The 56047-nt window shown below is 63.4% G+C and carries 54 protein-coding genes and 2 pseudogenes (2 of these 56 cut by a window edge); 34 read left to right on the top strand and 22 right to left on the bottom strand.

The annotated features are described in order from the left end of the window. Nucleotides 1-1188 carry the 5' portion of an FAD-dependent oxidoreductase gene (locus tag EVC45_RS17165; protein ID WP_129959131.1) on the bottom strand. The gene continues 1293 nt to the left of window position 1, outside the view, so only the first 1188 of its 2481 coding nucleotides appear in the window; the start codon lies at nt 1186-1188; its stop codon lies beyond the left edge, outside the window. A gap of 354 nt (nt 1189-1542) precedes the next feature. Between EVC45_RS17165 and EVC45_RS17160 the strand changes: the two genes are divergently transcribed. From EVC45_RS17160 to EVC45_RS46720, 14 genes and pseudogenes are all read left to right on the top strand, one after another. After that, nucleotides 1543-2436, top strand: a complete 894-nt coding sequence (locus EVC45_RS17160; protein ID WP_129959130.1) for a DeoR/GlpR family DNA-binding transcription regulator — start codon at nt 1543-1545, stop codon at nt 2434-2436. Next, a complete protein-coding gene (locus EVC45_RS17155) occupies nt 2426-3247 on the top strand; it encodes a DeoR/GlpR family DNA-binding transcription regulator (protein ID WP_129959129.1) in 822 nt (273 codons plus the stop codon). The genes EVC45_RS17160 and EVC45_RS17155 overlap by 11 nt, the downstream gene beginning before the upstream one ends. 1 nt (nt 3248) lies before the next feature. Next, complete coding sequence (locus EVC45_RS17150; protein WP_129959128.1) at nt 3249-4100, top strand: EamA family transporter; 852 nt, start codon at nt 3249-3251, stop codon at nt 4098-4100. Nucleotides 4101-4402: 302 nt separating this feature from the next. Continuing rightward, the gene (locus EVC45_RS17145) at nt 4403-5560 is read left to right on the top strand and encodes a 2-aminoethylphosphonate--pyruvate transaminase (protein ID WP_129959127.1); all 1158 of its coding nucleotides are present in this window, start codon (nt 4403-4405) and stop codon (nt 5558-5560) included. A gap of 11 nt (nt 5561-5571) precedes the next feature. Further along, the gene (gene phnA, locus EVC45_RS17140; protein ID WP_129959126.1) at nt 5572-6843 is read left to right on the top strand and encodes a phosphonoacetate hydrolase; all 1272 of its coding nucleotides are present in this window, start codon (nt 5572-5574) and stop codon (nt 6841-6843) included. Between the two features lie 77 nt (nt 6844-6920). Further along, nucleotides 6921-8369 carry a phosphonoacetaldehyde dehydrogenase gene (gene phnY / locus EVC45_RS17135; RefSeq protein ID WP_129959125.1) on the top strand — a complete coding sequence of 483 codons (1449 nt, stop codon included), beginning with the start codon at nt 6921-6923 and terminating at the stop codon, nt 8367-8369. A 61-nt stretch (nt 8370-8430) separates the two neighbouring features. After that, entirely contained in the window at nt 8431-9462 is a 1032-nt protein-coding gene (locus EVC45_RS17130; RefSeq protein ID WP_129959124.1) for a 2-aminoethylphosphonate ABC transporter substrate-binding protein, read from the top strand. A gap of 34 nt (nt 9463-9496) precedes the next feature. After that, entirely contained in the window at nt 9497-10660 is a 1164-nt protein-coding gene (locus tag EVC45_RS17125; protein ID WP_248295162.1) for an ABC transporter ATP-binding protein, read from the top strand. Continuing rightward, the gene (locus tag EVC45_RS17120) at nt 10653-11537 is read left to right on the top strand and encodes a 2-aminoethylphosphonate ABC transporter permease subunit (RefSeq protein WP_129959122.1); all 885 of its coding nucleotides are present in this window, start codon (nt 10653-10655) and stop codon (nt 11535-11537) included. The genes EVC45_RS17125 and EVC45_RS17120 overlap by 8 nt, the downstream gene beginning before the upstream one ends. Next, on the top strand, nt 11521-12321 hold the full coding sequence (locus EVC45_RS17115) for an ABC transporter permease subunit (protein ID WP_129959121.1): 801 nt from the start codon (nt 11521-11523) through the stop codon (nt 12319-12321). Before EVC45_RS17120 ends, EVC45_RS17115 begins: the two co-directional genes overlap by 17 nt. Beyond that, nucleotides 12318-12509 (top strand): hypothetical protein, encoded by a 192-nt coding sequence (locus EVC45_RS17110; protein WP_129959120.1) that lies wholly within the window; start codon nt 12318-12320, stop codon nt 12507-12509. Before EVC45_RS17115 ends, EVC45_RS17110 begins: the two co-directional genes overlap by 4 nt. Nucleotides 12510-12546: 37 nt before the next feature. Continuing rightward, entirely contained in the window at nt 12547-14190 is a 1644-nt protein-coding gene (locus EVC45_RS17105; protein ID WP_129959119.1) for a Na/Pi cotransporter family protein, read from the top strand. A gap of 303 nt (nt 14191-14493) precedes the next feature. Next, complete coding sequence (locus EVC45_RS17100) at nt 14494-15594, top strand: NADH:flavin oxidoreductase/NADH oxidase (RefSeq protein ID WP_129959118.1); 1101 nt, start codon at nt 14494-14496, stop codon at nt 15592-15594. 67 nt (nt 15595-15661) lie between these two features. Next, nucleotides 15662-15780, top strand: a pseudogene (locus EVC45_RS46720) (cupin domain-containing protein); the annotation flags it as partial. On the opposite strand, the gene EVC45_RS17090 reads toward EVC45_RS46720, so the two are convergent. Both EVC45_RS17090 and EVC45_RS17085 read right to left on the bottom strand, forming a co-directional pair. After that, complete coding sequence (locus EVC45_RS17090) at nt 15781-16173, bottom strand: cupin domain-containing protein (RefSeq protein WP_129959117.1); 393 nt, start codon at nt 16171-16173, stop codon at nt 15781-15783. Between the two features lie 2 nt (nt 16174-16175). Beyond that, nucleotides 16176-16766 (bottom strand): LysE family translocator, encoded by a 591-nt coding sequence (locus EVC45_RS17085; RefSeq protein ID WP_129959116.1) that lies wholly within the window; start codon nt 16764-16766, stop codon nt 16176-16178. Between the two features lie 100 nt (nt 16767-16866). Between EVC45_RS17085 and EVC45_RS17080 the strand changes: the two genes are divergently transcribed. Further along, a complete protein-coding gene (locus tag EVC45_RS17080) occupies nt 16867-17757 on the top strand; it encodes a LysR substrate-binding domain-containing protein (RefSeq protein WP_129959115.1) in 891 nt (296 codons plus the stop codon). Between the two features lie 38 nt (nt 17758-17795). Here the strand turns inward: EVC45_RS17080 and EVC45_RS17075 are convergent, their stop codons facing one another. Continuing rightward, nucleotides 17796-18686 (bottom strand): LysR family transcriptional regulator, encoded by an 891-nt coding sequence (locus EVC45_RS17075; RefSeq protein WP_129959183.1) that lies wholly within the window; start codon nt 18684-18686, stop codon nt 17796-17798. 121 nt (nt 18687-18807) lie between these two features. On the opposite strand from EVC45_RS17075, the gene EVC45_RS17070 reads away from it, so the two are divergent. The 3 genes from EVC45_RS17070 to EVC45_RS17060 all read left to right on the top strand — a co-directional run bounded on the left by EVC45_RS17070 (nt 18808) and on the right by EVC45_RS17060 (nt 20810). Further along, on the top strand, nt 18808-19548 hold the full coding sequence (locus EVC45_RS17070) for an SDR family NAD(P)-dependent oxidoreductase (protein WP_129959182.1): 741 nt from the start codon (nt 18808-18810) through the stop codon (nt 19546-19548). An 87-nt stretch (nt 19549-19635) separates the two neighbouring features. After that, nucleotides 19636-19959, top strand: coding sequence for an NAD(P)-binding domain-containing protein (locus tag EVC45_RS17065; protein WP_129959114.1), 324 nt, complete (start codon nt 19636-19638; stop codon nt 19957-19959). A 188-nt stretch (nt 19960-20147) separates the two neighbouring features. Next, on the top strand, nt 20148-20810 hold the full coding sequence (locus tag EVC45_RS17060; RefSeq protein WP_129959113.1) for a dihydrofolate reductase family protein: 663 nt from the start codon (nt 20148-20150) through the stop codon (nt 20808-20810). 63 nt (nt 20811-20873) lie between these two features. On the opposite strand, the gene EVC45_RS17055 is transcribed toward EVC45_RS17060, so the two are convergent. Next, the gene (locus tag EVC45_RS17055; protein WP_129959181.1) at nt 20874-22352 is read right to left on the bottom strand and encodes a transglycosylase SLT domain-containing protein; all 1479 of its coding nucleotides are present in this window, start codon (nt 22350-22352) and stop codon (nt 20874-20876) included. A gap of 51 nt (nt 22353-22403) precedes the next feature. After that, nucleotides 22404-22688 (bottom strand): hypothetical protein, encoded by a 285-nt coding sequence (locus EVC45_RS17050; protein ID WP_129959112.1) that lies wholly within the window; start codon nt 22686-22688, stop codon nt 22404-22406. 448 nt (nt 22689-23136) lie between these two features. Between EVC45_RS17050 and EVC45_RS17045 the strand changes: the two genes are divergently transcribed. Further along, entirely contained in the window at nt 23137-23760 is a 624-nt protein-coding gene (locus tag EVC45_RS17045) for a hypothetical protein (protein ID WP_129959111.1), read from the top strand. A 96-nt stretch (nt 23761-23856) separates the two neighbouring features. Here the strand turns inward: EVC45_RS17045 and flgM are convergent, their stop codons facing one another. From flgM to EVC45_RS17025, 4 genes are all read right to left on the bottom strand, one after another. After that, entirely contained in the window at nt 23857-24168 is a 312-nt protein-coding gene (gene flgM, locus EVC45_RS17040) for a flagellar biosynthesis anti-sigma factor FlgM (protein ID WP_129959110.1), read from the bottom strand. A 940-nt stretch (nt 24169-25108) separates the two neighbouring features. Next, complete coding sequence (locus EVC45_RS17035; RefSeq protein WP_129959109.1) at nt 25109-25966, bottom strand: enoyl-CoA hydratase/isomerase family protein; 858 nt, start codon at nt 25964-25966, stop codon at nt 25109-25111. A 192-nt stretch (nt 25967-26158) separates the two neighbouring features. Further along, nucleotides 26159-26605, bottom strand: a complete 447-nt coding sequence (locus EVC45_RS17030) for an Ohr family peroxiredoxin (protein WP_129959108.1) — start codon at nt 26603-26605, stop codon at nt 26159-26161. Between the two features lie 74 nt (nt 26606-26679). Beyond that, the gene (locus EVC45_RS17025) at nt 26680-27126 is read right to left on the bottom strand and encodes an Ohr family peroxiredoxin (RefSeq protein WP_129959102.1); all 447 of its coding nucleotides are present in this window, start codon (nt 27124-27126) and stop codon (nt 26680-26682) included. Between the two features lie 376 nt (nt 27127-27502). On the opposite strand from EVC45_RS17025, the gene EVC45_RS17020 reads away from it, so the two are divergent. Both EVC45_RS17020 and EVC45_RS17015 read left to right on the top strand, forming a co-directional pair. Beyond that, nucleotides 27503-28126, top strand: coding sequence for an isochorismatase family cysteine hydrolase (locus EVC45_RS17020; protein ID WP_129959107.1), 624 nt, complete (start codon nt 27503-27505; stop codon nt 28124-28126). 194 nt (nt 28127-28320) lie between these two features. Beyond that, nucleotides 28321-28827 (top strand): helix-turn-helix domain-containing protein, encoded by a 507-nt coding sequence (locus tag EVC45_RS17015; RefSeq protein ID WP_129959106.1) that lies wholly within the window; start codon nt 28321-28323, stop codon nt 28825-28827. A gap of 57 nt (nt 28828-28884) precedes the next feature. On the opposite strand, the gene EVC45_RS17010 is transcribed toward EVC45_RS17015, so the two are convergent. The 4 genes from EVC45_RS17010 to EVC45_RS16995 form a co-directional block, all read right to left on the bottom strand. Further along, nucleotides 28885-29343 (bottom strand): MarR family winged helix-turn-helix transcriptional regulator, encoded by a 459-nt coding sequence (locus tag EVC45_RS17010; RefSeq protein ID WP_129959105.1) that lies wholly within the window; start codon nt 29341-29343, stop codon nt 28885-28887. Nucleotides 29344-29647: 304 nt separating this feature from the next. After that, nucleotides 29648-29920: a hypothetical protein gene (locus EVC45_RS17005; protein WP_129959104.1), complete on the bottom strand. Its 273-nt coding sequence runs from the start codon at nt 29918-29920 to the stop codon at nt 29648-29650. Nucleotides 29921-29973: 53 nt separating this feature from the next. Further along, on the bottom strand, nt 29974-30420 hold the full coding sequence (locus tag EVC45_RS17000; RefSeq protein ID WP_129959103.1) for an Ohr family peroxiredoxin: 447 nt from the start codon (nt 30418-30420) through the stop codon (nt 29974-29976). A 74-nt stretch (nt 30421-30494) separates the two neighbouring features. Beyond that, nucleotides 30495-30941 carry an Ohr family peroxiredoxin gene (locus EVC45_RS16995; RefSeq protein WP_129959102.1) on the bottom strand — a complete coding sequence of 149 codons (447 nt, stop codon included), beginning with the start codon at nt 30939-30941 and terminating at the stop codon, nt 30495-30497. A 544-nt stretch (nt 30942-31485) separates the two neighbouring features. Here EVC45_RS16995 and EVC45_RS16990 point away from each other — a divergent pair. The 5 genes from EVC45_RS16990 to EVC45_RS16970 all read left to right on the top strand — a co-directional run bounded on the left by EVC45_RS16990 (nt 31486) and on the right by EVC45_RS16970 (nt 38028). Then, nucleotides 31486-32190, top strand: a complete 705-nt coding sequence (locus EVC45_RS16990) for an SDR family oxidoreductase (RefSeq protein ID WP_129959101.1) — start codon at nt 31486-31488, stop codon at nt 32188-32190. A gap of 199 nt (nt 32191-32389) precedes the next feature. Beyond that, a complete protein-coding gene (locus EVC45_RS16985; protein ID WP_129959100.1) occupies nt 32390-33517 on the top strand; it encodes an aminotransferase class V-fold PLP-dependent enzyme in 1128 nt (375 codons plus the stop codon). Nucleotides 33518-33960: 443 nt separating this feature from the next. Next, a complete protein-coding gene (locus tag EVC45_RS16980; RefSeq protein ID WP_129959099.1) occupies nt 33961-34428 on the top strand; it encodes a CBS domain-containing protein in 468 nt (155 codons plus the stop codon). Nucleotides 34429-34459: 31 nt separating this feature from the next. Then, the gene (locus tag EVC45_RS16975; protein ID WP_129959098.1) at nt 34460-36481 is read left to right on the top strand and encodes an acyl CoA:acetate/3-ketoacid CoA transferase; all 2022 of its coding nucleotides are present in this window, start codon (nt 34460-34462) and stop codon (nt 36479-36481) included. A 323-nt stretch (nt 36482-36804) separates the two neighbouring features. Continuing rightward, a complete protein-coding gene (locus EVC45_RS16970; protein WP_129959097.1) occupies nt 36805-38028 on the top strand; it encodes a YeeE/YedE family protein in 1224 nt (407 codons plus the stop codon). Nucleotides 38029-38112: 84 nt separating this feature from the next. Here the strand turns inward: EVC45_RS16970 and EVC45_RS16965 are convergent, their stop codons facing one another. Beyond that, nucleotides 38113-38793: a DUF4410 domain-containing protein gene (locus EVC45_RS16965; protein WP_129959096.1), complete on the bottom strand. Its 681-nt coding sequence runs from the start codon at nt 38791-38793 to the stop codon at nt 38113-38115. 368 nt (nt 38794-39161) lie between these two features. Between EVC45_RS16965 and EVC45_RS16960 the strand changes: the two genes are divergently transcribed. After that, nucleotides 39162-40814, top strand: a complete 1653-nt coding sequence (locus EVC45_RS16960; protein ID WP_129959095.1) for a cyclic nucleotide-binding domain-containing thioredoxin-disulfide reductase — start codon at nt 39162-39164, stop codon at nt 40812-40814. A 16-nt stretch (nt 40815-40830) separates the two neighbouring features. On the opposite strand, the gene EVC45_RS16955 is transcribed toward EVC45_RS16960, so the two are convergent. Both EVC45_RS16955 and EVC45_RS16950 read right to left on the bottom strand, forming a co-directional pair. Further along, on the bottom strand, nt 40831-41733 hold the full coding sequence (locus tag EVC45_RS16955) for a DUF4922 domain-containing protein (protein WP_129959094.1): 903 nt from the start codon (nt 41731-41733) through the stop codon (nt 40831-40833). Nucleotides 41734-41783: 50 nt separating this feature from the next. After that, a complete protein-coding gene (locus tag EVC45_RS16950; RefSeq protein WP_129959093.1) occupies nt 41784-42269 on the bottom strand; it encodes an adenosine-specific kinase in 486 nt (161 codons plus the stop codon). A gap of 323 nt (nt 42270-42592) precedes the next feature. Here EVC45_RS16950 and EVC45_RS16945 point away from each other — a divergent pair. The 4 genes and pseudogenes from EVC45_RS16945 to EVC45_RS16930 all read left to right on the top strand — a co-directional run. Further along, nucleotides 42593-42958: pseudogene (locus EVC45_RS16945) on the top strand (long-chain fatty acid--CoA ligase); the annotation flags it as partial. 263 nt (nt 42959-43221) lie between these two features. After that, complete coding sequence (locus tag EVC45_RS16940; RefSeq protein ID WP_129959091.1) at nt 43222-44529, top strand: tryptophan leader peptide; 1308 nt, start codon at nt 43222-43224, stop codon at nt 44527-44529. Between the two features lie 42 nt (nt 44530-44571). Beyond that, nucleotides 44572-44901, top strand: coding sequence for a hypothetical protein (locus tag EVC45_RS16935; protein ID WP_129959090.1), 330 nt, complete (start codon nt 44572-44574; stop codon nt 44899-44901). A 60-nt stretch (nt 44902-44961) separates the two neighbouring features. Then, nucleotides 44962-45807: a GNAT family N-acetyltransferase gene (locus EVC45_RS16930; RefSeq protein ID WP_129959089.1), complete on the top strand. Its 846-nt coding sequence runs from the start codon at nt 44962-44964 to the stop codon at nt 45805-45807. 7 nt (nt 45808-45814) lie between these two features. Here EVC45_RS16930 and EVC45_RS16925 read toward each other — a convergent pair whose 3' ends face one another. Then, nucleotides 45815-47404 (bottom strand): PAS domain-containing methyl-accepting chemotaxis protein, encoded by a 1590-nt coding sequence (locus EVC45_RS16925; protein ID WP_129959088.1) that lies wholly within the window; start codon nt 47402-47404, stop codon nt 45815-45817. A gap of 179 nt (nt 47405-47583) precedes the next feature. Next, a complete protein-coding gene (locus EVC45_RS16920) occupies nt 47584-48480 on the bottom strand; it encodes a LysR substrate-binding domain-containing protein (protein ID WP_248295160.1) in 897 nt (298 codons plus the stop codon). A 179-nt stretch (nt 48481-48659) separates the two neighbouring features. Here EVC45_RS16920 and EVC45_RS16915 point away from each other — a divergent pair, with 179 nt between their 5' ends. The 3 genes from EVC45_RS16915 to EVC45_RS16905 all read left to right on the top strand — a co-directional run bounded on the left by EVC45_RS16915 (nt 48660) and on the right by EVC45_RS16905 (nt 53097). After that, entirely contained in the window at nt 48660-49826 is a 1167-nt protein-coding gene (locus EVC45_RS16915; RefSeq protein WP_129959086.1) for a mandelate racemase/muconate lactonizing enzyme family protein, read from the top strand. Nucleotides 49827-49972: 146 nt separating this feature from the next. Beyond that, nucleotides 49973-51331: a dicarboxylate/amino acid:cation symporter gene (locus EVC45_RS16910; RefSeq protein ID WP_129959085.1), complete on the top strand. Its 1359-nt coding sequence runs from the start codon at nt 49973-49975 to the stop codon at nt 51329-51331. A 218-nt stretch (nt 51332-51549) separates the two neighbouring features. Next, nucleotides 51550-53097, top strand: coding sequence for a methyl-accepting chemotaxis protein (locus tag EVC45_RS16905; RefSeq protein WP_129959084.1), 1548 nt, complete (start codon nt 51550-51552; stop codon nt 53095-53097). Nucleotides 53098-53131: 34 nt separating this feature from the next. On the opposite strand, the gene EVC45_RS16900 is transcribed toward EVC45_RS16905, so the two are convergent. The 3 genes in view from EVC45_RS16900 to EVC45_RS16890 are tightly spaced (at most 23 nt apart) and all read right to left on the bottom strand, a layout consistent with a single transcriptional unit that may run on beyond the window. Then, nucleotides 53132-54655 (bottom strand): ATP-binding cassette domain-containing protein, encoded by a 1524-nt coding sequence (locus EVC45_RS16900; RefSeq protein ID WP_129959083.1) that lies wholly within the window; start codon nt 54653-54655, stop codon nt 53132-53134. After that, entirely contained in the window at nt 54652-55578 is a 927-nt protein-coding gene (locus tag EVC45_RS16895) for a branched-chain amino acid ABC transporter permease (RefSeq protein WP_129959082.1), read from the bottom strand. The genes EVC45_RS16900 and EVC45_RS16895 overlap by 4 nt, the downstream gene beginning before the upstream one ends. A 23-nt stretch (nt 55579-55601) precedes the next feature. Beyond that, a protein-coding gene (locus tag EVC45_RS16890) for a branched-chain amino acid ABC transporter permease (RefSeq protein ID WP_129959081.1) crosses the window boundary here: on the bottom strand, nt 55602-56047 show its 3' portion. The gene runs 430 nt beyond the window's last position; 446 of the gene's 876 nt are visible here — the last part of the coding sequence; the start codon falls outside the window, past its right edge; the stop codon is at nt 55602-55604.

Here is a 56047-nt window from a genome sequence, read left to right as displayed (position 1 = left end):
GAAGCGCGCAAAGCGGCGGATATCGACGGGCCACAAGTCCATGGTCGGCTCGCCGGCGACGATCCACTCGGCGAGCGCCATGCCCGCGCCGCCCGCCGACGCAATGCCCATCGAGTTGAACCCGGCGCCCACGAAAAAGCGGCGCAACTCCGGCGCTTCGCCAAGGATGAAGTTGTTGTCCGGCGTGAACGATTCGGGCCCGTTATAGAACTGCCTGACCTGCGCGGTTTCGAGCGCCGGCACGCGCACGAGCGCGTTTTCCATCAGGATCTCGAACTGATCCCAATCGTCCGGCAAAAGCTGGAACTCGAAGTTCTCGGGGATGCCCGCCATGCCCCACGGCTTCGCGTTCGGCTCGAAGCCGCCCATCACGAGGCCGCCCACTTCCTCCTTGAAGTAGATGTAGCCGTCCGGATCGCGCATCACGGGCAGATCGCGATGCACGCCGGCGATCGGCTCGGTGACGATGTAGTAGTGCTCGGCCGAATGCAGTGGCACCGTGACGCCGCACATCCGCCCGACCGCCTTGGCCCACTGGCCTGCGCAGTTGACGACGATCTCCGCCTGCAGCGTCCCTTCGGCGCCGTCCTTGCGGCGCCATGTGACGCCGCAGGCCTCGCGGCCCTGGCGCGTCGGACGAGTCTGCACCGCCGTGATGCGGACATTTTCGACGACACGTGCGCCGCGCATGCGTGCCCCGCGCGCGAGCGACTGCGTCAGATCGGTGGGGTTCGCCTTGCCGTCGCCCGGCAGCCAGACCGCGCCGAGCAGATCGTCGGTGCGCATCACCGGCCACAGTTCGCCGGCCTCGCGCGGCCCGATGACGTCGCAGGCCACGCCGTAGGCGCGGGCAACTGCCGCCGTGCGTTTCAGTTGGGTCATGCGCTCGGCGGTGCGCGCGACCGACAGCGAACCGCACTGCTTCCAGCCCGTGGCGAGGCCCGTCTCGGCCTCGAGCTCCGCGTAAAGCTTCGTCGAGTAGCGGATCAGCTTGGTCATGCTTTCCTGCGCCCGCAACTGCCCCACCAGACCGGCCGCATGCCATGTGGTGCCGCACGACAGTTGCCCCTGTTCGAGCAGCACGATGTCGGTCCAGCCCAGCTTCGTCAGGTGCCACGCAACCGAGCAACCGACGATGCCGCCGCCGATGATGACGACACGAGCATGGCTTGGGATTTCCGTGGACATCGGGGGACCTCGCTTTGGGAATGTGTGGCAATGTGTGGAAAAGGCTGTGACCATAGACTGCAACAAAAAACCGCAAAGAACAACAAAAACCGCAAGCTAACTTTCGACGGCAAAGCGGGAGCGGGCAGCGAAAAGTCACATGCAGCGCCGTGTTTAAAGGACTCGCCGCGTATTGCCGGCATGCCCAGGACGCCAACCGGCTTGTCACTTCCAGCGATGGCGACGCGAAATCCAACCTCACAATAAAACTCCGAACGACGAGGAAATATGTGTTATTTTGTGGCTTCGTGACAACCGAGACCTGACGCGCCGTTACCCGTCGCGCCCCTTTTTGTTTCTATCCCCTGGTCGCTTATGTATCCGTTGCTCCGTCGTGCCGAAATTTTGCGGATCGCCCAGTCGCAGGGCACCACGTCGATTGCCCAGCTCGCCGAAGCGCTGGCCGTATCGGACGAAACGATCCGGCGCACGGTCAAGCCGCTCATCGAAGAGGGCCTGCTCGTCAAGGTGCATGGCGGCGTGATGCTGCCCAGCCATCTGGAAGAGTCGCCCTTCCGGCGGCGGATGCACGAGCACAGGGTGGCAAAAGAAATCATCGCGCAGCAGATCGGCGAACTGGTGCAAGACGGCGATTCGCTGATCCTCGACAGCGGCACCACCTGCACGCACATCGCCCAGGCGCTGCGCAGCCGCTCACGGCTCACGGTGATCACCAACTCCGCCGCCATCGCCAGCCTGCTCGCCCAGCACAACGGCAATCGCGTGTTCATGGCGGGTGGCGAGCTTTGCGCGGACGACGCCGCCGCGCTCGGCGAGCCGGTGCTCGCCTATATCCGGCAGTTCCACGTCAGGTACGCGATCGTGTCGGTCACGGCCGTCGATGGCGCGGGACGCTTCATGGACGCACAGCCCTGGGATGTCGAGTTCACGCGTGCCGCATTCGGGCAGGCGCGGCAGCGGGTCGTCGCCGCCGTGCACCCGAAGTTCGAGCACAGCGCGCTAGTGTGCGCGGTGAACGCCGACGAAATCGACATGCTGGTCACCGATGAGCCGCCAGACGCGCACTTTGCGCAGATCTTCGCCGAGGCAGGCGTCGATGTGCGCTATCCGGGCAGCCCGGCGGCGCGGACGACCGTTGCCCCTGAAACGGACATGCAGGCCGGTGCGCCGCTGCCCGACGCGACTTGCCATTCATCCAGCGACGCCATCGCCGACGATGTGCACGGAGAGCCACACCATGCTCGATAACCCGTCAGCTGGGCCCGTGCCCGCTGCATTGAACCCGAACCGCAGGCTCGCGATCGAGCGCATCGACTACATCGTGCAAAGCCTGGCGGCGAGCGGCTCGGTCAGCGTCGCGAACCTGTCGGCGACGCTCGGCGTGTCGCGCGAAACGATCCGCCGCGACCTGAAGATTCTCGCGGAACAGGGCCGGGCGAATCTCGTCCACGGCGGCGCGGCGAAGCGGCCCGACGCCGAGCCGTCACTGGCAAGCCGCGAGGCCGTCAACGCGCTGGGCAAGGCGGCCATCGGCGCCGCGGCCGCCCGGCTCGTCGCTGACGGCATGGTCGTGCTGATCGACTCGGGCTCGACCACGCTCGGTCTCGCCGAGGCGCTGCAGCATCATCGCGATCTGACGGTGATCACCAACAGCCTGCCGATCGCGCTGATGCTGTGCCGCGCACCCGGCGTGAAGGTCGTCGTGCTCGGCGGCGACATCGATCCGAACGACGAAGCCGCTTTCGGCGTCGAGACGATGGCCGCGCTCAGCCATTTCCGCGTCGACCTCGTGTTCGTCGGCGTGGGCGGCATCTCGCCCGAAGGCGAACTCACCGACTATTCGCGGCTCGCGGCCGAGCAACGCCATCTGATGATGAAGGCGGGCAAGAAGGTCTACGTGCTCGCGGACCATGGCAAGTTCGAACAGCAGACGCCCGTGCTCATCGCGCCTGTGCCGCACATCGCCGGAGTGATCGTCGACGCCGAGCCGCCCACCGGCATCGTCCGCGCCTGCGCCGAACAGCGCTGGGAAATCATCATCGCGAATAGCCATAGCTAGCATGACGATGACGCTTCCCGTGTTTTTCGCCGTGCTGTCGGCCGCACTGCTGCATGCGGGCTGGAACGCGGTGATCAAGGTGCGCCTCGATCCTTTTCTGGCGATGACCCTGCTGTGCATCGCCTGCGGTCTGATCGCGCTGCCGTCGCTCGCGTTCACCGGGTTTGCCCGCCCTGCTGCATGGCCCTGGGTGGCGGGATCGGTGGCGCTTCATTTCGGCTACTACGTGTGCCTGAGCGAGGCGTACCGTCGTGCCGACATGAGCCAGATCTACCCGATCGCGCGCGGCTCCGCTCCGCTGATCACCGCGCTCGTCTCCGTCACGATCCTGCACGAGACGATGAGCGCGGGCAGCATCGCGGGGGTCATGCTGCTCGGCAGCGGCGTGTTGCTGCTGTCGCTGCGCGGCCGCCATCACTCCGCGTCGGAAAACCGTGTCGCGCTCGGCTTCGCGCTGCTCACGGCGGTGACGATCGCGGGCTACACGGTGGTCGACGGCGTGGGCGCGCGCGTCGCCGGCAACCCCAATGCTTATGCGGCGACGCTGTTCGTGTTCGATGCGTTGCCGATGCTGACGCTGTGCCTGTATCGCTACGGGCCGGCCGGCATGGCGCCGATGCGGCGTTTCCTGCTGCCGGGCTTCGCGGGCGGCGCGATGTCGCTCGCGGCGTACTGGATCGTGATCTGGGCGATGACGCTCGCCCCCATCCCCCTCGTTGCAGCCGTGCGCGAGACGAGCGTGGTATTCGCGGGCTTCATCGCCGTGTATGTGTTGAAGGAGCCGTTCAGCCGCGTACGTGCCGCGGCCGCTACGTTGACGGTGGCCGGCCTTGCGCTGATGCGGCTCTTCTGAGCGCAGCTTCCTCCGCTAACCGCAGCGCACTGACCTGCTGAACGTCGACGCGAACTGCCGCGCCGCTCTCCCGACCGACGCCGGTCACCTCTCACCCTCCCTCCACGCCTCCCCATGCGGGTTTGTCCCGAGCGGAGGCCGCTTTCCCATATCCATCGCGGACTTCGCCATCCTGCGGACGCGCTTTCGCGTGTCCGCGACGAATGTGGCATTTTTTGGCATCTTGACTGTATTTGTTGCATCTCCTAGAGTGGGTCTCACGCACCTGCGCAGTCCCCAAATCGACCCACAAGGAGACATCGATGACCGGTTCCACGTATGTATCGCCGGCTTGTTCCGAAACTGGCGATCCGCTGTTGCTGACACCCGGACCGCTGACCACGTCACGCACCGTCAAGGCCGCGATGGTTCACGACTGGGGCTCGCGCGACGCCAATTTCATCGAGATCAATCGCTCGGTGCTGGCGCGCCTTGCCGCGATCGCCAATGGCGCGCACGACTGGGTGACGGTGCCGATGCAAGGCTCGGGCACCTTCGCCGTCGAAGCGATGCTCACCACCTTCGTGCCGCCCGGCGGCGAGGTGCTGGTGCTGATCAACGGCGCGTATGGCAAGCGCGCGAAGCGCATCCTCGAGATCGCCGGGCGCAAGACCGTCGTGCACGAAACGGCCGAAGACACGCCGCCCGATCTCGCCGAGATCGACCGGCTGCTGGCCGCTTCGCCGTCGATCACGCATGTGTTCGCGGTTCACTGCGAGACCACCGCGGGCATCCTCAATCCGATCGCGCAGATCGGCGCGCTCGCGGCCCGCTACGGCAAGGGCTATCTGGTCGATTCGATGAGCGCGTTCGGCGCGTTGCCGCTCGACGTGCGGACGATGCATATCGATGCGGTCGCCGCGTCGTCGAACAAGTGCATCGAAGGCGTGCCCGGGCTCGGCTTCGTGATCTGCCGGCGTGAGGCGCTCGCCCGCACGCAGGGCAACGCGACCACTCTCGTGCTCGATCTGCACGAGCAGTCGGCCAACCTCGAAAAAACCAGCCAGTACCGCTTCACGCCGCCCACGCACGTGATCGTGGCGTTCCATCAGGCGCTGCAGGAATTCGACGCCGAAGGCGGCGTCGCGGGGCGCGGCGCTCGCTATCGCAACAACTGCCGGATTCTCGTCGAAGGCATGCGCGCGCTCGGCTTCAAGCCGCTGCTGGCTGAAGCGCTGCAGGCTCCGATCATCGTGACCTTCCACATGCCCGAGGACCCGCGCTTCGAATTCCAGCGCTTCTACGACAGCCTGAAGGCGAGCGGCTATGTGATCTATCCGGGCAAGCTGACCATCGCGGACTCGTTTCGCATCGGCTGCATCGGCCGGCTCGGCGAGCGCGAGATGCGCGCCGCGCTCGACGCGATCGGCGAGGTGCTCGACGAAATGGGCATGAACGCGCCGGTCGCGAAAACGGCATGAAGGGGGACACCATGAGTACGCTGCAAGACACCGTGATGAGCATCAACGGCCGCGACTATCGCTTTCCGTCGGAGCCGGTCGTCGTGATCTGCCTCGACGGTTCGGAGCCCGCCTATATAGAAGAAGCCGCGAAGGCCGGGCACGCGCCGCATCTCGCGAAGCTGCTGCGCACGGGCACGAGCCGGATCGCCCAATGCGTGATTCCGAGCTTCACGAACCCGAACAATCTGTCGATCGTGACGGGCCGCCCACCGAAGGTCCACGGCATTGCGGGCAACTACTTCTACGACCGCACGAGCGGCGAAGAAGTGATGATGAACGACGCCCGCTTCCTGCGTGCGCCGACGATCTTCGCCGCGTTCCACGACGCCGGCGCGAAGGTCGCCATCGTCACCGCGAAGGACAAACTGCGCACGCTGCTCGGCAAGGGGCTCGACTTCGCGAGCGGGCGCGCGATCGCCTTTTCGGCTGAAAAAGCGGACCAGGCTACGCGCGCGCAGAACGGCCTCGGCGACGTGCTCGCCTACGTCGGCAAGCCATTGCCGGATGTGTATTCGGCGGATCTGTCCGAGTTCGTGTTCGCGGCCGGCGTCAAGCTGCTCGACACGTTCCGCCCGGACCTGATGTACCTGTCGACGACCGACTACGTGCAGCACAAGGCGGCGCCGGGCACGCCGAAAGCCAACGAGTTCTACGCGATGTTCGACCGCTACGTCGGCGCGCTCGATGCAGCCGGCTGCGTGCTGGCGATCACCGCCGATCACGGTATGAACGGCAAACATCGCGCCGATGGTGCGCCCGACGTGCTGTACCTGCAGGATCTGTTCGACAAATGGACCGGCGAAGGCCGCTCACGCGTGATTCTGCCGATCACCGATCCGTACGTCGCGCATCACGGGGCGCTTGGCTCTTTCGCAACCATCTATCTGCCCGAGGGGATCGGCGCGGCTGACGCAGCGGCGCTGCTCGAACGGCTGCGCGCGACAGCAGGCATCGAGCTCGCGCTGACGAGCGCCGAGGCCTGCGAGCGCTTCGAGCTGCCGCCCGACCGGATCGGCGACGTCGTCGTGGTCGGCACGCGCGCCAAGGTATTCGGCACGAGCGCCGCGCGTCACGACCTGTCGGGCCTGACCGAGCCGCTGCGTTCGCACGGCGGGCTGTCGGAACAGAACGTGCCGCTGATCGTCAACCGCAGAACCGACTGGCCGGCGAACCGCGCGCTGCGCAACTTCGACATCTTCGATGTCGCGCTGAACCACGTATTGCAATCCGCCGCGGCATAACGCGTCGATCACAGCCCGCGCGCCCCGTTTCTCGCGGCGACACGCGGACCCCACCGGATCATTGAACGAGGTATTCGATGAACGTCATGACCAAACCCGCCATCAGGCAGGAATCGATGCGCATCGCCGGCCAGCACACGAGCACCGACGAGCTGATCGAAGTCTTCAACCCCTACACGAACGAGGTCGTCGGCACCGTGCCCGCGGGTCGTCCCGAACACGTGCAGCAGGCGTTCGCGAAAGCGCACGCATTCAAGCCGCGGCTCACGCGCTTCGAGCGTCAGCGCATCCTGCAGCGCACGGCCGAGATTCTGAGCGAACGCAAAGAAGACTTCGCACGCCTGATCACCGCGGAGTCGGGGCTGTGCTGGAAAGACGGGCTTTACGAAGCAAGCCGCGCCTACGATGTGTGGTCGTTCGCGGCGCAGCTCACGATCAGGGACGACGGCGAGATCTATTCCTGCGATATCAGTCCGAACGGCAAGAACCGCAAGATTTTCACCACGCGGCTGCCGCTGCTCGGCGTGATCTCGGCGATCACGCCGTTCAATCATCCGCTGAACATGGTGAGCCACAAGCTGGCGCCCGCGATCGCCACCAACAACCGCGTGGTGCTCAAGCCCACCGAGCTCACGCCGCTCACGGCGCTCGCGCTGGCCGACGTGCTCTACGAAGCGGGCCTGCCGCCGGAGATGCTGAGCGTCGTCACCGGCAATCCGCGCACGATGGGTGACGCGATGATCACCGATCCGCACTGTGACCTCGTCACGTTCACGGGCTCCGTGCGCGTCGGCAAATACATCGCGCAGCACGCGGGTTATCGCCGCACCGTGCTGGAACTCGGCGGCAACGATCCGCTGATCGTGATGGAGGACGCCGATCTCGACAAGGCCGCGCAGCTCGCGGTAACCGGCGCGACGAAAAATTCGGGGCAGCGCTGCACGGCGGTCAAGCGGATTCTCGTGGTGCAGAGCGTGGCCGACGCGTTCGTCGAGCGCGTGCTTGTGCATGCGAAAAAGCTCAAGTGCGGTTGCCCGATGGATCCGACAGTCGACGTGGGCACCGTCATCAACGAGGCATCCGCGCAACTGTTCGAGCGACGCGTGGCCGACGCGCAGACCCATGGTGCCCGTGTGCTTTACGGCGCGCCGCGCCAGGGCGCGCTGTTCCATCCGACCGTCGTCGACCACGTGCCGTACGACTGCGAGCTGGTGCGCGAGGAGACCTTCGGCCCGGTGATCCCGATCATCCGCGTGCCCGATGCGATCGAGGAAGTGATCCGGGTTTCGAACTCGACGGCGTACGGCCTGTCGTCCGGCGTCTGCACAAACCGGCTCGACTACATCACGCGCTTCGTCAGGGAACTGGAGGTCGGCACCGTGAACGTGTGGGAAGTGCCCGGCTATCGCACGGAGATGTCGCCATTCGGGGGCATCAAGGATTCAGGCAACGGTTACAAGGAGGGCATGGTCGAGGCAATGAAGAGTTACTCCAACGTGCGGACCTGGTCGATGCCCTGGGAGTGACCCGCCGCACGACCAGGTGACATGCTGACCTCATCCGAACTCAACGCAAGAAAGGATGGATATGAAAACTCGTCTGATCGCCCTGGCTGCCTGCGCGCTCGTCATGGCAACGCCCCCCCTCTACGCACAGTCCGACGTCGTGACCATCTATGCCGCGGATGGTTTGCACGACGGTTCGCCGAGCTGGCTCGGCAACCAGTTCGAAGCCTTTACGAAGGCGACCGGCATCAAGGTGCAGTACATCGAGGCCGGCTCGAGCGGCGTGGTGGACCGGCTGAGCAAAGAGAAGTCCAACACCCAGGCGGACGTGCTCGTGACGCTGCCGCCCTTCATGCAGAAAGCCGCGGCTGACGGCCTGTTGCAGTCCTACTCGCCGGCGGGCGCCGACAGGATCGAGACGCACGACAAGGATCCGAAAGGCCTCTACTACGCGATGGTCGGCAACTATCCGAGCTTCATCTACAACTCGGCGGTGCTGAAGAGTCCGCCCAGGACCTATGCAGACCTGCTCGCGCCGCAGTTCAAGCAGAAGATCCAGTACTCGACGCCGGGGCAAGCCGGCGACGGCACGGCGCTGATGCTGGGGACCTTCCACGCGTTCGGCGGCAAGCCGGCCGGCTTCGAATATCTGCGCAAGCTGCAGACCAACAACCTCGGGCCCTCCGCTTCGACCGGCAAGCTCACGGCGCTCGTCAACAAGGGCGAGCTCTTCGTGGCCAACGGCGATATGCAGATGAACCTCGCGCAGATGCGCGACAACCCGAACGTCGCGATGTTCTTCCCGGCCGGTCCCGATGGCCGCCGCACGACCTTCGCGTTGCCCTACTACGTCGGTCTCGTGGCGAGCGCACCGCATGCCGGCAACGGCAAGAAGCTGATCGACTTCCTGTTGAGCGCGCCGGCGCAGCAGGAGGTCAGCAAGGTGGCATACGGCTTCCCGGTGCGCACGGATGTGCATCCGACGGACAGCAACTTCCAGGCGTTGAACACGTTGCTGAAGGGCGTCGACATCTGGCAACCCGATTGGAACCAGGTTCTCCAGGAGCTGCGTCCCGACGTGGCCGCCTACAACCAGGCGATTTCCATCGACTAACCAGGCTACCGACGAGCGACTAATGGCAAACACCATGACCATGGAAAGGGGGCCGCAGCGGCGCGCCTCCGCTTCCCCGGCCGTCATCGCGCACGCAGCGAGCGGCATCGGTTTCGAAGGCGTGTCGGTGGCTTACGGCAGCCAGACCATTCTCGAATCTCTGACGCTTACCGTGAAGCCCGGCGAGATCGTCGCGCTGATCGGCCCGTCCGGCTCCGGCAAGACGACCGCATTGCGCGCCGTCGCCGGCTTCGTGCAGCCGAGCGCCGGGCGCATCACCATCGGCGATCGCGACGTGACCCGGCTGCCGCCGTACGCACGCAACATCGGCATGGTGGTGCAGAACTACGCGCTGTTTCCGCATATGCGCGTCGAGGACAACGTCGCCTTCGGGCTGCGTGCCCGCGGCGCGGACGCCGAGGTGATTCGCGAGCGGGTGCCCGAGTGCCTCGGCCTCGTCGGCATGGCGAAGTATGCGAAGCGCTATCCGCGCGAGCTGTCGGGCGGCCAGCAGCAGCGCGTGGCGATCGCCCGCGCGCTCGCGATCCGTCCGCAGGTGCTGCTGCTCGACGAGCCGCTGTCCGCGCTCGACGCGCAGATCCGCCGCTCGATGCTCGACGAACTCGCGAAGCTGCACCGCACCCTGCCGTCGCTCACGGTGCTGTACGTGACGCACGACCAGACCGAGGCGCTGACCCTCGCGAACCACATCGGCATCATGCGCGACGGCCACCTGGTCGCTTACGGCGACGCGCAGGGGCTTTATCGTCATCCGCCGAACCGCTTCGCCGCCGAGTTCCTCGGCCGCGCGAACGTGCTGCCGGCGCAGCAGCTCGAACCGCTGGCCGACGGGCGCGCCCGCGTGCGCTTTCACGGCCACCTGCTCGAAGGCTGCAACCATCACGGACTCGCGGCCGGCGCCGCCTGCTTCGTGTGCGTGCGGCCGCACCATCTGCACTCCGTTGCGGGCGGCGGCGCGCCAGCCGGCGAAGGTCAACGCCTGAACGAATTGACGGGGGTCGTCGTCAGCGTGCAGTGGCTCGGCGAAATGCACAGCATCGCGCTCGATGTCGAAGGCGAGATGCTGCGGCTCACCTGCGCGCCGCTCGCCGAACCGCCGGAGCCGGGCGCGGCGCTCAGCGTACGTTTCGACCCCGCGGATGTCACTCTCGTACCGGAGGCTGAGCGTCATGGCTGATATCGTCATTGCGCCGCCGGCCCGCGTGCGGGCGCCGGCCACGGGACTGGGCGGCCTGTGGATCGCGCCGCCGCTCGCGGTGCTCGCCGCGCTGTTCTTCTACCCGTTCGGGCTGATCGTCGTGCAGGCGCTGGGCGGCGACCAGCATGTGCTGTCGTTCGCGAACTTCGAGCACGTGCTGCGCTCGCGCCAGTTTCTGAGCGGGCTTTATCACACGATCGCGATCGCGATATCGGCCTCGGCGGGATGCCTCGTGCTCGGCTTCGTGTTCTCGCTCGTGATCGCGTTCGTGCCGTTCCCGGGCGCGCGTTTCGTGGGCCGGCTCATCGATACGTTCATCGCGCTGCCCACCTTCCTCGTCGCGCTCGCGTTCACCTTCGTGTACGGTTCGGCCGGACTGCTGAACCAGTCGCTGATGGAAGCGTTCCACCTGCCGCTGCCGCCGCTCAACTTCCTGTACACGCAGTGGGGTGTCGTGCTGTCGGAGATCACGGTCTATACGCCGTTCATCATGCGGCCGCTGCTCGCGTGCTTCTCGCAGATCGACGGCGCGCAGATCGAGATGGCGGGCAGCCTCGGCGCGCGGCCGCTGCGCATCATCAGGCAGATCATCCTGCCCGCCGCGTTGCCGGCATTGTTGGCGGGCGGCAGCCTGTGTCTGCTGCTGACCGTCAACGAGTTCGGCATCGTGCTCTTCATCGGCGCGAAAGACGTGATCACGCTGCCTCTGCTGATCTACGACAAGGCGATCCAGGAATTCGACTACACCACGGCGTGTGTGATCGCCGTCGTCAATATCGCGCTGTCGCTCGGGCTCTATGCCTGCTACCGGGCCGTCGTGTCACTTTGCGGAGGTCGCCGTGCTGCTCTGGGCTAAATGGGGTAAATGGCTGACGTGGGGCGGCACGGCGTTGCTGTTCTGCGCGGTCTACGGGCTGCCGGTCGCGATGATCGCGCTCGCCAGCATCAGCGGACAGTGGAACGGTATCCTGCCGAGCCACCTGACACTCGAGCACTACGCGCGGGTGTTCCATACCGATTCGGCAAGCCAGCTGCGCGTGAGCGTGCTGACGGGGGTGGTCGCGAGCGTCGCGGCGCTCGTGAGCGGCACGTGGGCCGCGCTCGCGCTGCGGCGCATGAAGGGCCTGCCGCGCCGCGTGCTCGACGTGATCTTCTTCGTGCCGAGCGCGGTGCCGTCGGTGTCGATCGGGCTCGGCTTGCTGGTCGCGTTCAGCCGGCCGCCGGTGTTGCTCAACGGCACGGCGACGATCGTCTTCATCGCGCACTTCCTGCTGATCTCGGCGTTCACCTACGGCAACGTGGCGGCCGGGCTTGCGCGAGTCGCGCCGGAATACGGCGAGGTGGCACAGAGCCTCGGCGCGCGGCCGTTCTACCAGCTCTCGCGCGTGACGCTGCCGCTCGTCGCGCCCTACCTGCTCGCATCGTTCAGCCTGAGCTTCGCGATGTCGATGGGCGAGCTCGGCGCGACGCTGATGATCTATCCGCCGGGCTGGGTCACGCTGCCGGTCGGCATCTTCGCGCTGTCGGACCGCGGTGCGATCTTCGATGCCGCGACGCTCACGATGATCCTCGGTATCGGCACGCTCGCCGTGTTGATGGGGCTCTCGCGCATCTCGAACCGTGCAATGGTGCGCGGATGATGGCGACGCCCGATGCCGATCTCGCGGAGGCCGTGTTGCATCGCGCGCTCGACCGGGGACTGTCGTTCAAGACGACGATGGGCAACGTGCTGACGCTCACGCCGCGGCTCACCGTCACACCTGCGCAGAGGCTGGAGGCACTACAGATATTCGAGGAGGCAATCTCGCCGGGTACTGCCCGGGTCTGAAAGAAGTGCACAAGAAAAACAAACAGGGAGGTGCAAGATGATCATGATCGTGCTTCATCTCGCGGGCGGCGTCGCGCTGCTGACGTGGGGCCTACATATGGTCGAGTCCGGCCTGATGCGCGCGTTCGGCGCCTCGCTCAAGCGCTTCATGGCGAGGAGTCTCGGCAACCGGCTGAACGCGTTCTGCGCCGGGCTCGCAATCACCGGCGCGCTGCAGAGCAGCACCGCGACCGGCATGATCGCGTCGTCGTTCGCGGCACGCGGTTTGATGCGGCCTGTTACCGGTCTCGCCATCATGCTGGGCGCCAACGTCGGCTCGACGCTGATCGTGCAGGCGTTCTCGCTCGATCTGAGCTGGATCTCGCCGGTCTGTCTGCTGGTCGGCATGACGCTCTTCGAGAAGGGCAAAGGCTCGCGCAATCGCGACATCGGCCGCGCGTCGATCGGGCTCGGCTTGATGCTGCTTGCGCTCACGCTGCTCGTTTCGACCGTGCAACCCGCCGAGAGCGCCCCTGCGCTGCGCACGGTGCTCGGCGCGCTGGCAGGCGAGCCCGTGCTGAACGCGGCGCTCGCGTGCGTGCTCACGTGGGCCGCGCATTCGAGCATTCCGGTCGTCCTGTTCGTGATGTCGCTCGCGAATCTGCATACCGTGCCGATGGACACGGCGATCGCGATGGTGCTCGGCGCGAACGTGGGCAGCGCGCTCAATCCGTATTTCGAGGCCGCGAAGGGCGCTGACCGCAGCCGCAGGCGCCTGCCGGGCGGCAACCTCGTGCTGCGCGGTGGCGTGTGCGTGCTGATGCTCGCCGTGTGCTCGCCGCTCGCATCGCTGCTGCAGCAGGTCTACGACAGCCCCGGCCGTGCGATCGCCGACTTCCACACGGGCGTGAACGTGATGATCGCCGTGGTCTTCATCGGGCTGCTCGATCCTGTCGCGCGACTTCTCGAACGGCTGCTGCCGGCACCGAGCGCCGCCGAAAACGGCGACGCGCCGCGCTACCTCGACGAAGCCGCGTTGCGGGTGCCCTCGCAGGCACTTGCATGCGCGACTCGCGAATTGATCCGGATGGGCGATATCGTCGAAGCGATGCTGTGCGCGAGCGTGCCGGTGCTGATCGCCAACGACCGCCGCGCGGTGAACGAGATCGCGGCCCGCGACGACGCCGTGGATATGCTGCACGATGCGATCAAGAGCTACGTCACCGAAGTGACGCGCGAAACGCTCGACGACGAAGACCGGCGCTGGGCGTCGGCGATCATGACTTCCGTGATCAACCTCGAGCATATCGGCGATATCGTCGACAAGAATCTGATGGAACTGGCGCAGAAAAAGATCAAGGCACAGGTGAGCTTTTCGGCCGAAGGCGCCGAAGACTTGCGCGCGCTGCACCAGTTGGTGATCGACAGTTTTCATCGGGCTCAGGCGCTGCTCGTATCGGGAAGGACGCAGACCGCGGAGCAGTTGCTCGAGGACAAACAGGCGCTGCGGCGTCTCGAGCGCGCCGCGCGGGATTCTCATCTCGGCCGCCTGCGCGAGGGCAAGCCCGACAGTATCGCGTCGAGCTCACTCCATCTCGACGTGCTGCGCGACCTCGTGCGGATCCAGTCGCATATCTGCGCGCTCGCCTATCCGCTGCTCGAGCGCAAGGCGTCTAACGATGGCGGCGCGCAGGTGGCATGACGCGAAGCAGGTGGCATGAGGCGAAGCACGAGGCTTTCGGCGAGCTTCTTCAAAGTGGATCGAGCTGGAGGCCCGGGTTCAGCCAGAAAGACCAGCTCACGCCTATTCTCGTGCGGAATTGGCCTTATGAAAAATCTGCGAATTATCACTCCGGTATCTGGGAACTACGATCTACCTGTCACTCATCACCAGACAGGAGATTTCCATGTCCACTCTCGCAGGCGAAGTCGCCGTCACTAGCGGCGCAACCGGTGGGGTCGGTTTGCCGATCGCCCCGCGGCCTGTCGCCGCCAAAGGCGCTCTATGAGCGACCCGACGCTGTTCACGCCGATACAAGTCGGCAACCTGAAACTAGCCAACCGGATCGTGATCGCCCCGATGGCCCAGTACTCGGCCGAAGACGGCCAGGTGAGCGATTGGCACCTGATGCACCTCGGCCAGTTGGCGATATCAGGCGCGGCTGCACTCACTATCGAGGGGACCGCGGTCAGCCCCGACGGACGCACCAGCTATGGTGACGTGGGGCTCTATTCGGACGACTGCGAAGCCTCCATGGCGCGAGTGCTGCAGGCCGTTCGGCGGTGGTCCGACACGCCCGTTGGAATCCAGCTCAACCATGCTGGCCGGAAAGGGTCCCGGCAGAAATTGTGGGACGGAGGTGCGCAGATTCCATCTGATCACTCAAATGGTTGGAACACCTATGGCCCATCGCCGGTTGCTTTTGCGGCCGGCGAGACACCGCCCATCGCGTTGGACCGCGATGGCCTGGCCGCGATTCGCAACGCCTTCGCGGCCGCAGCACGGCGCGCCTCACGGCTTGGGTTGAACTTCATTCAGATCCTCGGTGGGCACGGCTACCTGCTGCATCAATTCCTCTCGCCGCTGTCGAACCACAGGGACGACGAATACGGCGGCTCATTGGAAAACCGGATGCGCTTTCCACTCGAGGTCTTCGAGGCCGTGCGGGACGCGTTCTCGCACGATCGCCCCGTTACGATGCGGATATCCGCTACCGACTGGGTGGACGGCGGGTGGTCCGTGCAGGACGCGATCGCTTTTGTCCACGCCCTGGAGGCCAGGGGTTGTGCCGCGATCAACGTCTCGAGCGGCGGCTCGGACCCAGCCCCGCAAATTCCGGTCGGGCCCGGCTATCAGGTTCCGTTCGCGCGGGCAGTGAAGCAGGCGACGACGCTCCCCGTCATCGCCGTCGGCATGATCACCGGGTTCGAACAAGCCGAAGCCATTCTCGGCGCGGGAGACGCCGATCTGATCGCGCTTGCTCGGGCCGTGCTCTTCGACCCTCGCTGGCCCTGGCACGCTGCCGCTCACTTTGGGGCTCAAGTCAGGGCGCCGAAACAGTATCTTCGCTCTCAACCCAGTGGGCCGCGAAAGTTGTTCGCCTGAGTCTGTCTCGTCGAGAAGGGGGCGGCGGGTTTGAAGTTTCGACGCCGCCCCCTACTCTCGCAGGCAGAAAGTCGTCATGCAGGTCAACGATCAATACGTGAAGATTGCAAATATGTGCGCACGGCTCGTGTGGCACGAGCATACACAGGAAAACGAACTGTTTTTTTCATGCGCGGTCATCTGAAGTCAGCGTGATCCGCGCAACTGCTCTTCGATCGTTCTCGTCAATGGTGATTCCACGTTCCCCGTATGCTTTGTCTGCACGGGCTCGATCAGCACGATCCAGCATTCGTCGTCCGCGACTGGATTGTGCAGCGTGCCGCGCGGCACCACATGCATCGAGCCCGCGGGCAAATCGACGAGGCGTCCGCCCTCATATTCGATCTTCAGATGGCCGCGCACGACGAAGAACAGTTCATCCTCGTGCTCGTGGTCGTGCCACACGAGTTGCCCGCGCACTTTAGCCACCTTCACATACTGATCGTTGATCCGTGCGACGACTTTCGGCGACCAATAATCCGACACATCACCGAACGCGGTTTCCAGATCGAACGATCCGGCGAACGGATGCGAAGACATGCTTATCTCCAGGTCGGAATGACGGATGCGGCGAGCAGCACGCCCATCGCGAGATTGAGCATGCGCCAGTGACGCGGTGTTTGAAACAGCCGCCCGAGCAGCACACCGAGCGCGCACCACAGTGCGAGCGACGCGCACGCAGCCACCCCGAACGCCGCCCCGAGCAGCATCGCGAGCCGGTTCGGATCGTTTGCGAGCACCGCAAACGACGCCGCCGCGCCAATCGTCATCGCCCACCCTTTCGGGTTGAGCCACAGCAGCAGGAAACCGTTGACGAGCGTAGCCGGGCGCGCGGGACCGTTGCCCGCGGCCGGCGGCCCACTGCGCGCGATGCGCCACGCGAGCCACAGCAGATATGCGGAGCCGAGCGCCCTCACCACCGTTTGCAACGACGGCAGCGTTAGAAGCAGACCGCCGAGCCCGAGTGCGGCGACCGCGGCGAGCAACGCGAGGCCCATGGCGATGCCGAGCATCAGCGGTATCGAGCGTACGAAACCGAAGCGTGCGCCCGAGGCGGTGGCGAGCGTGGTCGCGCCGCCGGGCGTGACGGTCGCGACGGCGACGAACAGTAGAAGCGGGAGTATCGAGGTCATTGGTGCACATCCGGATTAGTGAATCTGCACTGTACGGATCGGCAAGGCATCGTAAAAGCTAATAATATTGATGCGACACATTACGCGACATAATGCATAGATGAGCCGAAACCTCGATCTCGATCTGGTCCGCACCTTCGTTGCCGTCGCCGATAGCGGCAGCATGACGGTCGCTGCGAATCTGCTGCATATGACCCAAGGCGCCGTGAGCCAGCAGGTGAAGCGCCTCGAAGATGTGCTGGATTGCCTTCTGTTCGTTCGCAAGACGCGACGGCTGGAACTGTCGCGACAGGGCGAGCAGTTTCTGGTGAAGGCGCGCGCGCTGCTGCGGCTGAACGACGAAATCTGGGCCGACATGACCGGCCAGCCGTTGCGCGGCGCGCTGCGTGTGGGCGTGCCTTACGATCTCGTGACGCGGCTCGGGCCCGCGATGAAGGCCTTCGCCGACGCGCATCCGCACGTCGAAATCTCGTTGGTGTGCGCGGCGTCGCCGGAGTTGAGCGAAGCGGTGAATAGCGGTCGCCTGGACGTGTCGCTGGTGGAATCTGTCGCGAGCGAAGCAGAAGGTGAAGTGGTCTGCATCGAGCCGTTGGTGTGGGTCAAAGGGCGCGGCAGCGATGCGTGGCAGAAGCGGCCTTTGCCGCTGTCGATGGTGGACGAGCGTTGTGCTTTCCGTCCGGTGGTGCTCGGCGCGCTCGCGGACGAGGGCATCGCGTGGCGCACGGTGTTCGAAAGCGGCAACATCGAGGCGACCGCCGCAACGGTGCGCGCGGGCCTCGCGATCACGGCCTGGCTCGTGTCCACGGTGCCGGGCGATCTTGAGACGTTGACACCTCGAGTCACCGGCTTGCCGGCGCTGCCCGCGTTCGCGATCTGTCTGCGATTGCCCGTGACGGTTCAGCCAGCGGCACAGGAATTCGCGCGCCACGTACGCGAATCGATGTCGAGCGACGCGGGCCCGCGACGCGCACAGCTAGCGAACATCGCTTGACGTATTGCGTTTGCACTGCGTTCACGGACGTCGCGCTTCTACAAACGCTGCGGCAACGCGGCCGCAAAAAATTCTGTGACCCGGCGCACGCGCGCAGGCACGAAACGACGCCTCGGCCAGATGATGCTGACATCACGGGCGTCCCGGATGAAGTCGTCCAGCACGGTCACGATGTCGGGATGCTTGAGCTCGTCGGTCAGCGAGAGCTTCGCGAACAGGCCGATGCCCACGCCCGCCAGCACGGCCGATCTTATCGTCTCTACGCTATTCGACGACAGGTTGCCTCGCACCGGTACGCTGAACCGGCCACGTGGCCCATGAAACGGCCAGTTCGCCGATTCCAGCAGACCGCCGTAGAGCAGGCAATTGTGATCGACGAGTTCCGCAGGGTCCTTCGGCATGCCGTGCTGCTCGAAATAGCGACGCGATCCGACGCAGACCAGCGGGGTGCTGGCAATTCGCTTCACGACCGAATCCGGATCGCTGACGGAACCCACTCGAATCGCGAGATCGATTCGGTCCTCCACCATATCGCGTACGAAATCCGACAACACGAGATCGACCCGAAGACCCGGATGGCGCAATAGCAGTTCGGGAATGAGCGGAAGAACGTGCAGGCGGCCGAACGTCGACGCGCAGGCAATCCGGACAAGGCCCGAGACATCCAGCGTGCTGCTGGTCAGCTCGCTGTCGGCTACCTCGATTTCGTCCAGCAACGGTTTGGTCCGCTCGTAGTATTTCTGCCCCTGATCCGTCAGTGTCACGCTGCGTGTGCTTCGGTTGAATAGCAGCACGCCCAGGCGCTTTTCCAGCGCGCCGATCGCCTTGCTGATGGCCGACTGTGACTCGCCGGTTCTACGCGCCGCGGCGGAAAAGCCACCCGCTTCGACGACGGCGATGAAGGCGTTCAATTCGTGAAACCGGTCCATTGCATTTCTCTCGTGTGGCCTATTCTCCTGGCGAATGGATCCTATGATAATTCCGCTGATTATCTTTCGTTGGGACCGCAATTACGATGTCACTTCCAGTCATCAAAGGCGGAAGGTTCCAATGTCAACTCTTGCAGGAAAGATCGCCGTCATTAGCGGCGCAACCACCGGTATCGGCCTGGCGATCGCCCAGCGGTTCGTCGCCGAAGGCGCTCATGTGTTTATCTTCGGCCGTCGGCAAGGCCAGCTCGACGAGGCCGTCGAACTGATCGGACGCAACGTTACGGCTATCCAAGCCGACGCCGCGAATCTCGATGACCTCGACCGTGTCGCCACGGCAGTCAGGGACGAAAAGGGTGTCGTCGACATCATCGTGTCGAATGCGGGCTATACGGAGCAGGCCTCGATCGACACCATCACGCCCGAGCATTTCGACAAGGCATTCAATCTGATGGCGCGCGGCCCTGTATTTCTGGTGCAGAAGCTGCTGCCGATGATGACAGGTGGTGGATCGATCATTCTGGTTTCGTCGGCCATGCACCTGATGGGCATACCTGGTCACACCGCTTACGCGGCGACCAAGGCCGCGTTGCGTTCGTATGCCCGCACCTGGGCCGCCGAATTCAAGGATCGCGGCATTCGCGTCAACATGCTCAGCCCTGGTGTTACCGACACTCCGATCCTCGATTCGCAGTCAGCGACACGCGAGGATCTGGTGAGCATGTACAAGAGCATGGTCCCGCTCGGTCGGCTCGCGCGGGCCGACGAGATGGCCAGCGCGGCGCTCTATCTTGCCTCCGAGCAGAGTTCGTACATGACGGGCGCGGATTTGATGAATGACGGTGGCATCGGCCAGGTTTGAGGCCCGAGGGTCGCCGTCCACGCCATAGCGTTGCCTGGCGGCGCAAGGTACGCGCTGATCTGGGTCGGACATCAGGAGGAATACACGATGACCTGTTCAACTCTCAGCCCCGGAAAAGTTGCAGCGGCACTCGCCCGCCAGTTCGCCGGCAGCAGTATCGCTATTGGTGTTGCCAACCCGCATAGCCATGAGTCGATCGAGGTGATGGCGAAACAACTCGGTGCGCAGATTGCGGCCATGAGTTTGCAGCATGCGCCGACCACGGAGGTCATGATCCTCGCCGTGCCGATTCGCGCACGCGCCGCCATCGGCGATCAGCCATCTGATTGGGACCGGAGGGTCGTTGTCGATGCGATCGACGACGGCATCTCACCGGATGAGCTGATGGGGCTTCTGAATGCCGCGAGGTGACCGGGAGGTTTAACCAAACTATTGCATCCACAGGTTGAATCCGCCGTTGTTTCCGGCCTTTCCCAAGGACCGGGAATTGATGCAGATTTACCGCCTTCATCGGTATCGGGTACATTAGCCGCAGCATCGAGACTATCCGGAACCCGACGTCCGCCTTTACCTGGCTGGCGTCCAAATGGAGGCAAACGATGACGCGAGTTCGCGTTCAGGGCTTCACCATCTCGCTCGACGGATACGGAGCAGGTCCGGATCAAGACATCAACAATCCGCTCGGCGTCGGCGGGACGGAACTGCACCAGTGGCTAATCCCAACGCGCACGTTCCAGCAGGCCTTGTTCGGCAACGACGGCGGTACGACCGGGGTAGACGATGATTTCGCCGCCCGTGGCTTTCAGAATGTGGGGGCGTGGATTCTCGGTAGGAACATGTTCGGACCCATTCGTGGCGACTGGCCGGACACGAACTGGAAAGGCTGGTGGGGAGACAATCCGCCGTACCACGTGCCTGTCTTCATCCTGACCCATCATGCGCGTTCCCCCATCGAGATGGAAGGCGGCACGACGTTCCACTTCATCACGGGCGGCATTCGCGAGGCGCTCGACCGTGCGCGCGAGGCCGCTGCCGGAATGGACGTGCGGATCGGCGGTGGACCGGACACGATCCGCCAGTATCTTCGGGAAGGCCTGATCGATGAACTGCACATTGCTATCTCGCCGGTCCTGCTCGGCCGCGGAGAATCGCTGTTCGAAGGGGTCGACTTGCGGGCTCTGGGATACGAATGCGTTGAATTCGTAGCGTCGCAGAAGGCGACGCATATCGTCCTGCGGCGCCGGGGGCACACAACCGCGTAACGACTCGTTGAAGGCCAACGTCCGGGACGGGCCGACGGAAAGAGACCTCGGCTGCCGAACCGGTCAAGAAGGTTTCCGCACGCTTTCCACCGCTTTGTTGCGGGCGTTCTGAGCGTCGACGATCAGCTTATACGCGGCATAGTACTTGTAGATATTGCGCACGTAGGTCGTCGTCTCGATACCGATCTTTTCGGCCACGACGATCTCCACATTGTTGAACCACTTATTGGCATCGAGGCCTCGTTGCGCCGCCAGCCCGCGCATCTTCGCGATATTTGCGGGGCCCGCGTTGTAGCTCGCGAATGCAAAGAGCGATCGATCGCTCGCGTTGAAATGGGCGTCAGTGAAGTATTTCGTCATGAGCTGGTCCATGTATTTCGCGCCAGCATGAATGTTCGCTTCGGCAACGGAGATGCTGCCGACGTCCATCTGTTTGCCCGTGGCCGGCATCAGTTGCATGATGCCGACAGCGCCGACGTGGCTGCGGGCCTGCTGGTTCAATTGCGATTCCTGGAAGCCCTGCGCCGCGAGCATAAGTGGATCGAAGCCGTATTGCGCACCGTACTTCTGGAACAGCGCGAGGGTTTGCTGGAACCGCTGCTGTTCATCATCGCCCCCGTTATTGCGGATTTGTTTGATCTTCTTCATGTATTGCGCGAGCCGATACTCTGCGACACCCTGCTTGCTGACGTAACTCTGATAGAAGTCATTCAGCACGGCTTGCAACTGCGGACTGTCTTTTCGGATGGCCCACCCTATGTAGCCTCCGCCACTTACGGCGAGGTCGTCGTGCACCTTGACGCGCGGCAGCACCTGTGCCCAAAGATGCGCCTTCCAGTCGTCCACGACGATGATGCCGAGTAGGCCGGCGTTCAACATCTCCATCTCGTCTTCGTCTTCGAGCGCGTCTGGCAGCGGGGTGATGTGCATCGGTGGCTTGCCGCCCCGGCGAAAGCGTTCGTTCAGAGCGCTCAGGCTTTCGTAGTAGCTCGAAGAGGGGCGCGCGTACACCTGCTTGCCCGCGAGGTCGTCCAACGATGCAAGTGCCGCCGCCGACGGACCCGTGATGACCAGTTCCCGTACCGGCTTGCGATCGCGTGGCGCGACGAAGTCCACGATCTTCAGGCGCTCGTCGGTGGCGGTGAGATTGCCTGCCGAAATATCGCCGAGGCCGCCATTCAGGTTCGCCAGAAGCTTATCGCGCGTGGTTGGGATCAGCACGACCGTGAGCGGCCGCCTGGCGAGCTCGGCTGAGTACTTCTGGTTCACATAGTGTTCAAAGTCGCGTGCAAGCGCGGCCGAGAGGCCGCTCTCGCGGCCTTTGTCGATGAAGTACAGCGTACGGCTATAGGGCACCAGAAAGCGGATCATCCGGCGCTTGAGCATCGCATCGAAGTCGCCGGTCCACGGTCGGATGGCAATGCTTAGCTCACGCGTGCCATTCGGAGCCGCCGGAGCAGAAGCGGCTGGAACTGACGCTGGCGCGGGGTTGGCGGGCTGTGCGGCGCTGGATGGCAAAGGCAATGCGCAACAGGCGAGCATCCAGCCGATCAGAATGCGATTGAAGACGTTCACGATGCGGCAGAAACGCTATCAGTTGCAACCGTGACTGTTCGCGGTCCGATAACAGGTGGTCCCGCCCGGGCCCTTGGCCACGCCTTTGCCATTCGCCGTCTTTGCCTGCCCGCCGCGATTGGTCTGGGTCGTGTGCACCCCATTCTGGTTCGTTTGGGATTGCCAGGCCGTGCCGGTATTCTTGTTATAACCGCCGGCCGTCTGCCCATTGCCGCACACCGTTTCACCGCGGGCATTTCTCGCGCACTCTGCAAACGCGTTCGCAGAGAGGATGACGCATGCCAGTATCACCAAGGTCTTCATGACGCGCTCCTGAACATACTTCGTGCCAGCCGATCAGGGTTGCTCGTGGTGACTCAATCCTGAGCCCGACCGAGGCGCTCTCCTCGACGTGCGCACACGGCCCATTTATTAAGAGTATGGAAGCAGAAACATGACTCGTACATGATGGGGACACCTTTTTTCCACCTTCACCTCGGCAACACACCATTTTTGTCGCGCATCCGATCGGCACCTATAATCCAGGCAGCGAGAAGGTCGTTGTCCCCCCGCTTCGTCTACCCAAACGGTGCGGGACATCAAGCGCAATTAGCTAACGATGGTCTTAATTACTGTAGCGATTACTTGCATTTCTCTTTTGTCCAGGCAAACCGGTACCAGACAATTAGCCGCGGTCAGCGCCTCTTGAACGCTGCAATCCGAACCTGTCGTTTCTCGAGTTTTGAAATGCATTCGCACAGGAGGGATCTCCATGCTTTCCCAGCTTATTAGTCGTTCTTCCATTAGAAAGGCGTGCGCGATGTGCGTTACTGTATTCGGCTTGTGCGCATTGCTGCCCGTTTGCAAAGCGGCGGACGCTTCGGCCCCGGAGGCGCAGGCGAGCGTGCCCAGCGGGGCTTCAGTCGACAGCGAAAGCGGCACGGTCAGTTACATCGACCAGAAGAACGCAATCGTCGTCGTGGACGTTCCGGGGCGGGAGAGTCTCAGCTTCAACGCGAAGGATCACAAGGATGTGCTCAGCTGGCTTCAGGTGGGCGACAAGGTCACGACGCACTATGTCGAACCGTACGTCACCGGACTGACCCTTGCGGCGGGTACGCCTGTGACGCACCTGAACCGTACGGTGAAAGTGACTCAGTTCTCACCTGAAAAGAAAGAGGAAGGTTTTCAGGCCGTTGGAACCTTTGAAGGCGTTGTCGAAGTAACAGGCATCAATAAGAAACTGGGTCTGCTGACATTTGCCGACAAATCCGGAGTGGCTCGTTCGGTCAAGGTCAATCGCCCCGATCTGGTCGACACAATGCATTCGCTCCCGCGCCGCAGCCATGTGCGCATCACGTATGAAACTACCTCGACGGTCATTGTGCAGCGCTAGCGCGGGCTGTCGTGAGCTGCGTCTCGTCCGTCGCTAAACGGATGGATGCCGATGCTCGCCTTCACGGCCGTCGGTGTTGCTGCGTTCGGTCGCCGGTCAGCGAGTCGTCGTTTGCAACAGGTCGCGCGCGGTGCTGAGCACGCCGTCGGCAATCTTTCCGGAATCAACCTTGTAGCTGCCGTCACGCAGCGCGGCCTTGATCGACTCGACCTTCGCCGTGTCGATATCGGAATCGCTCGACGTGTGCAGCGCGGACATTGACGAGAGACTAATCGTCGGATTCTGCGCGCCGGCTGCGCTGACTGGTTGCGCGGATTCGACGGCATCGTTCGCATCGCTGTTGATCGTTGCGCGCTGCGCACCGTTCTGCGGAGTCGCGAGCGGGTAATTGGCGGATTCGATCTTCATGATGTGTGTTCCCCACTTGTTGAGTCCTTTAACGGTTCAGCGTTTGAAATCTTCAGCCTGCCGCGGAAAGCGCAACCCTGTTCGCATGTCGCCGTGAGCCGCTGAGCCTTGCTGGGCGGGCATTCTGATCATCCGCAGCAAATTGCAACAAAGTGTGAGCTACACCACATAACGGCTTTAAGCTGATCCAGCCGAAGCTGAGAATCCGACGGCGGCGGCGACCGACCGGCGGCATCATCGCCGGTCTCCGCGCGACTTCCAGATTGTCTGGCGCGACGTCACCATGATGGCCGGCCATAGCCTGTAGTATGGGAACGCTCTGTCACTACTTTGCTGGCCCGCTGCGAACCAAATGCGCGGCTATGCTTGACAGTACGACGCCGCAACCCCACTTACCTCTCGTGAACAAACGTACCCGCCGCCCGCCCCGCCGCCCGCCGCAGCCTCAATGGCCTTTTCCGCCACGTCGCGATGTGGCTGGTCGCTCCTTTGGGGATCTCGTCGCGCTTCAATATTGCGGCGCGCAGGTATGGCTCTGGCAATGCCGGTGCGGGCGCCAGGTGACTGCTGCCTTGAAGGCGGTGGAGAGCGGTGAAGTGCGTGATTGCGGCTGCCGTGAGCAGCGGCGCGTGTGGCGGTCGCGACCGGGCTCGCCTGCGCTGAAGAGCGGCGAAGTTTTCGGCCAGCTGACCACCGAGCGGTATGCCGGCGATGGATTGTGGGTTTGCCGGTGCGATTGCGGTAGCGAGGTGACAGTGAGCGCCGGACGCCTGCGAATGGGCAAGGCGCGCTCATGCGGCAATTGCGTCGGTGTTTCGACCGACCAGGCGGCGTAGGGCTGCGAATCGCCGGGACGCCGCCCGCGGCCAGGGCGGCGTTGAGCGCAACCGGGCCGCGGCAGGCCGTGTTAGCGGCCGCCGCTCGAATCGCGCGAAGAGGCTCAGCCCTTCGGCGCGCCTGTAAGTGGCGGATCCGTGTCTTCATCGCCAGCCGGTCCTAGCGACGGCAGGTACTTGCCGAAATTCAGTTCGAAGTCGCTCGGCACGCCGTAAGCCAGGCTACGAAGTTTGGCGCGGCGGGCCTGCCCACTCGGCGAGGCCAGCGCCGGGAAGAACAGATCAATGCTCGACTGCAGTTCGGCCGCCGTGGGCATGCCGAACCGATTGATCTGCGCTTTCGCCGCGCCGAGTGTTTCACGGTCGAACGAGGCCAGACGGCGGACGAGCGTATCCACGAAGGAGTCAAGGTCGTCATCGTCCAGCGTGCGGTTCACCCAGCCGTAGCGTTCGGCGACGTCGGCATCGAAGTCGTCGGCGCTGAGGATAAACTCAAGCGCCCGCGCACGACCAATCAGCCGCGGGAGCCATTCCAGCGCTCCGCCGCCCGGGAGCAGACCGACGCCAACCTCGGGGTTGCCGAAAATGGCACTCTGCCTGCTGGCGAAGCGCATGTCGCAGGCCAGCACGAACTCGTTCCCGATGCCGCGCGTGCGGCCGCGAATCTTGGCGATGCTCACCACCGGCGCTGACGAGAGGCGCAGTACGAAGTCGCGCCATAGGCCCAGCACCTCTGGCCGTTCGGCCGCTTTGGCTACATCGAGATGGGCGACGAAAAAATCGGGATTCGCCGACTGGAACACGACGACCTTGACGGAAGGATCCGATTCGAGCTCGGTCATGACCGTCCCCAATTCGACGATCGTGTCGGGTACAAACATGTTGATCGGCGGATTGCTGAAGGTGATCGTCCACCGGCCCGGATGGCTACGGTCGACGTCGAACTGCGAGGAGTCTGGCATGGTGCTTCTCCTAAGACGATTAGTAGACCAACGTTGCGTCCAGGGTGATCTCGGGGCCCCGGCAGCTTGCACGTCCGCCAACGCCGTCGACGCACGAACAATGCAATGTTGCGCCTGGTCTTGATGACGGGGATTCCCTGATCGATGTTCAGTGACGGGCACGTGCTCCAGCGGGATCACGTGCCCTGCGGATCACGCCGTGACGATGCTGGTGCTGATCTCGATGTTGCCGCGCACGGACTTCGAATACGGGCAGATCTGATGGGCCCGGTGCGCGATTTTCTCGACGACCTGCTTGTCCACGCCCGGCACGCGAATCTCGAACTCGGCGCCGAGGAACCACGCCGCACCGGTCTGGCCGATGTTCACCTGGATGTCCACGGAGTAGTCGCGCGGCAGCGTGACCTGCTCCAGCTCGGCCGCCATGCCGAACACCGTGGTGTAACAGGCCGACCACGCGCCCGCAAACAGCTGCTCGGCTCGCGGATGCGGCTCGGTGCCGATGTAGTCGAGGTTCTCGACGCCGGGCGCGGTCAGCCTGAGGTCATAGACGCCGTACTCGCCGCTCTGGGCAGCAGGGTCGCGATTGACCGTGGCGTGGGAGTTGCCTGCAGCGAGGACTTTTTCGATCTTTTCCATGATGGATTCCTGTGTGTTTGCGGATATCAGAGAGTTTTAAATCTTTCGCGATTAAGTCGCATGCGACTTACATATTACGCCGTGACGACCTTCAGGCCGACCTCGATGTTGCCGTGCACGGCCTTCGAGTACGGGCAGATCTGATGGGCGAGCTTCGCGATGGCCTCGACGACTTCCGCTTCCAGCCCCGGCGCGCGGATGGTGAACTCGGCGCCGAGGCAAAACCCGTTGCCGACCGTGCCGATACTGACCTGGATGTCCACGGAGTAGTCGGACGGCAGCGTGACCTTCCGCATCGAGGCCGCAATCTCGAAGGCGCTGATATAACAGGCCGACCACGCGCCCGAGAACAGCTGCTCGGCGCGCGGGTGCAGCGCGGTGGCGATGAAATCGCTGCGTTCACCGTTGGGCGCCGAGAGCGCGAGGTTGAGCACGCCGTGCTCGCCGCGCTGAACATCGGGGTCGTGGTTGACCGTGGCGTGGGAGTTGCCTGAGAAGAGGACTTGATCGATCCGGGTCATGATGGGTTCCTGTGTCAGAGAGAGGGTCAAGCGTCTTATATCGCATGCGATGTAATCGCTTGCGTCGAATAATGGACAAAGATGCGTCCGATGTCAATCGCAAAAGATTTAATCGTATCCGCTATATCGATAGGGAGAACGAGGATCGCGCTGCGGCCGGAATGGTGTCGCCTGCCTGGCAAGCTGCCGCAGAGCGCACTCCCGGGGAATCGCCAGGAAAGCCACGCCCTACTTGACGGTATGAATATCATAGTTATATTCTTCGTTCACCACCAACGATGCGCAAGACGTCACGAATCGTCCAACCAAAGCAATCCGGCGCCCACTACGCGACGCGAATGCATTCATTCGCAGACTCATTTCATGGAGTACCGAAATGTCCAACCCTGCATACGACGCGGACCGCACCGGACTGCTGCTGGTCGACCCGTACAACGACTTTCTGTCGGACGGCGGCAAGCTCTTTCCGATGCTTCGCGACATCGCCGCAGAAGTCCGGCTGCTCGATAACCTCCGCGCGACGGTCCATGCCGCGCGAACAGCGGATATTCAGGTCGTCTATGTCCCGCATCGCCGCTGGCAAGCCGGCGATTACGACAACTGGGATCATCCGAACCCGACTCAACGCCTTGTCCAGAAGCGCCAGACGTTTGCCAAGGGCACGTGGGGCGGAGAATGGCATCCTGACTTTGTGCCGCAGGAAGGCGACATCGTCGTTCATGAGCACTGGGGCCAAAGCGGCTTTGCAAACACCGACCTCGACTTTCAGCTCAAACAGCAAGGCATCACGCACGTGATCGTCGTCGGCCTGCTGGCGAATACATGTATTGAGTCTACGAGCCGCTTCGCAACGGAACTGGGCTACCACGTCACACTCGTGCGGGACGCTACAGCCGCTTTTACGAAGGAAATGATGCGGGCCGCGCACGATCTGAACGGCCCCACTTTCGCCCATGAAATCCTGACGACAGCACAGCTGCTTGCTGCGCTTCCCGACTGATCGCCGGGAACACCAGGGCACTCGCGGGCAATTAATTAACCGGTATGCAAGAAGCCGCTGCGCGCGGCAAGAGCCCGCGATTCGCGCGAATCCGCGCGCCACGAGCCCCTCACGCGTGCATCGTGGCGCAAGCCCGCACCAATATTGCTATGATTATCATACTTACAAGCATGGCGATTTCGATGGAGGTTTGAATGACTGCATTGCCCGACAAGAGCGATACGCTGTGCCCGGTCGCGCGGTCTCAGGCCGTTATCGGCGACCGCTGGGCTGTTCTGATCTTGCGCGAACTGTTTATGGGCAATCGGAGATTCGACAGCCTGCTGGCACAGTCGCAGGCGACACCGCAGATGCTTTCGTCCCGGCTCAAACGGCTCGAAGCGGATGGAATGATCGAGCGCAAGCATTACATGACCAAGCCCCCCCGTTACGAATACGAACTCACGGAAAAGGGCCGAGCGTTCCACCCGGTCCTGCTCGCGCTTCGCGAATGGGGCGAAACGTGGCATAAATCGCCGCACGAGGACGTGGCCGTACGCTACACGCATCTCACCTGCGGTAAAGACGCTGGCATCGGCACTGTTTGCCAGTCCTGTGGTGAGCCATTGCGGCGCGAGGATCTGAAGGCTGAATTCAGCCCTTCCTACGCGCAGGAGCGCGCGGCGCGACGGGACGCAGTGAAGAACGGCAAGTCTGCGTGACTTTTACGCGACCGCTGGCTGATACCACTCGCTCGACCAGAACAAGTCCCGCGAGATTCATTCGCCGTTCTGGACCGACTTGATCAGATTGTTCCGCAACGCCACGACCGAGGTCTGAATTTTCGCGAACTCGTCGGGCGCAAGGCCCGTCTCGACGGGGTTCATCTTCAGGGCTTTTTCGCGCAGCCGCCGGCCGCTCTTCGTGAGACTGATCCGCACCTGGCGCTCATCACCGGGATCGCGTTGCCTTTCCAGATACCCCATCGCCTCGAGCTTCTTCAGCATTGGCGTCAACGTGTTGGATTCGAGAAACAGCTTTGCGCCAAGACCACTGACGGTCTGGTTGTCTTCCTCCCACAACGCAATGATCGCGATGTATTGCGGATAGGTCAGCCCGAGTTCCTCGAGTATCGGCTTGTATGCCTTGCCGAACGCGAGGTTCGCGGAGTAGACCGCAAAGCACAGGTAGTCGGAAAGCATCAGGTTTTCGGGTGCCAGTTGATCCCTGGATTTCATGTGTAGCCTCCTTGGCTGGAGCCGAGCGTTTCACGAAAATATAGATCGCGTACGATTGTATCGCATTGTCACCTACTTCGCATCGCTGCCTGGCCGGGTACAACGCCATGTGAATTTCACCGGCCTGGGCCACCCAGAACCGCATCGCAGAACCGCTTTGCTTTTTCCACGTCGTTGGTGCCGACCGCTACATGACTGAACATTGCGTGTTTTTCGGTGAAAAAGTCACCGCCCCCCGGTGCTGCGGCCGGCGCGCACGAGCAACAAAGATGCGCGACGGCCCAGCGCCGGAAGAGTGCACGACTTAGTGGTGTGCGAAGAGGTTATCGCGCTGCGTCACGGCGACATGGCTCCCCGCTTCCGACAGACCTGAGACCGCGCCGCCATAAGCCTTTTCCGCGCCGGTTGCGTCTTCGCGCTCGGCGGCGACGGTTCGCAGGCTCTGACCGCTTTGCGATGACGGTGCGCCGATCGACGGCTTGTAGAAGGGCGCCGGCCCGTAGCCGCTGGCGAACGCGGGTGCGGTGACGGATGCGGAAACTGCGACGAGCAATGCAACGATGAGTTTGGTCTTCATGATGGAAATTCCTTAAAGGATGATGTTCAGTGATGGGCACGTGCCCTGGCGGATCACGCCGTGACGATGCTGGTGCTGATTTCGATGTTGCCGCGCACGGACTTCGAATACGGGCAGATCTGATGGGCCCGGTGCGCGATTTTCTCGACGACCTGCTTGTCCACGCCCGGCACGCGAATCTCGAACTCGGCGCCGAGGAACCACGCCGTACCGGTCTGGCCGATGTTCACCTGGATGTCCACGGAGTAGTCGCGCGGCAGCGTGACCTGCTCCAGCTCGGCCGCCATGCCGAACACCGTGGTGTAACAGGCCGACCACGCGCCCGCAAACAGCTGCTCGGCTCGCGGATGCGGCCCGGTGCCGATGTAATCGAGGTTCTCGACGCCGGGCGCGGTCAGCCTGAGGTCATAGACGCCGTACTCGCCGCTCTGGGCAGCGGGGTCGCGATTGACCGTGGCGTGGGAGTTGCCTGCAGCGAGGACTTTTTCGATCTTTTCCATGATGGATTCCTGTGTGTTTGCGGATATCAGAGAGTTTTAAATCTTTCGCGATTAAGTCGTATGCGGCTTATATATCACGCCGTGACGACCTTCAGGCCGACCTCGATGTTGCCGTGCACGGCCTTCGAGTACGGGCAGATCTGATGGGCGAGCTTCGCGATGGCCTCGACGACTTCCGCTTCCAGCCCCGGCGCGCGGATGGTGAACTCGGCGCCGAGGCAAAACCCGTTGCCGACCGTGCCGATACTGACCTGGATGTCCACGGAGTAGTCGGACGGCAGCGTGACCTTCCGCATCGAGGCCGCAATCTCGAAGGCGCTGATATAACAGGCCGACCACGCGCCCGAGAACAGCTGCTCGGCGCGCGGGTGCAGCGCGGTGGCGATGAAATCGCTGCGTTCACCGTTGGGCGCCGAGAGCGCGAGGTTGAGCACGCCGTGCTCGCCGCGCTGAACATCGGGGTCGTGGTTGACCGTGGCGTGGGAGTTGCCTGAGAAGAGGACTTGATCGATCCGGGTCATGATGGGTTCCTGTGTCAGAGAGAGGGTCAAGCGTCTTATATCGCATGCGATGTAATCGCTTGCGTCGAATAATGGACAAAGATGCGTCCGATGTCAATCGCAAAAGATTTAATCGTATCCGCTATATCGATAGGAAAAACACGGACCACGCTGCGCACAGCAGGTTGCCGCCTGCCCACTGTGCCGCGCCCCGCGGACGCAAACGCCGCTGCCGGGCGCCTCGGGGCCCGTCGCCCTTCGGCCCGGCAAGGCGATGACGGACGGCGTCGTGAACTGTCAGCCCCCAGGAAATTGACAGTGGAGACACGCGACACTTGACACTATGATTTTCATAGTTATATGCTGCGCCCATTGTCATAGACGAAGCGTGAAAGGTCACGATCGTCCAACACAAGCAATCCGGCGCCGGCTGCGCGACGCGATTGGGCAGCTGCGCCGGAAGGCGCGGCGCAACGGCTCGGTAAGCGAATGCAGCCCTGTTTCCATCACATCGCACGCACGGCGAGCCGGCGCGCATGCGATTCATCATGCGAAAGGAAGGACTATGAAGATTGAAGATGCTGTCGTTTTCGTGACGGGCGCGAACCGCGGGCTTGGCCTGGAGTTCGCGAAACAGGCGCTCGAACGAGGGGCGCGAAAGGTCTATGCGGGCGCACGCGATCCGGCCAGCGTGACGCTGCCGGGAGTCGTCCCCGTGAAACTCGACGTGACCGATCCGGCGTCGGTGGCCGCTGCCGCGGACGCGGCGCGCGACGTCACGCTGCTGATCAACAACGCCGGCATTGCGCGGCTCGGCAGCCTGACGGACGACGGCGGGCCCGAGGCGTTGCGCGATCACTTCGAAACCAATGTATTCGGCATACTGGCGATGTCGCGTGCGTTCGCGGGGAGCCTTGCCGTGAACGGCGGCGGCGCGATCCTGAACGTGCTGTCCGTCGCGAGCTGGGTGAACCGGCCGATTCTGTCTGCCTACGGCGTGTCGAAGTCGGCCGCGTGGGGTCTGACCAACGGCCTGCGCCAATCGCTGCGCGAGCAGCGCACGCAGGTCGTCGGTCTGCATGCGGGGTTCATCGATACGGATCTGGTCCGCGACCTGGACGTTCCCAAGGCGACGCCAACTGACGTCGTGCGCCAGGCGTACGACGCTATCGAGGCCGGCGCGCAGGAAGTGTCCACCGATGAGTTCACGCGGCAGGTCAAGGCCGGACTGTCTGCGGGCATCTATTTGAACGAACCGGCGGCTCACTGACGACGCCGAAGCCGTGCCGTCGCGTGTGCCGTCACGCGGCGGCCGCGTCTGCCGGGATGGGCCGCGGTGCAACTCGACGGCTGCTCCATACCGAAAGTTGCCGAATGGGTAGCGCGGACGTCCCGGCCGATGCCGTTGCAGGTGGCTTTCGTTAGAATCTGGTTTCGATTGTCTTATTAGTCAATAACCGGAGACGAACGTGCCAGGCTTACTTCCCGATGTCGACCGCGAGGGGCTCCTCGAATATTCGGTCGTGTACACCGACCGATCAATCAATCACATGTCGCAGCTCTTTCAAGGAGTCGTACGCGATATTTCCGGCGCCCTGAAAAAAGTCTACAACGCGCAGTCGGTCGTGATCGTCCCGGGCAGCGGGACTTTCGGCATGGAGGCGGTCGCCCGCCAGTTCGCGACGAACAGAAAGTGTCTGGTCATCCGCAACGGCTGGTTCAGTTTCCGCTGGTCGCAGATTTTCGACATGGGCGGGATTCCGTCTGAAACGACCGTGTTGAAGGCGCGTCCGGTCGAACCGGGCAGGCAGGCCGCCTACGCACCGCCTCCGATCGAAGAAGTCGTCGCTGCCATCAAGGAAAACAAGCCGGATCTGGTCTTTGCGCCGCATGTCGAAACCGCATCCGGGATGATGCTGCCCGATGCTTATTTGCGCGCAGTGTCCGACGCCGTGCATGCCGTCGGCGGCATGTTCGTGCTGGATTGCATCGCCTCCGGCACGATCTGGGTGGACATGCAGGCGAGCGGCGTCGATATCCTGATCAGCGCACCGCAAAAGGGCTGGAGCGCGTCACCCTGCTGCGCGCTGGTCATGCTCAGCCCTCTCGCCCGCGAACGAATCGACGCAACCACCAGCACCAGTTTCGCCTGCGATCTGCGCAAATGGCTGGAGATCATGACAGCCTACGAGAACGGCGGGTTCGCATACCACGCCACGATGCCCACGGACAGCCTCGCGACGCTGCGCGACGTCATCAAGGAAACCGACGCATACGGCTTCGACAAAGTGAGAGCGGAGCAGCTCGAACTCGGCAAGCGCATTCGCGCACTGCTGAGTGACAAAGGTTTCAGAAGCGTGGCGGCCGAAGGTTTCGAGGCTCCGGGCGTCGTGGTCTGCTATACGGACGATGACGGCATCCGGTCCGGCAAGAAATTCGCCGATGCCGGCGTGCAGATCGCAGCCGGCGTTCCTCTTCAATGCGACGAACCTGCGGACTTCAAGACCTTCCGCATCGGATTGTTCGGCCTGGACAAACTGCATGACGTCGAAGGCGCGGTCGCCAGGTTCGCCAAGGCGTTGGACGGCATTCTTTAAAGCACTTCCACGAAACACGTGCGCATGGCTTCGCCCTCGCCACCGCATTGGCGCGAGGACTCCGGAACCTGCCGGAATAGCGATGCGCACGCTTGAGGCGCAGCCGACGATCGCCGATCCCAGTATGTGCGGTGGCTGCCGCTCGCTTCACTGACACCACCTTTGCCTTCAGCGCAATCTGGCCCGCCGCGGGCTCGCGTGCGGCGCGCCGCACCGTCCGATCCATGTCGACCGCTACGCGAGCAGCGAATTCCAAGCCGACCTTCCGGATTCGGCGTGAGCCGAACGGGAAAATGTTCGTTCGGCCCAGATCAAGCGACCTACACTGCAATTCAACAAACACAAAAGATCGCCGGCCCTGGCTGGGCCCGGACGATCGCATGCCGATTTCGCTTTGATCGAGCGGAGTCCGTACATGCTCCCCTTTCTGTCTGGAGGCGGTCATGAAAAAGGAGAGGAAGACAGCACGGCAACTTCTGTCCGGGAACCCTCGGGAGGTGATTTCGGTCGGCCCCGACGACACCGTGCTCAGCGCGCTGCATCTGATGGCCGACAAGGATGTGACGACCGTGCTGGTGCTGCAGGGCAGCAATCTGGTTGGCGTGCTGTCTCAGCGCGACTACGCCCGCAAGGTCGAGGTGCTTGGCCGCAATGCCGCCGACACCCGGGTTGGCGACATCATGACCACCCAGGTGCTTTATGTGACGCCCGAGCATACCTGCGAACAATGCCTCGCGTCGATGCATACCAGGCGGATCCGGCACCTGCCCGTTCTCGAATCCGGGCGCGTCATCGGCGTGCTGTCCAACGGCGACGTGCTGGAGGAACTGCTGCAGGAGGACGAACATTTCATCAGGGTCCTCGAAGACGACATGCTCCATCTGACCATCGATACCGGCGGCGCCTATTAGACAATCGCGCTCCAATCAGGCGAGGTGAAACGTGAACACGCAATCAACCGCGGGTGCGCCTTCACCGGCCATCCTCTCCCGCACGTCCGGCAAACTGGCGTCAGCACGCGATGCCGTGCGCCTGATCCGCGAGGGCGATACGGTCGCAACCGGTGGCTTCGTCGGCATCGGCTTCGCGGAAGACATCGCGATTGCCATCGAGGAACTCTGCACGGCGCGTGACGAGGATACGTTGGTCGCCCTCCCCAAGCCCAGCAACCTCACGCTGGTCTATGCGGCCGGCCAGGGAGACGGCAAGGAACGGGGACTGAACCATCTGGCGATGCCAGGACTCGTCAAGCGCGTGATCGGCGGTCACTGGGGCCTCGTGCCGAAGCTACAGCAGCTCGCGGTGGATAACCAGATCGAAGCCTACAACCTGCCGCAGGGCGTGATCAGCCACCTGTTTCGCGACATCGCGGCCGGCAAGCCCGGCCATCTTTCGCGAGTCGGCCTCGGCACCTTCGTCGATCCGCGCTTCGGTGGCGGCAAGCTGAACGAACGCACCACCGAGAACCTGGTCGAGTTGATGCGGATCGGCGACGAGGAATATCTGTTCTACAAGGCCTTCCCGATCAACGTCGCGATCGTGCGCGGCACCACCGCCGACCCGGAAGGCAACGTGACGATGGAGCGCGAAGCCCTGACGCTGGAGGCTCTCGCGATCGCCATGGCCGCGCACAACTGCCACGGTCTGGTGATCGTCCAGGTGGAGCGTATCGCTGAAAGCGGCTCGCTGAATCCGCGCCAGGTGAAGATCCCCGGCGTGCTGGTCGATTGCGTCGTGCTGGCGCCGCCCGAAAACCACCAGCAGACCTTTGCCACGCCATACAGTCCCGCGTTCGCCGGTGAACTTCGGGTCCCCGCGAGCAGTGTGGCGCCGATGCCGATGAGTGAGCGCAAGGTGATCGCCCGGCGCGCGGCAATGGAACTGCAGCCAAACAGCGTGGTGAATCTCGGGATCGGCATGCCCGAGGGCATCGCCAGCGTCGCCAACGAGGAAAGAATCCTCGACCTGCTGACGCTCACCACCGAGCCCGGCGTGATCGGCGGGATTCCAGCGGGAGGCTTGAACTTCGGCGCGGCGACCAATGCGCAGGCGATCATCGACCAACCCGCCCAGTTCGATTTCTATGACGGCGGCGGCCTCGACATCGCCTTTCTTGGCCTCGCTCAGGCCGACCGCATGGGCAACCTCAACGTATCGCGATTCGGGCCGCGCCTGGCGGGTGCCGGCGGTTTCATCAACATCAGCCAGAACGCGAGGAAAGTCGTGTTCGTCGGCACTTTCATGGCGGGCCAGAGCCAGATTGCGGTCGTCGACGGCAAGCTGCGCATCCACCGTGACGGCACGGCCAGGAAGTTCGTCGAGGAAGTCGAGCATCGCACGTTTTCCGGCCCGTATGCGGCCGCATCGGGCAAGCCGGTCCTCTACATCACCGAGCGCTGCGTGTTCGAGCTCGGCGCCGATGGTATGGAACTCATCGAGATTGCACCCGGCGTCGATCTGGAGCGCGATATTCTGGCCAGGATGGACTTCACACCGATCCTTCGTTCGCCGACGCCGATGCCGATGGACGAGCGGATCTTCCTGCCTGAACCGATGGGCCTGCGCTCGAACGTTTTGCGACTGCCGCTGGAAGCACGCTTCATCTACGACGACGACAAGAACATCATATTTCTCAATTTCTCGCGTCTCGAGGTGAAGCGTCCGGACGACATCGCGGCGATCCGCGCTCAGGTATGCCGCGTCTGCGAGCCGCTGGACCACAAGGTCTATGCGGTGGTGAACTACGAGGGTTTCGTGCTGGACCCCGCGCTGGAGGACGCGTATGTCGAGATGGTCGAGGATATGGTGCAGCGCTACTATCTCGGCGTCACGCGCTTTACTACCAGCGCGTTCATGCGCGCCAAGCTGGGCGGCGCACTGACGCGGCGCGGGCTCTCGCCTTATGTTTATGAAACGGAGGCGGAAGCGCAGGCTTACCTGCGCGAACAGTCGCCAGACCGGTAAGCTCTCCGGGGAAAGAACGCGTTGATACCGATTTCAATGCAAGTTTGAAATACCGGTATTACAGCCGGTTATTAAGGGCCCGACTTCGATCGCCGTGGATTACCGCAAAGCCGCGCGCGGTGGGCCTTTCAGGCTTGCCGCACGGCGCGCGTCCGGACTTGCCGGCGAGCGGCGCGAATCTTGGCAGGGCGCGGCCGCAACGCGACATTTCGGTATACTCCCACGCTCTCCCAAAACAACTATTCGCGGCCCTCTTCCGCGCAGCGACCGCCGTCTCACAGGCGTGCCGTCCTCGCGCGACAAGCGCGTCCGCCCCACACATCATGTCCGATCTGTCCTCGTCGTTCGGCGCGGCCCGCCGTGTCGTCAATATCAATCCGAAGCCGCTCACCGTCGCGTTCGCGCTCGTCGTAATCGGCGCGATCTATCTCGCGCAGACCGTCAGCGTCAAACAGGCCGCGCTGTACGTGCTCGGTGCGCTGCTCGGCGTCACGCTCTATCACGCCGCGTTCGGCTTCACGTCCGCATGGCGCGTGTTCATCGCCGACGGCCGCGGCGCCGGCCTGCGCGCGCAAATGCTGATGCTCGCGATCGGCGTGCTGCTGTTCTTCCCGGCGCTTTCCGCCGGCACGCTGTTCGGCCATCCGGTCGTCGGCGAAGTGTCGCCCGTCGGCACCTCGGTCGTGGTCGGCGCGTTCATGTTCGGCATCGGCATGCAGCTCGGCGGCGGCTGTGCCTCCGGCACGCTGTACACGGTCGGCGGCGGCAGCACGCGGATGGTGGTCACGCTGATCGCGTTCGTCATCGGCTCGGTGATCGGCACCGCGCACATGCCGTTCTGGTCCGCGATGCCCCATCTGCCGCCGATCTCGCTCGTGAAGACGCTCGGCGTCGGCCCGGGGATCGCACTGAACCTCGTGGTGTTCGCGTCGATCGCCGCGCTGACCGTGCTGATCGAAAAGCGCCGTCACGGCCGACTCGTCAACGACGTGGATCGCGCACCGAACGCGTCGCCGTGGCTGCATGGCCCGTGGCCGCTCTTCGCCGGCGGTATCGTGCTCGCGATCCTCAACTTCGTGACGCTCGCGCTGTCGGGCCATCCTTGGGGCATCACGTCGGCGTTCGCGCTGTGGGGCGCCAAGGCCTTCTCGGCGGTGGGTATCGACGTCGCCAGCTGGCCGGTGTGGAGCACCGGCCCGAACGCGGCCGCGCTTGCCGCACCGATCAGCCACGACGTGAAGTCGGTGATGGACATCGGCATCGTGATCGGCGCGATGGTCGCCGCTGCGCTCGCCGGCCGCTTTGCGCCGGTGTGGCGTCTGCCGCTGCGCTCGCTGATCGCGGCAATCGTCGGCGGCCTGATTCTCGGCTACGGCGCGCGCCTCGCGTACGGCTGCAATATCGGCGCGTACTTTAGCGGCATCGTGTCGGGCAGCCTGCACGGCTGGCTGTGGCTCGTCGCGGCATTTTTCGGCAACGTGGTCGGCACGAAGCTGCGTCCGCTGTTCGGCCTCGCGGTCGAGCGCGTCAAGCCGACGGGCTGCTGATCGGACCGCCCCGGCCGCAGATCGGGCCGGGGCTGCCGGTAATCGGGCTCAAGCGAGCCACGCCTCGCAACGGAATCGACTCTTCTACTTCGCGCCCGTCTGAAGCCGTCGCGCGAGTTCGCCAGCTATCTGTTGCGCGCTGTTCCTGACCGCCGTCTTTTGATCGCGACCGGACAGCACGACCTTCGCGGCGATCACGTACGGATTGAGCTTGATCACAGCGCCCGGCATATCCCTGCTCGCCCCCTCTTCAACCGTTTCATAGAGCGGCGGCAACTCCGGCGTCGCCAGGTTGTCGCACGACACCGCGACCTGAAACTGGCTTTGGCCCGCGCCCATCCCCACCATCGCGCGACGCAACCGGTTGCCTTCATCGACACTGAGAAACACGCCGCGCACCTGCCAGCCGACGTGCGGCAGCGGCTCGCCCGGCGTGACGCGGTGCGCGTCTATCCCGGCCTTCTTCAGATCGTCCGTCAGCGATTTCGCCATCAGCGCAACGATGTCTCGCGCCCGCGCCTGCGGATCCTGCTGCTGGCGCAGCGGACCTTCAGGCACCAGGTTGCCCAGGATGCCTCGCGCGCGGTGACCCGGTCCGTTGTCAGGGGTGACATTGGCCGCGTCGAGATCGAAATCGGCGACATAGACGACCGGCGGCGCGGCGGCAGCCGCGAGCGCCGCCGACGAATCCGCTGCCAGACATCCTTGCGCGCCGCCACCCACACACGTCGCCAGACAGACCATTCGCATCCATCGAAGAACCATTGCGCACCTCCGCGCTGATCGCGCTCTCTGCTTCGTACCGATTGCATGGCAGCGACGAAATACGGCATTCGGATCACGGGCCGTCCACCCATCTTAGGTGTTTCAGAAGCGCCCCCACGGTTCGATCGTCCACGTTGCGAACAGATAGTCTGGATGACGATGTCAAGCATCAGGATTGCACTGCCCGCCAACGCACACATCAGCGCGGCGTCCCGACCTGAAAATCCTATACTGGGTCCGTGTGGTGGCCGGCGTCGCGCGTTGTCCGCGCATCCTTTTGCGCGAGTCCAATCGTCGGACATGACGCCTCTGAAAATCCGGTGAACCGTGCGTTACGTCATCTGCCTGTTAGAACGGAAGAAGAAGCCATGCTGACGATCGACGACATCCGCGCCGTGCCGCTGTTCTCGGCCCTCCCCGACACTGAACTGGAAAACCTCGCGCACGCGGCCGCCGACCTGCATCTGTGCGCGGGCGAGTTCGCAGTCCATGAAGGCGGCGAGCGCGCGTTATACGCGGTGCTGTCGGGCAAGATGGAAGTCATCAAGACGTTCGACGGCATCGAGCGAACTCTGGGCTGGCGTCTGCCCGGCACGATCTTCGGCGAAGTGCCGCTGGCACTGAGCTCGCCGTTTCCGGGCGCGTATCGGGCGGCCGAGCCTTCGCGCGTGATGCGTGTCGATGCGCCGCAATACTATGCGCTCGCGGCGGCGTCGCCCGATGTTGCGTTCAGGATGGGCGCGCTCGCGCGCGAGCGCATCGGCGGGCTGCAAAGCCTTTCCGCCGAACCGCCGAAGGCGCGCGTGATGATCGTCGGCAATCGGTGGGACGATGCGTGCACGCTGCTGCGCCAGTTTCTCGCGCGCAATCAAATCAGCGTCGACTGGCTGGCGCCGGATGCGCCCGAACTGGCCGCGCGCTGGCCCGGCCCGTGTCCGACGCAAGGCGAGTGCCCCGCGTTGCGCCTCGTCGACGGCACGGTGCTGAGCCGGCCCGCGACCCGCGAGCTGGCGGGACTGCTCGGGCTGCAGACGCAGCCGCGTCTCGCCGGATACGACACGGCGATCATCGGCGGTGGTCCTGCGGGGCTTGCCGCCGCGGTGTACGGCGCGTCGGAGGGTCTGCGCACGCTGGTGCTGGAGCGCGAGGCGCCGGGCGGACAGGCGGGCACGTCCTCGCGCATCGAAAATTATCTCGGCTTTCCCAATGGCGTTTCCGGCGACGAACTCGCGAGCCGCGCGCTGCAACAGGCACGGCGGCTCGGCGCGGAAATCCTGGTGACGCGCTCGGTCGAACGCATCGATGTGCAGGCACGGCAGATTCATCTCGATGGCGGCGATGCCGTGCACGCCCGAACCATCATCCTCGCGACGGGCGTCACGTGGCGGCGGCTTGCCATCGAAGGCTTCGACCGCTTTATCGGCAAGGGGATTTACTACGGCGCGGCGCGCAGCGAAGCGAGCGCGACCCACGGCCTCGATGTGCATCTGATCGGCGGCGGCAATTCGGCCGGTCAGGCGGCGTTGTTCTTCGCCAATCATGCGCGCAGCGTGACGCTCGTCGTGCGTGGCGATTCGCTCGAAAGGGGCATGTCGCGCTATCTCGTCGAACAGCTTGCGGGCAAGTCGAATGTCGCGGTGCGGCTGCGCTCGGAAGTGGTCGGCGCGTATGGCGATACGCATCTGACGGCCATCGACGTTCGCGATTCGACCCGCGACGAAGTGAGCCGGCACGACTGCGGCGGTCTGTTCGTCTTCATCGGAGCGGATGCGCAGACGGAGTGGCTGCCGCCCGAAATCGCGCGCGATGTGCGCGGCTATGTGCTGACCGGCGATGACGTCGTCAAGGCCGGACGCTGGTCGCATCAGCGCGATCCTTATCTGCTCGAATCGAGCGTACCTGGCGTGTTCGCGTGCGGAGATGTGAGGCTGAGCCCCGTGAAGCGCGTTGCGTCGGCCGTCGGCGAAGGCAGCATGGCGATTGCTTTCGCGCACAGGTATTTGCAGTCGGACGGTGCGTGAGTTCGTCGCGCGGACGTTATGTATTCGCAGGCAGCGCGACACGTTCCAATACCGTCATCGGACCGAGCCGTTCGATCAGATCCCGTTGAGCCGCGTCGCGCACGAACAGCGAACCCGCAAAACCGAGCGCGTTCACCGACACGCCTTCGACACGCTCTTGCGATCTCGGCACGAGCAACATCCAGCGCCGTGTGACCAGCAGGTTATAGGGCGCCGCATGACACCATGCACGGTCGATTTCGACCGCGCCGATACCCGCCGCTTCGAGCAGCGCGCGATAGCGGGAAAGTGCCAGCTTCGGCGCATCCTCGCGAGTCAATTCGTCCGCGTCGAAGCGGGTGAACGCATGCCGAAACGGCAAACCCGGCAAGCCGTTCTGCGCACTGAGCAAAGGCTCGATCGGCACGGGCGAACCGCTTTCCCCGAGCGGCAGCGGCACGATCTGCAGATGCTTGTGCGGCTGGCTCGCGCCCGCCTCCGTGCCGCCGTTGTAAAAGCCGATGCCGTCGAACTCGGCCATGCACGCGAGCAGCGCTTCGAAATCGGCAAGATCGAGCAGCGCTTCCTGCGGTGCGAATTCGCGCGTGACGATCAGCAGATGATGATCGATCACGTTGAACTTGTTCAGCAACGCGAGATGGGTGTCTGAGATATCGGCGACGAACAGATCCCGGTCATAGGGAAGAAAAGGATTCGCTGGTGGGCGCTTGATCGTCTGAAGCTTTTGCGCTTGCTTGAGCTGCTGTTCCTTGCGCGTCAGGCTCGACACCTGACGCACGAGGAAGCGGATGCCGCCGCTGTCGAGCTCGGACTGTTGCGTGTCGATCGGTTGCAGCGCGCCGCAACTCAGCGCGTGTGCGGTCTGTCGCAGCATGGCGGGCCACAGCGTGCCCGGTATGAGGCGTCGTTGTCGTTGCATGGGATGTCGCAGGCGTCGCGGCGCACGTGAAGCGAGAGAAAATGCAGCCGCTACAGCTTGTACCCTATCGTGCGCAAAAGATCCTTGCGCCATTGAATGTCTTCCGCGCTTTCGATGCCGACAGGCGAAAAGCCATCGATCACGCCGACGATGCCGCGCCCCTGATCCGTTTCAGCGATCAGCACTTCGACGGGATTCGCCGTCGCGCAGAAGATGCGGCAGACCTCCGGCACGGCCTTGATCGTGTTCAGCACGTTGACGGGGAAAAAGCCGTCGCCCAGAAACACGAAGAAGCTATGGCCCGCGCCGACGCTGGTTGCGTTCTGGCATGCCATCTCGACGAGGCTGTCGTCCGTGCCGGAGCGCCGCACGAGGCGCTTGCCGGAGGCCTCGCAGAACGCGAGGCCGAACTTGATGCCGGGCACCGTGCCGACCATCGCTTCGTGAATATCCTCGACGGATTTGATGAAGTGGCTCTGCCCGAGAATGAAATTGGTCGCTTCGGGCTTGACGACCTTGACGGCGGACAATTGCATGGTGGACCTCGCTCCATTGCGGCAACACGCCGATGAAAACACGTCGAAGCGGGCCAGCGCGACTGCGGATGGTTCGCGCGTCAACCGGTCTTCGTCGATCCGGCTTCTAGCCTAGTACTAAATCGAGCCTCCGGCGAGCGCACACCACATGGATCGTTGCGGATCTATCCTGAAGCAACGTTCGGGTCTATAACGAAGTGATCGCCTGATCGTGCTACGGAGGGCTATCGTGACCCGGTCGCCGTTTTGGCCCGCCAAACTCGCGCAACATCTATGCGCGCCGCAGACGTCGCTGTACTACAACCTCGAGGGGGCCGCGACGCGACGGCTACTTTTTCATGATCGACCGCTTGAAGCGGATCATCAACGTGTCCGGATACAAGGTGTCGCCGGCCGAAGTCGAGACCGCGCTTTTCGAGCATCCCGCCATCCAGGAAGCCTGCGTCGTCGCGGCGCACGACCCGCGCCGCGGCGAAACCGTCAAGGCTGTTGTCGTGCCGCGAGCCGGTGTCGACGCGAGCGCCGAAGAAATTCGCGAATGGGCGCGTACTCGTATGGCAGCTTACAAAGTGCCGCAGTTCGTTGAATTCATCGGCAGCCTGCCGCGATCCGGCAGCGGCAAGGTTCAATGGCGGATCTTGCAACAACGGGAGGCCGAAGGCGTCACATCGCAAGCAACGGGCGACTGACAATCGGCCGGATTTGAAGCCGCCCGGAAGCCCGCTGCCGGGTGGCATCTGACCGAGGTGATACAGGCAGAGAAAGCCTGAGTTATGGCGGCATTGATCGACGAAAAGCCGATTCAACCTGATAGCGTTTTGACCCGCTTTAAACCCCGTCACGCCGCGACAGCCTCTCCGGGTCAACAGGGTCAAGCGCCGGTTTACGCCCCCGACCGAGTGTGCAAGTATCTTCACCAAGCCGCATCCCGCACACTCTTGCGAGGTTCACGATGGCCTGGAAACTTTGGAAGACCGAGAAGCAGTACGACGAGACGCGAAGCTGGCCGAGCGGCACGCATCAGTCGTTGAAACAGCTTCTGGATATGTACCTGGGCAGCGACTCGGCACCGTTTTCGAACTGGGCCGCGCCTGGCATTTCGTTTTCGCCCGAGGTCGAAACGCTCGCCCGAAACGGCGTCCGGGGCTATCAGCTGGCCCTCTGGTTGTGGCTTTTCGCTGAGAAGCACGGCACCATCGCGGCAAAAATGGCGCGTGAATCTTTGTGCCTGCTCGCCGACGCGATGCAACCGTCGTCCGGCGACAAGATCGACTCGCTCCTCGACCTCGCGAACCGCCTCGCGCATTCCGTCGAAACCCTTTCAGCTCAGCAGCGCACTTTCCGACTGGAAAGTCTGTCCGTAGAGCTACCCATGGACTTTTTCCTCGCTACGGCCTTCCTGCGGCTCGCACCGGATTCTCCTTACGCCGGGAGCGAAGGCACCAACCTGCAGGGCAATGACTTCAAGCTGGCGGACTGCTTTCGCCACGCAACCGAGGAAGGACTGGCGGTATTCCGGCCCATGATCGACGCGGTCGAGTTCGACCCGAAATCGCTGCCCGACTGGAAATGGAGCGCTCATCCCGGCGCTGCGGAGCGACACCTGCAACGCCGCCACAAGAATCCGCTTTTCGCCCTTCATCGCCAGATGGTGACGGCTCACGATGTTTTTGAGGCACGGCTTGCCGATGCCCGGGCCAGCGAGGACATCAGGAACGAGCTCAATGAGACCAGCCGGTCGTTCTCCGAGACGACCGAATTGCCTTTGAACTGGCAGCCCTTCCTCGAAGGATACCGGGACCACGTCGACCGGCTCGATGAACGGCGGCTCGTGGCCGGCGGACAAAGCACGTCGCTCGGAAATGCAATTGCAGAGTTGCGCGCCGACATACTGGCGACCTGGCGCGCTTCGATTCACAAGAACCGGCACAGTCTCGCGACCCTGGAGCAGGATGAAGCAAAGCGTTCCGAGCGCCGCACGTTGCTGTATGGATGCGAGTGGACGGCTCAGCTTTTAAGCCACGGGTCCCTGATTCCGCCAGAAGAGGTCGTTCCCTCCCTGCTGAGCGAGTCCCCCTCCGAGCTGGAAAAGGCGGTGACGGGCCTGCGCAGCGAACCGCGACTGCATGAGACGCTGGCGCAGTGTTGTGCAACCGCGCATCGGCTCGTGAACGAGCTTCGCGCGGCGGGTCATCAGCTTCCCGATATCGACGAAAAGCTTCGCATTCTGGATGGTGCGCCCGAGCAGTTGCCGGACTGATCGTCTTCCAGGTGATGCCACGCACGATCACAAAGGCTACTTATGAACACCTCCTCTCCCGACCCGCTCGACATTGCGACCGAGGCGGCGTCTGCGCTTTCAGAGTACCTGGAGCTTTCGCTGGACAAAGGAAAGAGCCTGATTCTGGTGCTCTCTCAAGGCGAAAGCAGCAAAGTCTACCTGGGTGACCCCGGCGAGCCAGATGCGGACTGGACAAGCTACGCGACCATTCCGAACACGATCGTCCGCGCGCTTCTGGACGCCACCCGGTCGGGGTTCAATCAATTGGTCATTGCAGGACAGGCCTACCGCTTTGCTCGAACCTTCGCGCAAGTCGACGAGCATGGAGCTGTCGTCTTCACCCCTGCGTAGACGTTGTGGTCAATCGCGGTTGCGAGTTCCTATGGCTACACGTGAGCCGGTGGTCCCATCATGGATGATCCTAGCGATTTCCTCGTGCGCAACATGTCGTCCAGCGAGGTCGATCTGGCGGTCGAATGGGCTGCGACAGAGGGGTGGAACCCAGGCCTCCACGATGCGCGATGCTTCTGGAATGCAGACCCCAATGGCTTTTTCGTCGGTACCTGGCGCGCGGAGCCGGTCGCATGCATCTCGGCGGTCGCCTACGATGAGCGCTTCGGATTCATCGGCCTCTACATCGTCAAGCCGGCGTTTCGCGCGAGGGGTTTCGGCCTGCGCACCTGGCAGCACGCGATGCGCTACCTCGGAGATCGTACGATCGGGCTGGACGGTGTCGTTGCCCAGCAGCAGAACTATAAAAAATCCGGCTTCCAGTTCGCATATCGCAACATCCGCTTCCAGGGCGTCGTGCGAGCTGCATCGACGCCAAATCTGACCAACGCGCGGGACGTACCTTTCGCGCAACTGGTTGCCTACGACAGCGGATGTTTTTCGACCGCCCGTTCCAGCTTCCTGGCGGACTGGATCGCGCAGCCACAGGCGCTGGCACTAGCGTATGTGCGCGACGCTCAGATCAGAGGGTACGGCGTGCTGCGCCGGTGCAGGACCGGCTACAAGATCGGTCCGCTGTTTGCCGACGATGCACGGATTGCCAACGATCTGTTCGACGGACTGGTCGCGAGCGTCGCAGGCGAAGTCGTCGCATTCGACGTCCCTGAGATCAACGCCGCCGCCGTAGCGCTCGCTGAACGCTACGGCATGGTGAGCGCGTTCGAAACGGCGCGAATGTATACCCGCGCCAGGCCGGCGATTCCCGTGCAACGCGTGTTTGGAGTGAGCTCGTTCGAACTGGGTTGACTGCGGCTTATCGAGCGACCGTAAGCGACGACTGACGCTGACCGGCAATCGTAAAGAGGCGCACGGTCTCATCCAGCACATGGGCGGAATCGATCAGCCTTTGCGCGGTGGCCGTCGCCTGCTCCACGAGCGCGGCGTTCTGTTGCGTCGCGCTGTCGAGGTGCGTGATGGCCTGATTCACCTGCGAGATGCCCTTGGCCTGCTCGTCGCTGGCATTGGAGACGTCGTCGATGATGGTCAGTACGCGTCTGACCGTCTCGTCGATCACCTTCATCTGCGACGCGGTGCGGTCGATCAGTTCCGTTCCTTGCGAGACTTCCGCGACGGTCAGATCCACCACGGACTTGATCTGCCTCGCCGACTCCGCGCAACGTTGCGCCAGCATGCGCACTTCGGTGGCGACGACAGCGAACGAACGCCCCGCGTCGCCGGCACGCGCCGCTTCGACCGCAGCGTTCAACGCAATGATGTTGGTTTGAAATGCGATGCCATCGATCACGCCCGTGATATCGGCGATTCGCTGCGACGCCGACGTGATGCCGGACATGGTCCGTTCAACCTGACCGACGATTTCGCCGCCGAGCGCCGCGGCATCCTGCGCCTCCCTGGCAAGTCCCAGCGCGGACGCGGCGGCGTCGGCATTGGCCTTCACGCTGGTGGTGAATTGCTCCATCGTCGCTGCCGTTTCCTCGAGCGAGGCCGCTTGCGATTCAGTGCGGCGCGCCAGATCGGCATTGCCGCTCGACATTTCACGCGCGGAGTCGACCACTCCGCCGATCTGGCCACGCACGTCCAGCACGATCGCGCCGAGGTTCGCCTTCAGTTGGTTCAGGGCGCTCAGTACGTCCGCGAAATCGCCGTTCCTCGCGATGCTCATTTCGGCAGTCAGATCACCGGCGGCCATTCGGGTGGCGAAACTGGACAGACCGGCGAGCGGCGCACCCAATTGCCTTTTCAGTGCGAGCCAGGCGAACCCGGCCAGCACCGCGGAGACCGCGGCAGCGGTCCAGTACGGCAACGGCGGCATCCCGCCGTACTGCGCGACACCGACGAGCGGGAAGACCAGCGGCGCAATCGCATAGCCGATGCCGATGCGCGCCACGACGGAAAAGCGCGTCAGTGCCTGCAGCTTGCCGGCCATCCCGGTACGCACCAGCTTTCCACGGCGCAACTTGTGCGAACGCAAAGTGCCTTCGCGCATCTGCGCGTAGGTCGACTCCGCGAGTTTCACTTCGTCGCGCGAAGGCTTGGTACGAACGCTCAGATAGCCGACCGTCTGGCCGTTTTCAATCACCGGTGTGACGTTCGCGCGTACCCAGTAATGGTCGCCGTTCTTGCGGCGGTTTTTCACCAGCGCCGTCCAGGGCTGACCGGCGCGGATACAGTCCCACAGGTCGGCGAATGCCTCGCTCGGCATGTCGGGATGCCGGACGATGTTATGGGGCGCGCCGAGCAATTCTTCTCGCGCATAACCTGAGATCGAGATGAAAGCGGGGTTGCAATACTGGATCTTTCCTTTTACGTCCGTCGCCGAGACGAGCATCTCGGAGGCGGGGAAATCGAATTCGCGTTGGGTTACGGGTTGGTTATTGCGCATGAAGGTCGTTAGCGAAGCACCGCGCGCTGCTGCAGGCGCCGGAATGTCGGTCAATGGACCCTGTAACGGCAATACCCCCAAAATATTTAGGGTTATCTGACTAGCTTAGTCGGGTACTCGAAAGCTTGGTGCCATCAAGTGCTATGTGACTGTCGCGGCGACGTCCTGCGACGTCGACGTCACTTTCGCGCGGCCCTCTTCTTCCGTTCCGGAACTTCGACGGCCGTGTCGACCGGTATGAACGGCGCCTGAAAATGATCGACGAGGAAGTCGATGAAGGCACGCGCCCGCGCCGTCTGATTGCGCTGCCTGGGGTAATAGACGAACAGGTCCGCCGACGGCAGCACGGTATTCGGCAACACCAGCTTGAGGCGCCCGCTCTGTACATACTTGGCCAGATCCCATTCGGAGCGAATCAGAATCCCATGACCGTCGAGCGCCCACCGCAGAGCGATGTCGCCATCATTGCTCGATAGCGCGCCTTTGACCTTGATCGCCTCGATATGGTCGTTCACGATGTAGCGCCACACGCCGTAAGCATCATCGTTCTGCCGGTGAATGATGCAGCGATGCCGATGCAGGTCCTCCACACGCTGGGGCGTTCCAAAACGTTCCAGATATTTCGGCGACGCGCAAAGAAAACGGCGATTGCTCATGATGCGCCTCGCGCTCAGCCGACTGTCGGGTAGCTCGCCGAACCGGATCGCCATATCGAACGCGCCTTCGACGAGATCGACCGGCCGGTCCGTGACCTCGAACTGAACTTCGACATTCGGAAACCGCTTCGCGAAGTCGGAGACGAGCGGTGCAATGGTCGTCCTGCCGAAACCTAGCGTCGCATTGATGCGCAACGGCCCATGCGGATCGCGTCTGGCGCCGGAGATTGCCTCTTCCATCTCGCGGACCTGCCCGACGATCTGGGACGCGTAGCGCAGATAGGTCTCTCCCTCGGGCGTCAGGCTGACGCTGCGCGTGGTCCGGTTGACCAGACGCGCGCCGAGCCGCTGCTCGATGATCCCCAGCCGCTTGGTCGCCGCCGGCGGACTGAGATCGAGCGCCCGGGCGGCGCCGGACATGCTCCTCAGTTTCGCAAGGAGAATGAAGAACTCGAAGTCGGAGGCGGGAGCAGTACTCACTTTTGGTGAAATATGTAGTGAACTGAAGTGAATTCTAGCAGGCGCTTTCGCGGCTAAGCTAGACACCACATTGAAGCCGAGGTGGCTCCATAACTGTTCAAATCTCTGGAGACAGTGGCGTGAGAATCGTTGAAATCCGCGAAAAGACCGTTCCGATCAGTTCCCCGATCCGGAATGCCTACATCGACTTCAGCAAGATGACGCTGAGTCTGGTCGCCGTCGTCACGGACGTGATCCGCGACGGCAAGCCGGTGATCGGCTACGGCTTCAACTCGAACGGCCGTTACGGCCAGGGCAAGCTGATGCGCGAGCGTTTCATCCCGCGCCTGCTCGAGGCCGACCCTGCCTCGCTCGTCGACGACTCAGGCGAGAACCTCGATCCCCACAAGATCTGGGCGACGATGTTCATCAACGAGAAGCCCGGTGGCCACGGCGAGCGTTCCGTCGCGATCGGCACGATCGACATGGCCGTCTGGGATGCGGTGGCGAAAATTGCCGGCAAACCGCTGTTTCAGATGCTCGCGGAGCGGTACGGCGATGGCCAGGCCGACCGCAAGATCTTCGTCTACGCGGCGGGCGGTTACTACTATCCGGGCCAGGACCACGAAAAGCTCAAGGACGAAATGCGCAGCTACATCGACCGGGGCTACACCGTCGTGAAGAAGAAAATCGGCGGCGCCTCGCTCGACGAGGACCTGCGACGCATCGACTCCATCCTGAGCGTGTTGCAGGACGGCCAGAAGCTCGCGGTCGATGCCAATGGCCGCTTCGATCTCGATACGGCGATCAGCTATGCGAAGGCCCTGTCGCAGTACGACCTGTTCTGGTACGAAGAGGCGGGCGACCCGCTCGACTTCGAATTGCAGGCAACGCTGCGCAACTACTATGACAAGCCGATGGCAACCGGCGAAAACCTGTTCTCGATGCAGGATGCCCGCAACCTGATCCGCTACGGCGGTATGCGTCCCGATCGCGACTGGCTGCAATTCGACTGCGCGTTGAGCTACGGCCTCGTCGAATATCTGCGAACGCTCGACATGCTGCATCAGCATGGCTGGTCGAGGAGCCGTTGCATTCCGCACGGCGGCCATCAGATGTCGCTGAACATCGCGGCGGGCCTCGGACTTGGCGGCAACGAATCGTACCCGGACCTGTTCCAGCCGTACGGCGGCTTCCCGGACGGCGTTCGCGTCGAGAACGGCTACATCACGATGCCCGAGCTGCCCGGCATCGGCTTCGAAGGCAAATCCGACCTCATCGCCGAGATGCGCAAGTTGGCTGAATAGCGCGCGCTCGCCACGGCACCGACAAAAAATCCCGGTTGAATGATTCAGAAAAAAGACGGAACGAAGCCGGCTCAATGCGGCCTTCCCACGCTGCTGCGTGGGGGGCCGCATTTTCCCTTTGAAGACGCCAAGCATAGGAGACAAAGATGCCAGTATCGAAACTAAGAAGAGCACTTTCCAAGCTGTACGTTCAGGTCCTCATCGGGATCGTGGCCGGTGTCCTGCTGGGCCACTTCTACCCCGATCTCGCGTCGCAGATGAAGCCGCTGGGCGACCTGTTCATCAAGCTCATCCGGATGCTGCTTGCGCCGATCATCTTCGCGTCGGTGGTGGTCGGCATTGCGCGCATGAACGACCTCCATCAAGCGGGCCGCGTAGGCGTGAAAGCCCTGCTGTATTTCGAACTGGCATCGACGATCGCGCTGATAGCGGGCATGGTGGTCGTGAATGTCATCCAACCCGGCAGCGGCATGAACATCGATCCGTCGCAAATCGATGCCGCCGCGATTTCGACCTACACGCACGCGGCGCAGCAACACGGCATGCTCGAGTTCTTCATGAGCATCGTACCGAATAGCATCGTCGGGGCATTCGCCAAAGGCGAGATGCTTCCGATCATTTTCTTTTCGGTTCTGCTGGCCATCTCGCTGGCCAGGATCGGACCTCGCGCGGCGCCATTCGTCGACATGCTCGACATGTTCCTGCAAGGCATGTTCGGCGTCGTGCGAATCGTCATGTACATTGCGCCGATCGGCGCGTTCGGGGGCATGGCCTTCACCATCGGCAAATACGGCATCGGCACGCTGGCATCGTTCGGCGAGTTGATGCTTTGCCTGTATCTGACTTCGTTCTTCTTCGTGTTCGTCGTGCTCGGCCTCGTCATGAAAATGTGCGGGCTATCGCTGTGGAAGTTTCTCCGCTACATCAAGGACGAGATTCTGATTACGCTCGGTACGGCGTCGACGGAAGCGGTGCTGCCGCAGATGCTGATCAAGATGGAGGCGATGGGCTGTTCTCGCCCGGTCGTCGGCATGGTGTTGCCCACCGGCTACACGTTCAATGCCGATGGAACGGCGATCTATCTGACGATGGCGGCCTTGTTCATCGCCCAGGCGATGAACGTCCATCTGAGCGTCTGGGACCAGTTGCTCGTGCTCGGCGTGCTGCTGCTCACGTCGAAGGGCTCCGCCGGCGTGGCCGGAGCGGGATTCGTCGCACTGGCCGCGACGCTTGCCTCGATGCACAAGATTCCCGTGGAAGGCCTCGTGCTGCTGCTCGGCGTCGACCGCTTTCTCAACGAGGCGCGCGCCGTCACGAATCTGATCGGCAATGGCGTTGCGACCGTCGTCGTCGCTCGCTGGGAGGGCCAACTCGACAGAGACCTCGCGCGCGCGGTTCTGGATCGGGAGAACACCGCTCACTTCCACATACCGGGCCCTGCCGCGCAACCCGTAGTCACGTCGGCACCGACCGCCGAAACAGCCGCGCGCTCCAGCGTGCATTAGCCTGCATGCGAGAGGCGCCGAAGGCGGCGGCGCGCGGCAACGCCGCCATCGACCCGATCCGGCTGGACGCAGCCGAACTTCGGGTGTGCGCCGCGCTTTTCGCCGGATCGCCGGATCGCCGGACCGCCGGACCGCCGGATCGCCGGATCATCAATAGAACTGAACTTTTCGGGCTGGGTGCCGTTAACCCAACGGTATCTCACTCCATCGAATTCAGCATGAAACTGACCATCAAGTTCCGTCTTCTCGCCACCCTCTTCTTGCTCGGGTTCCTGCTGACGGTGACCGGCGTGCTGGGTATCGCCGGCATGCGTGGTTCGAACCATGCGGTGGCGCAGGCATACACCAACGACGTGACCGCCGCAACCGCGCTCGGCAAATCCAACCTGAACCTGACGGTAGTCCGCACCACGCTCGACCGCGTGCTAATGCACCCGGAAGCAGCGGATCGCGCCGCACTGATCGATAAGGCGCGCAACTATCTCGCGGTCTCCGAGCAGGCCTGGAAAGAGTACCGCGCACTGCCCGTCTCCGACGCGGAGGCGGCCTTGTCGAAGGACGTCGCCGACGCCCGCGAAGCGATGCTGCATGGCGCACTCGAGCCGATGATGGATGCGATGAGCCATGGCGATCATGATGGCGCCGACCATCTCGCGATGGTCGTGATGCCGCCGTTTGCGGCGGCTCTGACGCAGAAATCCGCGGAGCTGGACAAGTTTCGCAACGCGCTGGGCAATGCGCGCTACAGCACGGCACAGCAAAGCTACCAGACGCTGGTAACGATTACCGGAATCGCGATAGCCGTCGGTCTTCTGACCTGCGTCACCTGCGGTTTCACGCTGCTTCGCGCGATCGCGCGCCCGATCGATATGACGGTGCGCCATGTCGAGCGGCTCGCTCAGGGTGACATGTCGCAGCAATTGCGCTTCAACAGCGATGACGAAATGGGTCGCCTCGTCAAAAGCGTCGGGCAGATGCAGAAGGACATCGGCACGATGATCGAACAGATTGCCCGTGGCAGCGAATCGATTGCGTCGGCGACCCAGCAGATCTCGGCCGGCAACGCGGACCTGTCGGCGCGCACCGAGACACAGGCGGCGTCCATCGAGGAAACGGCGGCGAGCATGGAACAACTCACCAACGCCGTCACCGAAAACGCCGCGCACGCGCGTGAAGCGCGCGAACTGGCGGACGCGACGAAGGCCACGGCCGGTGCGGGCGCGGACGTGGTGCGTCAGGTCATCGCCGCGATGAGCGACATTCAGGACGGCGCGAAAAGGATGGGCGAGATCATTGGCGTGATCGAAGGCATTGCCTTTCAGACCAACATCCTTGCATTGAATGCGGCGGTCGAGGCCGCTCGCGCCGGAGAGGAAGGACGCGGTTTTGCCGTCGTCGCCGGCGAGGTACGCAATCTCGCCCAGCGCTCGGCGACCGCGGCGAAGGAAATCAAGGAACTGATCGACGCGTCGACCGCGCGCGTCGCGGACGGTTCGCGCCTCGTCGGTCGCGCCGGCGAGACCATGGGCGAAGTACACACGGCCGTCAGCCGCGTCACGTCGATCATGAGCGACATCGCCACGGCGTCGGCCGAACAGAGCGATGGCATCGAGGAAATCAATCGCGCGATTACGCAGATGGATCAGATGTCGCAGCAAAATGCCGCGCTGGTGGAGCAGGCAGCCGCGGCGGCCGCGTCGTTAACCGAGCAGACTGGCCTGTTGACGCAGGCGGCGGGCCGCTTTCGCTTTGCGTCGATCTCCTGATACCGCTCTATAGGCTCGCCTGCCGCTGCCGGCGTTAGCGGCGCGCGTCGCCGGAGGTCGTGGCGTCGGGCTCAGTGGTCGGCACCGCCTCGAGAAAGCCGCGCCCCATCTCCGTCTCGAAGCGCGCAGCGCTGCCCTCCCAGATGATGCGCGCGTGTTCGAGCACGTACACACGATCGGCATGCGGCAGCGCAAACCTGACGTTCTGCTCGCCCAGCAACACGGTAATGGGCGTGGATTTCTGCAGCGAATCCAGCGCTTTCGACAACTGCTCGAGAATCACGGGCGCGAGCCCGAGTGTCGGTTCGTCGAGAATCAGCAGCTTCGGCTGGGTCATCAGCGCACGCGCGATCGCGAGCATTTGCTGCTCGCCGCCGGAAAGCGTGCGGGCGGTTTGCCCCTGGCGCGACTTCAGGATCGGAAAGAGATCGAATAGCCACGACAGCTGTTTTGCGCGCGCCGCATCGGCCAGATGATATCCGCCGAGTTCGAGATTCTCGCGTACCGTCATGTCGCCGAATAGCTCGCGTGTTTCCGGGCATTGCACGAGACCGGCGCGCGAGATCGCGGCACCGCTGATGCCGCGCAGATCGCGCCCGTCGAAGCGGATCGTCCCCTTGTACGGCACGAGCCCCGACAGCGCGTTGAACAACGTCGTCTTGCCCGCGCCGTTCAGACCGACTACCGATACGAACTCGCCCTCGCGCACCTGCAGACTGACGTCGTCGAGTGCGCACGCCTTGTCGTAGAGCACGCGCACAGCGCTCACTTCGAGAATCGTGGGCTTCGCATCGCCCGCGGCTCCAGTGCGCTGGCGCAGCTCCAGCTTGCCGCCCAGATAGACCCGGCGCACGGTCTCGTTCTGCATCACCTGTTCGGCGGTGCCCTCGGCGACATGTTCGCCAAGGTACATCGCGAGTACGCGGTCGGCGAGCGCGGACAGACTTTTGACGTTGTGATCGACCAGCAGCACGGCGCGGCCTTCGGCACGAAAGCCGCGAATCAGCTCGGAAAACGCCGCCGATTCCGCTACCGTCAGTCCCGCGAACGGCTCGTCCACCAGCACGACCTGCGGGTCGCGCGCAATCGCCTTGGCCATCTCCATGCGGCGCAGATCCGCAAACGGCAGCGTCGCGGGGTGCCGGTGCATGACCGCGGCAAGGCCCACACGCTCGGCAATTTCCTGCGCGCGCTGGTGCACGTGGGGTTCGGCAGCGAGCTTGACGAGCGAATCAGGAAGCAGCGCGAGCTTGATGTGTTCCAGCACCGTCTGCCGATGGAGCGGCCGCGAATGCTGAAACACGATGCCTACGCCCGCGCGCGCGATGCGGTGCGGCGCCCAGCCCGCCATCTCCACGCCATTCACCTTGACCGACCCCGCGTTGGGCCGCTCGATGCCCATGATCAATTTCATGACCGTGGACTTGCCCGAACCGTTTGGTCCGATCAGCCCGAGAATCTCGCCCGGCCGGATGTCGAAGCCGATGTCCTTGACGGCGACGAGACCGCCGAAGCGCTTGGTCAGCCCGCGTACGGAGAGCAGCGGCGTGTCGTTCATTGGCGCTCCCTCGCACGCAGCAGATTGCCGAGCAGGCCGTCCGGAAAGAACAGCAGCGCGGCGAGCGCGACCGCCGCGACGACGAACGTGTTGAGCTGGCCGAGCGGGCGCAGAAACTCGCCGGCGACGATCAGGAAGATCGAGCCGAGCACCGCGCCGAGTATCGTGCGGCGTCCGCCGAGCACGGCCGCGATGATGATCTGCACGCCCACGCTCAGATCCACGACCGTGCTCACGGAAGCCGTGCCCTGGTAGAACACCAGCATCGCGCCGGCCACGCCCGAGAAGACCGCGCTGATGCAGAACGCCACGAGCTTGTGCCGCGTGACATTGAAACCCAGCGCCTGCGCGCCGGTCGCGTCCTGGCCGCTTGCCTGCAGGATCAGACCGACCGCCGAACGCGACAGGCCGAATAGCAGGATCGCGCAAACGATCAGGAACGCGAGCGCGATCCAGTAGTTGTGGTTCGCATCGACCGACATCACGTCCGGCACCATCATGCCGATCTCGCCGCCCGTCACGCCCGCAAAGATCACGATCGCGTTCTGCAGCAGCAGCACGGCCACCAGTGTGACGAGCCCGAAGTAAGGACCGCGCAGCCGCAGCGCCGGCACCGCGAGCAGCAGGCCGCCCACCAGCGCGACGCCGCCGCCCGCGAGCACGCAAACGGGTATCGGCAGGCCCCATCTGGCGTCGAGGATCGCAGCCGAATAGGCGCCGAGTCCGATCAGGAACGTGGGCCCGAAGTTGACCTCGCCGGCAAAGCCGAACAACAGGTCCCACGACATCGCGAACACGCCGAAGTAATACGCCACCGTGAGCACGCCGAGGATGTAGCCCGATAGCCACCACGGCAACGTCGCCGCCATCACGGCGAGCGCCACGGCGATCCACGCGCCGCGCGAACGAAGAAGAACGGACATGAGGGTACGCTCCATTCGCACGGTTAGCGCCGTCCCAGGAAGCCCTGGGGACGCACATACACCACGAGCACCAGCAGCAGCAACGCGGGCAGCGGCCGCAGCGTCGGCGCAATCAGATAGGCCGTGACGGTCTCCAGATAACCGACCACATACGCGGCCATCAACGAACCGGACACGCTGCCGAGTCCGCCCAGCACGACGATCGAGAACGCGCTGGCCGTCAGTTGCCCCGCATTGTTGGTGCTCACGCCGAGGAACGAAGCGAGCAGCACGCCGGCAATACCGGCCAGCACGCCATAGATGCTCCACGCGAGAAGATAGATCCGCGAAAGTTCGAAACCGAGCAGCGTGAGTCCGCGCGGATTCATCGAAGCCGCGAGCAGCGCCTTGCCTGCGCGGGTACGGTTCACGAACAGCCACAACATGCCGATCACCGCCCAGCAGACCACGGCGATCATGATTTCGTTGA

It is taken from the genome of Paraburkholderia sp. UYCP14C, from assembly GCF_004197395.1.
Lineage (GTDB): Bacteria > Pseudomonadota > Gammaproteobacteria > Burkholderiales > Burkholderiaceae > Paraburkholderia.
This window is presented reverse-complemented; position numbering and strand designations above follow the sequence as displayed.

What these genes read in the sequence shown, in the direction of transcription:
- EVC45_RS17155 (WP_129959129.1), top strand. Translation starts at nt 2,426, where the DNA reads ATGCTCGATAACCCGTCAGCTGGGCCCGTGCCCGCTGCATTGAACCCG.
- EVC45_RS16900 (WP_129959083.1), bottom strand. Translation starts at nt 54,655, where the DNA reads ATGAACGACACGCCGCTGCTCTCCGTACGCGGGCTGACCAAGCGCTTC.
- EVC45_RS16910 (WP_129959085.1), top strand. Translation starts at nt 49,973, where the DNA reads ATGCCAGTATCGAAACTAAGAAGAGCACTTTCCAAGCTGTACGTTCAG.
- EVC45_RS16920 (WP_248295160.1), bottom strand. Translation starts at nt 48,480, where the DNA reads ATGTCCGGCGCCGCCCGGGCGCTCGATCTCAGTCCGCCGGCGGCGACC.
- phnY (WP_129959125.1), top strand. Translation starts at nt 6,921, where the DNA reads ATGAACGTCATGACCAAACCCGCCATCAGGCAGGAATCGATGCGCATC.
- EVC45_RS17050 (WP_129959112.1), bottom strand. Translation starts at nt 22,688, where the DNA reads ATGAAGACCTTGGTGATACTGGCATGCGTCATCCTCTCTGCGAACGCG.
- EVC45_RS17065 (WP_129959114.1), top strand. Translation starts at nt 19,636, where the DNA reads ATGACCTGTTCAACTCTCAGCCCCGGAAAAGTTGCAGCGGCACTCGCC.
- EVC45_RS17020 (WP_129959107.1), top strand. Translation starts at nt 27,503, where the DNA reads ATGTCCAACCCTGCATACGACGCGGACCGCACCGGACTGCTGCTGGTC.
- EVC45_RS17030 (WP_129959108.1), bottom strand. Translation starts at nt 26,605, where the DNA reads ATGGAAAAGATCGAAAAAGTCCTCGCTGCAGGCAACTCCCACGCCACG.
- flgM (WP_129959110.1), bottom strand. Translation starts at nt 24,168, where the DNA reads ATGAAGATCGAATCCGCCAATTACCCGCTCGCGACTCCGCAGAACGGT.
- EVC45_RS16905 (WP_129959084.1), top strand. Translation starts at nt 51,550, where the DNA reads ATGAAACTGACCATCAAGTTCCGTCTTCTCGCCACCCTCTTCTTGCTC.
- EVC45_RS17090 (WP_129959117.1), bottom strand. Translation starts at nt 16,173, where the DNA reads ATGTCTTCGCATCCGTTCGCCGGATCGTTCGATCTGGAAACCGCGTTC.
- EVC45_RS16940 (WP_129959091.1), top strand. Translation starts at nt 43,222, where the DNA reads ATGGCCTGGAAACTTTGGAAGACCGAGAAGCAGTACGACGAGACGCGA.
- EVC45_RS16895 (WP_129959082.1), bottom strand. Translation starts at nt 55,578, where the DNA reads ATGTCCGTTCTTCTTCGTTCGCGCGGCGCGTGGATCGCCGTGGCGCTC.
- EVC45_RS17000 (WP_129959103.1), bottom strand. Translation starts at nt 30,420, where the DNA reads ATGGAAAAGATCGAAAAAGTCCTCGCTGCAGGCAACTCCCACGCCACG.
- EVC45_RS16995 (WP_129959102.1), bottom strand. Translation starts at nt 30,941, where the DNA reads ATGACCCGGATCGATCAAGTCCTCTTCTCAGGCAACTCCCACGCCACG.
- EVC45_RS17110 (WP_129959120.1), top strand. Translation starts at nt 12,318, where the DNA reads ATGATGGCGACGCCCGATGCCGATCTCGCGGAGGCCGTGTTGCATCGC.
- EVC45_RS16980 (WP_129959099.1), top strand. Translation starts at nt 33,961, where the DNA reads ATGAAAAAGGAGAGGAAGACAGCACGGCAACTTCTGTCCGGGAACCCT.
- EVC45_RS16930 (WP_129959089.1), top strand. Translation starts at nt 44,962, where the DNA reads ATGGATGATCCTAGCGATTTCCTCGTGCGCAACATGTCGTCCAGCGAG.
- phnA (WP_129959126.1), top strand. Translation starts at nt 5,572, where the DNA reads ATGAGTACGCTGCAAGACACCGTGATGAGCATCAACGGCCGCGACTAT.
- EVC45_RS17085 (WP_129959116.1), bottom strand. Translation starts at nt 16,766, where the DNA reads ATGACCTCGATACTCCCGCTTCTACTGTTCGTCGCCGTCGCGACCGTC.
- EVC45_RS17010 (WP_129959105.1), bottom strand. Translation starts at nt 29,343, where the DNA reads ATGAAATCCAGGGATCAACTGGCACCCGAAAACCTGATGCTTTCCGAC.
- EVC45_RS17105 (WP_129959119.1), top strand. Translation starts at nt 12,547, where the DNA reads ATGATCATGATCGTGCTTCATCTCGCGGGCGGCGTCGCGCTGCTGACG.
- EVC45_RS16970 (WP_129959097.1), top strand. Translation starts at nt 36,805, where the DNA reads ATGTCCGATCTGTCCTCGTCGTTCGGCGCGGCCCGCCGTGTCGTCAAT.
- EVC45_RS17100 (WP_129959118.1), top strand. Translation starts at nt 14,494, where the DNA reads ATGAGCGACCCGACGCTGTTCACGCCGATACAAGTCGGCAACCTGAAA.
- EVC45_RS17015 (WP_129959106.1), top strand. Translation starts at nt 28,321, where the DNA reads ATGACTGCATTGCCCGACAAGAGCGATACGCTGTGCCCGGTCGCGCGG.
- EVC45_RS17080 (WP_129959115.1), top strand. Translation starts at nt 16,867, where the DNA reads ATGAGCCGAAACCTCGATCTCGATCTGGTCCGCACCTTCGTTGCCGTC.
- EVC45_RS16990 (WP_129959101.1), top strand. Translation starts at nt 31,486, where the DNA reads ATGAAGATTGAAGATGCTGTCGTTTTCGTGACGGGCGCGAACCGCGGG.
- EVC45_RS17035 (WP_129959109.1), bottom strand. Translation starts at nt 25,966, where the DNA reads ATGCCAGACTCCTCGCAGTTCGACGTCGACCGTAGCCATCCGGGCCGG.
- EVC45_RS16960 (WP_129959095.1), top strand. Translation starts at nt 39,162, where the DNA reads ATGCTGACGATCGACGACATCCGCGCCGTGCCGCTGTTCTCGGCCCTC.
- EVC45_RS16925 (WP_129959088.1), bottom strand. Translation starts at nt 47,404, where the DNA reads ATGCGCAATAACCAACCCGTAACCCAACGCGAATTCGATTTCCCCGCC.
- EVC45_RS17125 (WP_248295162.1), top strand. Translation starts at nt 9,497, where the DNA reads ATGACCATGGAAAGGGGGCCGCAGCGGCGCGCCTCCGCTTCCCCGGCC.
- EVC45_RS17055 (WP_129959181.1), bottom strand. Translation starts at nt 22,352, where the DNA reads ATGCTCGCCTGTTGCGCATTGCCTTTGCCATCCAGCGCCGCACAGCCC.
- EVC45_RS17160 (WP_129959130.1), top strand. Translation starts at nt 1,543, where the DNA reads ATGTATCCGTTGCTCCGTCGTGCCGAAATTTTGCGGATCGCCCAGTCG.
- EVC45_RS17045 (WP_129959111.1), top strand. Translation starts at nt 23,137, where the DNA reads ATGCTTTCCCAGCTTATTAGTCGTTCTTCCATTAGAAAGGCGTGCGCG.
- EVC45_RS17150 (WP_129959128.1), top strand. Translation starts at nt 3,249, where the DNA reads ATGACGATGACGCTTCCCGTGTTTTTCGCCGTGCTGTCGGCCGCACTG.
- EVC45_RS17070 (WP_129959182.1), top strand. Translation starts at nt 18,808, where the DNA reads ATGTCAACTCTTGCAGGAAAGATCGCCGTCATTAGCGGCGCAACCACC.
- EVC45_RS16965 (WP_129959096.1), bottom strand. Translation starts at nt 38,793, where the DNA reads ATGGTTCTTCGATGGATGCGAATGGTCTGTCTGGCGACGTGTGTGGGT.
- EVC45_RS17145 (WP_129959127.1), top strand. Translation starts at nt 4,403, where the DNA reads ATGACCGGTTCCACGTATGTATCGCCGGCTTGTTCCGAAACTGGCGAT.
- EVC45_RS17130 (WP_129959124.1), top strand. Translation starts at nt 8,431, where the DNA reads ATGAAAACTCGTCTGATCGCCCTGGCTGCCTGCGCGCTCGTCATGGCA.
- EVC45_RS16935 (WP_129959090.1), top strand. Translation starts at nt 44,572, where the DNA reads ATGAACACCTCCTCTCCCGACCCGCTCGACATTGCGACCGAGGCGGCG.
- EVC45_RS17075 (WP_129959183.1), bottom strand. Translation starts at nt 18,686, where the DNA reads ATGGACCGGTTTCACGAATTGAACGCCTTCATCGCCGTCGTCGAAGCG.
- EVC45_RS17060 (WP_129959113.1), top strand. Translation starts at nt 20,148, where the DNA reads ATGACGCGAGTTCGCGTTCAGGGCTTCACCATCTCGCTCGACGGATAC.
- EVC45_RS16950 (WP_129959093.1), bottom strand. Translation starts at nt 42,269, where the DNA reads ATGCAATTGTCCGCCGTCAAGGTCGTCAAGCCCGAAGCGACCAATTTC.
- EVC45_RS17120 (WP_129959122.1), top strand. Translation starts at nt 10,653, where the DNA reads ATGGCTGATATCGTCATTGCGCCGCCGGCCCGCGTGCGGGCGCCGGCC.
- EVC45_RS16955 (WP_129959094.1), bottom strand. Translation starts at nt 41,733, where the DNA reads ATGCAACGACAACGACGCCTCATACCGGGCACGCTGTGGCCCGCCATG.
- EVC45_RS17005 (WP_129959104.1), bottom strand. Translation starts at nt 29,920, where the DNA reads ATGAAGACCAAACTCATCGTTGCATTGCTCGTCGCAGTTTCCGCATCC.
- EVC45_RS17025 (WP_129959102.1), bottom strand. Translation starts at nt 27,126, where the DNA reads ATGACCCGGATCGATCAAGTCCTCTTCTCAGGCAACTCCCACGCCACG.